Origin of the sequence: Leptospira noguchii serovar Panama str. CZ214, assembly GCF_000306255.2 — a bacterium.
Taxonomy (GTDB): Bacteria; Spirochaetota; Leptospiria; order Leptospirales; family Leptospiraceae; genus Leptospira; species Leptospira noguchii.
In genome coordinates, this window is record NZ_AKWY02000023.1 from 100172 (window position 1) to 144463 (window position 44292).

Here is a 44292-nt window from a genome sequence, read left to right on the forward strand (position 1 = left end):
AAAATAAAAAGAAAATACTTATACATATATTTACTTGATGCGCTCCTTTTTTAAAACAGAAAGGATTCCCAAAATAACTTTCATCCTATAACATGAGTTATTTTATTTTAGATTCTTTTTGAATTAGAACCTTCCTAAAATGAATTCTATTTTATTTCGGATTTTTATGAAACAATATTTAAAATCCAAAGGATTCAGATTATATTTTGAACCAAATCTCTTTCGATTTTTTAATAAACAGGTCTTTGAGAACCAAAAGAATCTTCTAATCAAGTATTTTACTGATAATAAACATAGTATCACAAAAACCGGGGTGAAGGCGTTTTAACTTGAGAAGCGTTCTGGTGAATCCCCTTAGCCTTAATCTCTTTCTCATTATATCGAACCCAAGTTAATTATATAACAAATAATCTAATATTTTCCATTTAAACAGGCTTTTTGAAATAAAACTCGCAGTTATTATTTAACGTGAACTCGATGTAGGAAGCCCATGATTCTGAAAAAGTTGGAATCTGAACTTTACAGATTGATTCCAAAATGTGGGAACTATTACAATTTAAAAAATAGAAGCATATGAACGCTTGAATCTATCACATTCAAGCGTGGGAACTATTATACAAAACATAGATTTGTCTGTAAAATGATGTAGAGAAACTACTGCAAATCGCGATTTAACAGACAAATTCTAAAATTGTAGGAACTCATACTTTTAGAAAATTTTTACTCAATCGAACTCACATTAAAATGGAGTTTTGAATTTTGATGATGGTCGTAATTATGCAAAAATCGAATTGGAAAATGACTTTTTTGTATTTCATAGTAGTTCCACAATTTTCAAAGTTTAACTATAAACTCACGATTTGTGAGAGTTCCCACATACTATTTTTTTACAAAAAAATTGACCTAGGAAAAAACGGATTGCTTACACCGAACTCAAGTTATTTAGAATAAAGTTTATTTTTTAATATATAATCCAAAACTTTTTTTGAAATCAAATTGGGCGTTTTAGATTGAAAAAAAGACTTTCTTAGATCCGTAGAACTTGTCGGAATTAAAGGATTTTTCAAAAATTGAAATTGAACCAAAGAATTAAGATACGAATTTAGCGGAACTTCTTTCGAAAATCTTCGAAACACAAAAATCTTTTCAACCTCAGTAAGAATTTTTTTCCAATCTTTCCATTTGTGAAAATTGGAATAATTATCTTCTCCGATCAAAAGTACAAATTTTCGATTTGGATAGATAATCTTTAATTCTTGGACGGTTTGAATTGTATAACTAGGGCCGCTACGACTCAATTCCAGATCCAAAATTTGAATCGATTGTGAAAATTCGGAAATAAATAAATTCAACATTTCTAATATATTTTCGGGCAAAGAAATTTTTTCTTCTTTAAGAGGATTCTGACGATTTGGAATTAAAAAGACTTCTTTACAATTCGAAACTTCCAGAAAAAAAGACTTTAAAATTTCTGAATGTCCTTCATGAGGAGGATCAAAACTTCCTCCAAAAATTCCGGTAAGGACCGAAGAATCCAAAAATCAACCTCGGATCTGTCCGTTTCCGGTAACATACGTTGTTGTTGTTGTAAGATGAACCAAACCCATCGGACCACGAACGTGTAGTTTTCCAGTAGATATTCCTACTTCGGCCCCCAATCCAAATTCTCCGCCGTCATGAAATCGAGTGGAACAATTGATAAACAGAGCCGCCGAATCCAAAGAGTTTGTGAACATTTTAGCGGCATTTAAATCTTCCGTGACAATCGCCTCCGTATGACCCGAAGAAGTTTTTTCGATAAATGCCAACGCCTCTTCTAAAGAAGATACAGTTTTGACGGAAAGACGAAGATCTAAAAATTCTTCCAAATAATCCTCTTCTTTGACTAGTTTTCCTTTTGGATACAGAGTAAGAGCGGAAGGATCGAGTAGTAGTTCCACACCTTCTTTTGCAAGCGCCTCTAATAATTCTTTTCGAAACGGATAGCCGTTATGAAGAATTAAATTCTCAGTAGAATTACATACTCCAGGTCTTTGCACCTTCGAATTGATTACGATCGGAATTACTTTTTCCGGATCTGCATCTTGATCGATATAAAGATTACAAACTCCTTTATCGTGTTTAACAACAGGGATTTTAGAATTTTCCGAAACAAATCGAATCAATCCTTCTCCTCCCCTAGGAACAACTATGTCTATTAAAGAAGTCTGTTGAAAAAAAGGAATCATAAAGGAACGATCAGTTTTATCCACAAAAGTGACAGATCCTATATCAACTTCTTCTTTTATTAGAATTTCATGAAATAACTTTATTAGAATTTCGTTGGAATAAAATGCCTCACTCCCCCCCCTAAGAATACACGCGTTTCCTGATTTAAAAGAAAGGGCACCTACGTCGATGGTTACGTTTGGACGAGATTCATAAATAACCATCACTACACCAAGCGGAACTCGCCGAGTTACAAGTTCTAAGCCGTTCGAAAGGGTTATACCTCTTGTCACCTCTCCTATAGGATCCGGAAGCGCAGCGATCTCACGAACCGCAGAAGACATAGAAAAAATCCTTTTTTCGTTTAAAAACAAACGATCCATCAACGCTGAAGAAAGTTGTTTTTCCTTTCCATCTTTGAGGTCCAATTCGTTAGCTGAGAGTATTTCTGCTTTACGTTTTTCTAATATATCGGCTAAACTCAAAAGAATTTTATTCTTTTTGGAAGAAGAAAGTTGTTTCAAAGTTTTTGAAGCCTTCTTAGCTCGAAAACATAAATCCTGAACATATTCAATTTCTTTCATAAATGATTCCCTCCGTTTCTATTTTTACGGATGATTTCTTTTACGTCTTCTTCAGAAAAAACACGGCTTCCAGAAGGAGCAACTAACGTTCCAATTGAATTTTTTTCTAAAAATTCACGAATCACATGCATTTTTTTTCCGTTTAGGATTGCGGTCGGAATTCCCGCCTCAGATAATAAACCTGCGGACTTGAGTTTAGTGAACATTCCGCCTGTGCCCGGTCCGCTAGGACCACCAGCAAGACCTAAATCTTCTTTGGAAATTTTTTCTAGAAAAGGTACAACTTTCTCTTCTTTCAAAAAACCATCTACACCCGTTAGTATAATCAAAAGATCTGCTTCTACGATTAAACTTACCAAAGCGGAAAGCATATCGTTATCTCCAAACTTGACTTCTTCGGTTGCAACGGAATCATTTTCGTTTACCACTGGAAGTATTCCCCATTCTAAAAGTTGAGTAAACGTATTCTTTAGATTTTTATAACCTTCTTTGGATGATTCCAAATCCAAAACCCCAAAAAGGATCTGTGCAATTCTCAAATTGACTTTGGAAAAAAAACTGTCGTAGAGATTGACAAGCATATTTTGCCCCATTGCGGCTAACGCCTGTTTTTCGGAAATTGAATCCTCGGAAGAAATTGTATAAGGAAGTTCGCTTAACAAAAGTCTTCCCCTTGCAATTGCTCCCGAAGAAACTAAGATTACTTTTTTTCCTAGATCTCTAAGATGACGAATATCACTTACCAATTGAAATAGAAAATCGTTTACTTCCGACGGAAGTCCAGAAAGTCTTGCGGAACCTACTTTGATGACTATTTTTTCCGCATTACGAATTTTTTCAGAAAGTGAGTTTCGTTCCGATTTCATTCTATTTTATCCTTACTACCTCTTTAGCTTTCAAAAATATCCGATTCACTCGAAGAGATAAACTTTGCCTCTTTGATTGGATTTAGAATCCTTTCGATTTCATTTTTGAAAAAAGTTTCATCCATATTTTCTAAAAGTTCTTCTAAATTTATTTCTTGATCTGCAGAAATCGCAACTACCTTTCCTAGATGAGAAACTTTTGCGATCACATCTTTTGTAAACTCAGGATCGTTCCAAATATCAATTTTATTCAATACGATTAAATAAGGCCGATTTAATAATTCTGGATTATAGGTAGAAAGTTCGTTTCGAAGCATTTTAAGATCTTCTTCAATGTCGAGAGAAGATGCATCAAACAAATATAATATTCCTTTGACTCTTTCGATATGACGCAAAAAAGATAGACCCAGCCCAATCCCCATACTAGCACCTTCAATAATTCCAGGAATATCGGCAATGGTAAAACGAAAGATGTCTCCTCTTCGCTTAACAACACCTAGGTTAGGAGAAAGTGTAGTAAACGCATAACCGGCAATTTTTGGATGTGCGTCTGTAATTTTAGAAATCAAAGTGGACTTGCCCGCGTTCGGCAAACCTACAATTCCCACATCTGCTAATAGCTTGAGAGAAAGACGTAAGAATTTATATTCCCCTTCTTCTCCTGGTTGTGCAAAACGTGGGGTTTGATTGGTAGAAGTTTTAAAATGTGCGTTTCCCTTTCCACCTCTACCTCCTTTGACTACTACAAATTCTTGTGTATCGGATACAAAATCGAATAATAGATCTCCCGTTTCCTCGTCATAGATTTGTGTTCCGAGAGGAACAAACAAAATTAAGTCTTCTCCTTTTTTCCCGGAACAGTTATCTCCTACTCCCGGAAATCCCGCTTGAGCTTTGAATTTTCTTTTAGAGAGATATTTATCCAAGGTATACATGGAAAGATTGGGGCGAATGACCACATTCCCTCCGATTCCTCCGTCTCCTCCGTCTGGCCCTCCAAACTCGACGTATTTCTCTCTACGGAAATGAACAGACCCGGCCCCGCCGTGACCGGCGAACACTTCTATGGCGACTTCATCTACAAAGGATTCCATAATATTTGAATATTCTAAATTTTGAAACTAATTTAAAAAACAAAAAACCGCAGAGTCCGGACCCAGAAACGGGCAGGAAACTGCGGTTCATCCGGTTTGAATTGAACTATGAAAGTTATTCCGGGTAAACGGAAACCTGCATTTTTAATTTGGTAACCATTTCAAACTTCACTTTTCCGGTTACAAGAGCAAATAACGTGTGATCTTTACCAAGTCCTACGTTATTACCTGGACGAAACTTTGTCCCTCTTTGACGAACTAAAATATTTCCTGCAAGAACGGATTCTCCTCCGAAACGTTTTACCCCTAGTCTCTGGGAATTAGAATCTCTACCGTTTTTTGAAGATCCGCCACCTTTCTTATGTGCCATTTTCTGGTACTCCTATCAGTTCAATTTCTGTCGGATATTGGTTCTTTAGATTTTTTAATCCTGAGAGAACCAATTCGAAACTATTTTGTATCAATGCGTCTTGTCCAAGAACTTCAAACCGAAGATACCCATCGCGGATTTCAGCGGGTTTTGTTTTGCCGGATTGTAATAGGTGCAGATATAAAGTCTGAACCAAAACTGAAACGGCAGAACAAAGAAGATTCTCACCTTTTTTTCCAAGGGAAGTAGAGGAATGTCCCTCACTTTCCAAGGAAGAATAAAATTTCCCGGTCCGAGTAATCCGGATTCGGATCAAACCGCGGAAAGAGAAACTACTTTTACTTTTTGGAGCTGTTGTCTATGGCCCCAAGCCTTTTGGTAGTTCTTTCTTCTTTTATAAACGTATCCGTGGATTTTATCTCCTTTTACGTCTTCAAGTATTTTTAAGGAAACACGGGCGGTTTTTAACTCAGGTTGTCCGATATGAACTTTATTACTGGATTCCGCAAAAAGCAATACTTTTGCGTCAAAAGATTCTCCTGCGTTTTTGCCGGTTTTTTCGGTCAGAAATTCCTGATCCTGAGTCACTTTGTATTGTCTGTTTCCAACTGAAATAATTGCGTACATTTCTTTCCGGCCTGTTTTTAAGTCGTTTTCAACCAATTTGACCGACAAGACTTGTCGGTCAAGGGAAATTAGATCTTTATGTTTGATGAGTTCCTAGTTTCTCTGTGATCTAAATCAAAAATTGTCGAACCTACCTAGGATCGTCCAAATTCGGACAAACTTCCAAAAATTGTATGTCTTTGAAATGTAGGAACTATTACAAAATATTGATATTGTCTGTGAATTACTAAAATGTGAAATCATTTCAAACTAAGGAGACTAGCTTATACTCAAATCTTTGGATATGTGAAACTGATGCATAAGTTTAGTAACAAAACGAAATTCGAAAACCCATCCAACTTGCAAAAGGGACGTAACACGTAAGAACTCCTACAAAAGAAATTGTCGAAAACTGATGAATAACTCTGAAAAGACGACTTCTATAGGAACTACCACAAATTGTAAAAATAAATTTTTTACATAGAATTTATACTATAATAACGCGAGTTCTGCGTAAAAAAAATTAGAAAGAATTTTTTAAAAGTAGCAGTTCTGGATTTTCAAAATTGATCTGCAAAATAAAGACACAGTAAACTAAACTTGAATTAGAATCATAAACGCTTTTTAATTTGGCAATGTCTACTTTATCCATTTGCAACATTGCCTGTAATACACTTGTGATTTTTTGAGGTCTTTATATTGCAAGTAATCTCCTAAAATCCGAGAATGACCTGTCAACTTACTCCGAACTTATTCTTTACCCAACCGTATTTTTGTTTTTCTCCTTGGAAAGAAAGTTTCTCTGAATACTCATCTACTTCTGCTTGAATATCACACTTTATAAAAAACGAATATACTTCACTGAATGTGAAAGTATGGTCCAAACCGCTATACTTTTCGCTGAAAGGATATTCTTAAAGTTCTATCAACAGAGCTAAGGAAGCCCATATTTTTTTCTACTTCTTTAGAAGTTTAACAAGATAGAAAAAAAATCGCAGATGTAAATTTGAAATGAGGCCCCCCTAAAATCTCTTTTCCAGAAATTACAAATGTAGCAGACATTACCGTTTCACAGGCTGATTTTAACTTAAAAACTTCCGGTAGAAGCATAGAGTCTTAACGCTTCCCATAAATCGTTATCGAACATCAAAAATGGTGTTATCTTTTACATTTGTTTTTGGGTATATTCGGAAATTTTAAACTTCTTTTATTTTTTTTAGTCAATAGAGTTGTTGAAAAATTCCAGAGTAAAAATTCACAAAATTGCTTCAATTATCCATTTCAATATAACAGAAACAGATCAAGAATTAATTTTTTAAAAACTCTAATAATTATTTTGAAACCCTTTGTAGACTTTACAAATAGATTTGATACAGCAAGATTCACAAAGTTCCCGCTGATATTTTGATTTACATTTTTTTAAAATTCCCAAACGGCTCAACGCAAAGTCCCCTTTTACAGGATCATTCGGAAAAATTGTACGAAAAAAATCGGTAATCTCTTCCGCTTTTTTCCAATCGGAAGTGCTACGAGAACTCAGATTTAAAACACTTGCAATTCTTTGAATATGAACGTCCAGAGGAAATTGCAACTCGGCAGGAGAAATTGAAGAATAAATTCCAAAATCGGGAAATTCTTTTCGAACCATCCATCTTAGAAACATAGAATATCTTTTTAAAGAAGTGGATCGAATTCCTTGTCCGATTAAAAATTTATATCCATAACTTTTAGTTTGTTTAAAATCAACTTTTGAAGATTCTTTCAAAAATCGAAGTTGAAACGATAAAATCCTACGCCTTAAAGAACCACCTTCTAAAAAAGATTTTTGATCTCTTGAAGAAAATTGAAATTCTCCTTCTTCAGGCAAAGAAAAAAGAGATTCAAGTCCATGATCTTTAGTAGTTCTAAGTTTATTTTGAATCGTTTGTAAAAAAAGAAACGTATCTGCAGGTTTTTGAAAACGATACGGTTTCAAATCTTTTCGAATAGATTTTAAATCTTCATTCAAAAGAAAACGATACGGAGAACTTCCACAAATTGCAAAGATCCGTTTGAGATGATCCTTAATCGCGGTAACGTTTCCATAAGAAAACAATGCAGATATAAAACCGGAAATTTCTCGATCTCTAAAATCAGAGAAAGAATGTGGAAATTCAATCGGGTCGGATTTGAGATATTCAGAAGTTTGGTATTCTAAAAATAAATTTTCTAATACTCTTTTGATTTTTTGAGAAGATCGATTCAAGACTCTTTTTTCTTTTTAGTCGCTAAAAAAGTTCTAGATTGTAATTCTCTCGAAAGAGACTTTTCCATAAATGAAGACGCTTCCCACAAAAGATTAGGATCAATCCCAGTGGAAACACCGGACTTTTCCAAAAAATATACAAGATCATCTGTGGCTAAATTCCCCGCAGCACCTTTTGCATAAGGACATCCACCTAAACCGCCAGCAGAAGAATCAAAAGAACGAAGCCCCATAGAATAAGCCTTTTCCACGTTTGCAATCGCCATTCCATATGTATCATGAAAATGCCCCGCTAATTTATCTGCAGGAATTTCTTTCAAAAGAATTTCTAAAAGTTTTTCTACTTCTGTAGGAACTCCGGTGCCTATGGTTTCTCCTAAAGAAATCTCATAAGCTCCTAAATCCAAAAGAATTTTAGAAACTTCTAATACTTTTTTTGGATTCATTTTACCTTCATAAGGACAATCGATTACAGTAGAAACATAACCCCTTACTCGAATTCCATCTATTTTAGAAAATTTGAATATATCTTTAAAACCGTCTATGGATTCAGAAATCGTCCGATTGATATTTTTTTTAGTGAACGATTCGGAAGCGGCCGTAAAAACCGCGACTTCTTTGTAACCTGCATTTTTAGCTGCTTCGTAACCTTTGAGATTCGGAGTCAAAGCCGAAAAAGAAACAGAACCGTTTAAATCCAAAAGAACAGAAAGTTCGGTAGAATCGGCTAACTGAGGAATCGAATCTTTTTTAACAAAAGACGTTGCTTCTATATTTTTTAAACCAGCGCGAACCAAACGTTGAATGAATTCCGCCTTGATTTCTGTTGAAACCGGAGATTTTTCGTTTTGTAACCCGTCACGCGGGCCCACTTCTGTAATTTTTACTTCCATTTGCTTCTGATTCGATCTTTATATTAAAAACCTGCAAGTCAAATTACGATCGAGGTAATTACGAAAATACTATTTTAACCTAAAAACATTTCAGCCATAGTTTTTTTGGAAACACAATTCCTTTCAAACTACAAAATACGACGGGCGTGTCGCTCGCAAAAAAATTTCGAGCGACCGCGCTCTCAACTCCGGTCAACAAATTTTATTTTTCTTTTTGAATATTCATTTTATTGAATTTAAATTTGTTGACCCCGTTTCGATCGCTCACGCAACCGTTTTACGAAATTCTATTTCAAAAACGGTTCGTTCCTACAAAATAGATTACCATAAATTTGATATAGGAATAAAATCTATTTTCAACATCCAAAAAAGAAAATATACCATCAACAGCTAACGAAACTGAAACACAAAAAAATCTTCTTGATGAAGAGATTTCCTTAAATTAAAGATTTTTGATAATGTAAACTACTATTACTCGCTGGGTAAAATGAGTAGTTTACATATAAAGTGAAATCAATTTTGTAATTCTCATTACAATAATAAAAACAAATGCAGGAAAAAAATTAATTTTTAGAAAAATCTTTGAACCAACTGGAATGGAAACTATTTAAATTGGATTCTAATCGCCAAACAACGATTTTATGATAAAATTCGACCAAAGAATTTTAATTTTTGGATTTTATAAAAGATCAAAATCTAGGAAAAGCAGTCCCCGGTTTTACCCAGGGACCAAAACCAAACCAGGCTCACAATTTAGCCTAATTCATTTTTCGGGAGAAACCTTGAAATTCCCCTCACCTTTTTTTAAAACTTTCATTTTTTTTTAAGAGTGGCTTTCATCAAAATCACCTTACCCACGACCTGATCTCTTTGAGACTTTAAAAAAAACTTACCTTCCGGAGTCGCTACCTTGTAAGAAGGAAATTCTTTGACTGTCTCAAACTGTAGGTCCTTGCCAAAAAACTCTTCTAATTTAGGCAACCATTTGTCTTGAACCACCAGATAACGTTGACCATCTTTTTGAATCGAATCGATTAAAACCACGGGATCAAATAAGGTTCTCGAAATTTTCTTAGAATAATAAGCATACGACCTTTTAGAAGCAGGAACCCCAAAAAGAAACAACTTATCTTTGTTAGGTTCGTATTTACGAATCAAAGTTCCGATTTCTTTAGAAGGCTGAAACGAAGTTAACATAGGATAGAGATATAAACTCACGATCGAAAAAAAGAGAGAAATCGGAAAGATCCAAGACGCGAGCAATCTTCCCGTAGCAGAAGATCTATAAAACACCCAGAGAAAAATCCCTAAATAAACCAAAGGAAGAATCAGATAACTCCAACCTACTTCTACGCTGATCCAAGGAATTACTAAAACAATGATCAAAAAAATAGCGGAGGTAATCAAAAGTAAAATTTGATTTAACTGATCGATCCGATTTTTTTTATTTTGATCTTTAAAAGAAAGTAAAATCGATTCCAAAACTCCTGAACCGATCACAGCTGCAGCCGGTAAACACCAATAGATATATTGAGGAAGTTGATATCTAGAAAAACTGATCAAAAATAAAAACAAAAACAACCAAAAACCGGGAACAAAATCTAGATTAGAATATTCATTTTTTAGTATATTTTGAAATACTTTTTTTACTTTTTTTTCCTTAAAGAAAATCAATATTCGATCAAATACAAATCCGAAAAATGGAAGTATAAAAACTCCGAAAGCCCAAGAAAAATTGGAATAAAAAAACAATGGATTGAATTTCTGATTGTACATCTTTACATAAAAACGACCAAAGGATTGAATCCATAAAAAGAAATAAGGACCATAGGTTTGAAATTCAAGATACAATGGAATGGACCATAAGAGTGGAGGTAAAATCGCAAGAAAAACTCCCGGAAACAATTTCATTTCCGAAAGCCGCTTCCAATCTCTTCGAAATAAAATATCTCCTCCGATGGAAATACTTGGAATTACCATAGCAATCGGTCCCTTGGTGATAAAACCTAAACCCATGACAAAGTACATTAGATAATAGTAATTCTTATTTTTTTTGAAACCCAAATAGTAGAATGTATGTACTAAAATCAGATAAGGCGTTAGATAAACGTCTATCTTAGGATCTACTACCATCGAATAGAGTCCCGGAGAAAGTGCGTATATAAATACGGAAATCCAAGCTCTCAGACGACTTTGGGAATAAAGTTCGGTAAGTTTAAATATTCCCCAAAAGGAAAGAAAAGTGAACAAAAGAGCCGGAAGACGAAACGCAAAATTTTGATAACCAAAAATCAAAAAAGAAAGTGATATTTTCCAAAACGTAAGAATCGGTTTATCTAAATATCTTCTACCGTTGTCTCTGATAAAAAAAGGGTTTCCTCCTTCTACCATCTCCCTGGAAATTTCTGCGTACTGAGAAGAATCTATATCGATCACATCCAAAGGCAGAGTAAGTATCAAAGGTAAAACGGACACGATCAGAAATATAAAAAGAATTCGAACGGAGATCGGCTGTTTGTTATCTATGGAAATTTGATTCATAAGAACTCCCTTTTATTAATCCATAAATCCGGATTCCATCACGCAAGTATTAAAACCTTTGCATGTGGTTTCGGATTCAAAACAAGGAAGAATAAAACCTTGTTCTCGAATACAACCGCTTTCGCAATCGATCATCATTTGATTTTTTTGCGCGTCCGTGACGTTTACGTCCTTAAAGTCTGTCATTGCACATTGAACAAAGAACTTACAAGCGGAATTGCATTTTTGTTGAACGTATTCCTGACAGGAAACAAAAGGCAAAAGATATAAAAAAAGAATAATAGTTCTTTTGGGATTCATGGCCCCATTTTTCGGAAACGAAAGTGTAGGTCAACTTTTTGAAGCGAGCATTCCACAAGCTCCAAAAATATCTTTGCCGGGCGATCTTCTATTGAGTATAGGAACTCCGGCGGGTTCAAGAAGAGCAATAAAGTCTGTGATTTCTTCTCGAGTAGGTCTTCTCCAACCGAAAAATTCGGTATTGAGAGGAATCACATTGATTTTACAATCGAGCGACTTAGCTATTTTTACGAGTTTGTTTGCGTTTTCAGATCCCATGTTCACTCCTGGAATCATCACGTATTCGAAAGTGATTCTTCTTTTTAACTCTCTCGTAAAATCTTTTGCCGCTTGTAAAAGTTCGGGAAGGGAAAATTTTTCCTCAATATCCATAATTTGTAATCTACCGTTTGGATCCGGATGATTGAGAGAAATTGCAAAGTTATAAGGTTCTTTATTTTCGATAAAACGTCTGATCCCGTTGACTACTCCGGAAGTTGAAATCGTAATTCTTTTTGCTCCCAGATTGAGCGCATCCGGATCGTGAAAGATGGAAGCTGCGCGAATTACGTTAAAATAATTATGAAGCGGTTCCCCCATCCCCATAAATACAACGTTAGTCGCATTGTCCTTTACAATCTTTTCTACTTGTAAAATCTGATCTACGATCTCGTGTGCCTTTAAATTTCCTTGAAATTCTAATTTTGCTGTCGCGCAGAATTTACAATTAAGAGTACAACCTATCTGGGAAGATATACAGATCGTTTTTCTTCCGCCGTCTCCGGATGGAATCCAAACGGCCTCGAATTCCTTTCCGCTTCCAAATTCGGAAGTAAATGTAAACTTCTGTGTTCCGTCCAAGGACTTAAGATGTTTTACAACTTGAAGACGAGTGAGAGAACAAAGTTCTTCGAGTTTTTCCTTAAGAGTTTTGGAGAATGTAGTAAATTGATCCCAGGATTCGTAACGATTTACATACAAACCATGATAGATTTGTTTAGCTCGAAAAGATTTTTCTCCGAGAGCAATCATGATTTCGGAAAGTTCTTTTAGGGTTCTTCCTTTTAACGGTATTTTTTCGGTTTGGTTTTCTCCAAGGGTTTCTGAAATCATAAATACCTTCTCGGTCGATTTTTTTTCAGCTCTTTGAGAGGGATACTCTTTTCAAAACCTTCTCTTTTCAAATTCTAACAAAGATTTTGATCTGAAGATTAAACCTTAAAAAACTACATATATCTTCTTTTAACACTACTTGCCGAGTCGATGGTGTGACGGGCAAACAGTGTCCGATCAACTTGTGGTTATGGAGAATTATGATCAAGAGTAACAAGTGAACTTCCCTTTTATACGATTCCTATATTTCGATTTGACATTTAGTAAACATATCCATCTTCAATTTGAATTTAAAATAATACCAAGCCGATCGTTTGTTTTAAAATGAAATAATTCAAATCGGAAAATTCAATTGTAAAAATTATATGGTTTCCAATTTTAGTATCACTTTACTCGAGAGAAAAATCATGAATCAGTTAACGTTAACCGTGCTCGCTTTCATTTTATCCTTATCTTGCTCAGTTCTGGATAACGTTTTAGGAAAAGAAGAAAAAGATCCAATGGAAGATTTAAAAACGCTGGCCATCATTCAACTTGCAACAACTCCACCTTGCAAAAAGGGTCTTGTAACAAATTATTCCTCATGGTCTAATTTCGGGAGTCCTTATATCGGCAAACTGATTGATGGAACCAATTTCTGCTATTCCTATCCTACTGGTCAAGGAATTGGAGTATTTGCCACGTTCGACTATCTGGAACCTGGAAATTATAAGATCCAAATTTTTAACGAAATAGAAGCGGCTGGGCGTAGAACAATCGCCGCTGTACTTAAACAGGATATAGAAACATTATCATCTAATGAAATTTTCAACGATATAGATAAACTCGCAATCATTCCCTATGACTATAGAGCCCCTTTCGATACCCTTCCTCCTGTTTGTATTGCTCCACGTGGCGAAGGACAAACGGTTGTTTGTACAGATACTGTAACCGCTGGAAATTTAAGAAGATCGATACTCATTACCACATACTCCAACAATCCAAGTTATACGATCACTTGTAAGGGAAGTTGCCCTCAATTTATTGACAACAAAGGAAGAATTGTAATTACAAAAGTAAATTAGAGTTTTGTTTCAAAATTTTGAATATAGGAACTCATACGAAAGTTTTGCGGCAAAAAAGTTGTTTAAAGCTGCATAAATTTTCAATTAGACGTAATCTACAGAATTCCTATATTTTTACTAAGAATTTGTAGAAACAAATACTTTTAAACCACCAAAGAACTTGCAACTTTTTGAAAGTATCAGCAAAAGCGCCTTTTGTTTGATTTACAAACACTGCCTCGAAGAAGATAAAAAACACTTCAAAAAAAATCTTTTTTTAAATAAAGAATATTCTAAAAACTTAAAATAATTCCAACCAGGCTTTCCGAATATCTTGTTTTTCCATAAAATAGGTACCGATCAAAGCCGCATCCACCAACTTACGAAATGTATCCAAGTCAGAACGATTTTTTACACCGGATTCACCCACCTTTACTACGTTAGGTGGCAAGAAATCAGAAACTTCCTCTACCAAATTCTGATGAATTTGCAAAGTATCTAAATCTCTTGTATTGATTCCAATAATTTCCGCACCACAATCCAGGGCAAGTTTTGCCTCGTCCGAAGTATGAACTTCAACCAAACAATCCATTCCCAAAGAAGAAGCTGACTTTAGAAAAAACTTAATCTGTTCCGGAGTCAAAATCCTAACGATCAATAAAATTGCAGATGCACCGAAGGCTCTCGCTTCCCGAATCTGAATTTCATCCAGAATAAAATCTTTTCTTAAGACTGGAATTTTTAATTCCGAAGAAACGTCCTTCAGATCGTCCAAAGAACCCCCAAAGTAATTTCGATCGGTAAGTACAGAAATAGCAGAAGCGCCTAACTCTTCGTATGTTTTAGCAATTTGAGCCGGACGATAATCCGGACGAAGTTCCCCAGCTGAAGGACTTTTTCGCTTACACTCTGCAATGATGGAAAATTTTCTACTTTTCAGAGAATCGCGAAAACCAGGTCCATGATAGGGCGGAGGATCCCAAGTTGGGATTTTTTCGATTTCGTTTTGTTTTGTAGAAATGATTTCTCGAAGAACCTGATGAAGCTGAAAAGAGGACATGAGACCTAAAAAGACTTTAAAGCCTCGTCTTCGGTTTCGCAAATATCGAAAAGAGAGGTTAACTCAATCACGTCGAAAATTCTTTTAACGGCGGGTTTAATATTACTGATTTTTAATGCGCCTTCTTTAGAATTCAACTTTCTTAAAGTGGAAATACACGCTCTAAAACCAGAAGAGGACATATAATCCACTTCTTGCATATTCAGAATTACTTTTTTATGGCCTTGATTGTCGATCAGATCATTTAGATTTTCCTCTACCTCATTGGCAATGGAAACATCCAAACGCCCTTTGAGATAAACAATCAAAACACCGTCGCGTACTTTATGATCGAGCAAGGGAATAATCCTTATAGTTTTTTGCTACTGACAACTATCGGGGGCGAAAATAACCTGTCAATCACTGTTCAACGGTTTAAAAATGAAATTTCCTGAGTCCTTAAAGGACCTAAAGATTCTCGTTTTAGGAGGAGGGATCTCCGGAAACTCGGCTCTTAATTTTTTAATCTCTGAAAAAGCTCAACCGATTCTTTGCGATCGAAATCGACCTGAAACAACCGTCGTCCCCTTTTTTCCGGACGACTTAACCCCTCAATCTCTTCCTGAAATTTCATTGATCATTAAATCCCCTGGAATTTTACCAACCCATCCGATTCTTTCTTACGCTGCGGATAAAAAAATTCCAGTTATATCGGAAATCGACTTAGGAAGATATTTTTTTAAAGGAAAAATCATAGGTATTACCGGAACCGACGGTAAATCCACTACAACTACTTTAATTGCACACCTTTTGAAACAGGATTTTCCAGATTTAAAGGAAGGAGGAAATTTAGGAATTCCCTTTACTTCTTTTTGCAAGGAACCCATTTCTCTGGCCGTTTTGGAACTCTCTAGTTATCAACTTGAAGATTCGTCTCTTCTTCATCTGGATGTGTCCGTATTTCTAAATCTTGCTTCCGATCATATAGAAAGACACAAAACAATGGAAAATTATTTCCAAGCTAAACTTAAAATTGGGGATCTATCCAATCCAAATCATTCTTTAATCGTTTCCGAAAAAATCAAAGAAAGAATTTCGAATTCTACTTCTTATCAATGTAAACTTCTTAGTTTCGGAAAAATTTCTAATTCGGACGCATTTTTAGATGAAAACTCTCTGCAAATAAAAACTTCAAAGTTTGTATATGACATCTCTAAGTTTTACCTTCCAGGCACCCATAACAGAGAAAATCTCGCGGCTTCTATTCTTGCTGCGGAAGAAATCGGAGGAAGACCGGAATCGATCCAATCCAGGATTCCTCTTTTTAGAGGTTTACCTCATCGTTTTCAAATTGCTGGAGAAAAATTAGGAATTTCGTTCATCAACGATTCTAAATCTACGAACTTACATAGTATGCTCGCCGGAATGGCTAATTGGAAAAATTTAGATCAGACTTGTTTAATTTTAGGTGGCAGACCTAAACAGGAAGATCCGAAATTACTTTATGATTTCTTAATAAAAGGAATTGGTTGTGTAGTTTTATTTGGAGAGGCCCGGTCCGTTTGGGAAAATGGTATTAGAAATATAATCGGAGAAAAACTTTACTGCGTTGAAAATCTAAAAGATGCTTTTGATATATTCAAAAAAGGTAATCTAATTTTCTCCCAAAGCTTAAGTGAAAATAAAATGATTCGTCTTTCCCGCGATATAGTTATTTCTTCCTTCGTTTTTTCTCCAGCTTGTGCAAGTTTTGATCAATATAAGAATTTCGAGGAAAGGGGAAATCACTTTCTTTCTTTAGTGAAAGACTTTTTTGATCGTATTGATTCTTAAAATTTTTATCTCTTGAGTTACATTTTTTTACTTTCTTTCTATTTTTAGCTGGCTGAATCTGAGGAGTTCCCAAGTTTTTCAAATCGTCTGACTGTAGTTATGACCGACCCGGAAACTCGGCGAATGCCTCTCTAAAAATCGACATTTAAGGAGTGAGATAACGCAACCGCGTTTCATTGAGAGGAAACCCAGCGAATATTGGCATCAGGAAACAACATTGAGTTTTTATTCGTTAGAATCTTCTTACGTCACGCTTACTTTAAATTAAAATCTATATTTGATTGAAAATTTTTTCTATAAACCGTTCCGCCTGGAAAGTTCTAAGAACCGTTTTCTGGTATGGACATTCTTTTATTAGATGACGGTCAAAAAATTGAGTCTGCTTTGGTAGAAGATTCTGTTGGTACAGATTCTCTTTTGGTTCCAGATGTTTATTGGAATCGTTTGAATTTTCAGGAAAGAAAAGCTCTTCGGGGCAAACTCCCCTTTTTGTTGAGAAAATATTCTAAGCAGATCGTTTCTATGAAGCGTCTTCATAACCGGGCGGGTAAAATCAAATACAATCGGGACGTTGGTAAAATGAAAAAGTTTAGTATTCGAGTTCATACTGGTGTTTGGGCGACTTTAGGCGTGTTAGCTGCAGCTCATGGGGTTTCGAGGTGTTATCTTTTTAATTACATGCTTTGGCTGGAGGACCTTGGTGGAAAAGAGGATTTTTTTGTGAAAAGTTTAAACCGGGGAGTTCCTAGCTTTCACTGGACTTACGAAATGACTTGGAAGATCAACAGGAGACAAAATCTCATTTCAAGAGAATTACAATTTGAACCAAACCCAATGACAGACAAATACCCATACTACCTAAAAGAATAAAAATCATTCAGATTCAATATAAAAGAATTCTAATTCTTTCATAAAAAGGATCCGACCAGGAACCAAAAGAAATTTCTTATTACGCATCTATTTAAATGTGAATTCGGCATGACGCGAAAGGGATCGATGAAGTAACTCAGCGTCTCGCTTCTATGGTCGCTCGACAAGTCGCGTTATAATATTTTATAAAAATTGAATCTGCTTCTGGAATTTCACAATAATTTGACCAGAGCTGAGAGCCCGGTCCGGCTGCCTCTGGGAGCTGGATTCGCCCAGAATTTCTTACATCAAACTCATGTTAAGTTAGTAAACTCAATGGTCTTTCTGGAACTCAATAAAGTGGAGAATAACAAAAAGATTCATTTTTTGAAGAGAAATCAATCTATTGAGCGGAGCATTGATTGCAAATGTAAGGAGCAAATTAAGTTCAGGTGTAGTCGCGACTGCACTCGCCCAATTTTTTTAAAGCGAGCTAACGCAAAATTAACGTAAGCCTTGATGTAAGTGATCCATTTTTATAAAACCTGATTTTTTTCGTAAAAATAAAAATGAATGTTTCAAAACTCGAAATGTAACCTTAATCTGTGGGAACTACCATAAATTAACGTGAGTTCGACATAAGAAAATTGGGGCGAATAATAAACTCAATGCTGCTCACTATGGATCGCAACATAATAATCGCTTTCGCATTTGTTATGCCGAACTCACGTTAAATTAAGAATTCATTAAGTGTAAAATCTGCAAACCTCGCAAAGTCAAAAGCGGATCGATCTTATCAAAAATACCAGGATGAGCAGCGTCGATTACAGTTACTAAACCGCCGGTCCCAACGACTTGATAATTCTCACCTTTGTCTTTTTTGATTTCACGAATGATTCCTTCCAAAAGACCAATCCATCCAAAAAAGAATCCTGATTGAATCGACTCGATTGTAGAATCCCCTAAAATTTTTCCAGGAGACTGAAATACAATCGGAGGAAGTTGAGAAGTATTTCTTGTCAACGCGTCCATAGAAACTTTTAAACCGGGAGCAATCACTCCACCTAGATATTCTGGTTTTTCGTTTACCACACAAAATGTAGTCGCGGTTCCTAAATCAATAATGATAGACTTACCCGGAAAATCGATCGCGCAAGCAGCAGCGTTTACAAGCCGATCGGCTCCAATTTCATAAGGCCTTGGATAAGAAATGGAAAAAGGTAGTTTGATTTGATAATGAACTCGAATCGCCTCTATCTTAAACCAATCTTGGAACATTCTATCTAAGATAGGATTTAAAGTTGGAACAACGCTGGAATAAATCCCACCAGTGATCATTTCGTTTTCAATTTTGAATTCTCTTAAAAATCCTCTGAAAAATAAACCGAGTTCATCGGACGTTCTATCTTTTCTAGTTACGGTTCGTTTGTGAAAGAGAGGAATGTTGTTTCCATTCTCGAAAATTCCGAAAACGGTGTTCGTATTGCCGACATCTACTACTAAAAGCATTTTAGTTTAAAGAATGGAAATCCTCCGGACTGTCAATAAAATCCAACCTGGTTCCAGAAGGAGTTTTTAAAATTAAGGAACCGCTTTCGCTAAGCCCTTCCAAGACCCCGGTCTGCAATTGTCCATTTTCTTTATAACGAACGGATTGCCCTTTCCAAAGAAGTAATTCGTTTAACAAAATTAGTTCCTTTTTTCTTCCTTCTGGATCTTTCCAAAGAAGAATTGATTCGTTTAAAAAGGGAATAAGCTTTTCCAAGATTTCATTTTTTTTACCAGCACGATTGGGATTCGTATTTAAAAAACCTGCATCGGTAAGATGAGTCGGAATCGATTCGTTTTTCCCATATAGGTTCAGTCCGACTCCAATGATTAAAGTCATAAAAGAACCTTCGATTTCAGACTCTATTAGAATTCCTGCAACCTTTTTGTTACCTCTATATAAATCGTTAGGCCATTTGATTTTAATATCCCGAGTTAGTTCGGGATATATAGAAAGGATCGTTTTACAAACAGCAGTTCCTATAAAAAGAGAAAGGCCCGGTCCCGCGTCAAAATTCTCCAAACCGATTTTTCCCGAAAAGATCAAAAACTCTTCACCAAAAACTTCCCAGGTTCGATCCTTTCTTCCTCTTCCAGCGGTTTGTTCTTCCGCTACAATCCAAGTTCCATGAGGAAATTCCTTACCTTTAATAATGGTGTTTGTAGAAGTTACGGAATCCATAAAGATTCCCTTTTCAGGTTGAAGTAATACATTCTGCATGGCCAATACCTTTGTAGTAGCTTTGGATTGCGCAAGTAGAAAATCACTCTCATCTAAATCATTGTCTACGAAATGATAATTAACGTGAATTTAGAGTAAGAAAATCTGGGCGAATAAAAAACTCAATACAACGACTCTCCGAATACCAATCATAAGAAGGCATTCGGAGAGTTTCATACCGACTTGTTTCAATTTTAAAACAAAAATTTTTTAAACACAAGCACCGGAAATGAAATGTATTTCTAAAAAATCAAAGTAAACTTTTAACGAGTTGTTTCGATGAACCAAAAGCTTTTTATAAATAAAGAATTCCTATTGAATCAAAAATGACAATCAATTGATTAAAATTTCATTTATTTTCACTCATAAGTAACAGAGTTGTTGAAAAATTTCATAGTGACGATCAATAAAACTGCTTCAATCAACCGTTTCCATAAAACAGAAACTAAGTGGGAATTCATTTTTCAACAACTCTAATATTGGTGTCATGAGTTCGGTTTATATAAAGAATTCATTTCATACATTTATTTTTTCTAAAAATCTTAAAAGAAATCTATAATCATTTTAGCAAATTCATTATAAAACGTGGTAGTTCCCACATTATAGAAATCGATCTGTAAAATTCAAATCCAACTTTTTTCAGAAAACTGAATTGTGGATTTCTTACGCTGAACTCTATTATTTAAAGTTTTAAATCTTAATTGAAAAATATCGTTTCACCACGCGTGCATTCGGAACAAGGCGGCCACATATGCCCAAAATACTTCTGGAGTACTAACCTCAACATCGTCGAGGTGGAAGTTGATACCAAGTACAAGCTCGCTCTGCTTCGTGGCTAAAAAAGCACCTACAAGGTGTTGCTCCTCGTCGCTATTGTTTTAAAATATTTAATTCTTTCAAAATAACGACGAAGAGAAATTCATTTATTAGAATATTCTAAAAAATGAATTAACCTTTATATCTTTCGATCAACATGGAACCTGCAATTCCACCGTGAGCACAAGCGGTGATCATTACCTTATTGGCGGAAGAATCTTCCTTTAAATCCATAATCGCGTTTGCAATCAAACGGATTCCAGTTGCTCCGAACGGATGTCCAATCGCAATAGAACCGCCATTCGGATTGATCTTCTTAGCATCAAAAGATTTTTCCCAATCCCAACCGGTATCCATTTTAATTTGTTCAAGCGCGCCTACTGCGGTTGCGGCAAAAGCCTCATGAATTTCAACGTAGTCAACGTCTTGGATCTTGATCCCAACTTCGTCTAACAAAGCTTTGGTGGCAGCAGCCTGTCCAATGCCCATGTTATTCGGATGAACTCCTTTCATATACCAACCAGAAACAACCGCCTCAATCGTAAGACCAAGTTCTTTTGCTTTTTCAACCGTGGTAACGATCACACCCGCGGCTCCATCAGAACGAGGACTTGCATTAAAAATGGAAACCGTAGGACCATGAGATTTTTTAAGATCCTTAGAATATTTGGTTTTAAATTCTTCGAATTTCATACCTGGGTTATCGAACATAAGCATCGCTCTTCCCATACGAGTCGGGTTTTCCACCAAACCTTCGCGTAGACCAACCGCCTCGTCGATCGTAAGTTCATTTCCTTCGTCGTCTTTCATAGGAATGATGTAAGGCGAATATTTACCTGCTTTAGAAGCTTCTAATGCTCTTTTAAAGGATTCAAACGCAAGTTTATCTTGGATCTCACGGGAAAGACCATAATTTTGAGCAACAATTTCTGCAGTCACTTGCATACCGTAAGAAGTTTCTCCGTCTCCAAGTCCGTCTTCCAACGTATCTCTCAATTCAACTCCCTCGGGAAGATTATCCGGAAGAAGTTTTTTTAACTTATCCAGAGACCCCGCCTTTTTGTTCAAACGAGCGTTTTTAACAACAAAAGGCATAGAAGTCTGAGATTCCTCTCCGATCGCAAGGAACACCTCTCCTTCACCTAACACGATTCTACGAGCCGCTTCCGCAACCGCTTCCATACCAGAAACACAATTGTTTGCAACGGTGATACAAGCAATTTCATCCCTCATTCCGACCAGGTTTGCGATCACTCTTGCGGAGTTAGGCGCGTTGCTAAATCCTTCTCCAACTACAACCCCGTCGATTTGAGACGGCTTTAGTTTGCTTTTAGCGAGAATATCTTCTGCGACTATTTTTCCCAGGTGATGTCCGGGATAAGGTCCGAGAGCTTTCGCGATCTGAGCAAAAGGAGTTCTTCTTGGTGTACAAATTGCCAAAGGTTTTGTTAATTTCATTTTTTTTCTCCAACTTCAAATTCTTAATTATAATTCATTTTTTAGAATATTCAAAATTCTCTACATAATCTCCTACCAGTTTTTGAAACTCATCAGGAGCTTTTTTAGGCCGAGACTTGGTAAGAGAAACCACCAACTGTTCGTCCTGCACCGTAAAGTATCTTAAACCAGTTTCAATATCCGTAACCTCGTGTCTCATATAACTTCGAATTTTTTCAAATGAATGAATCCAAGTACTTACTTTGATTTTTCTTCCCGCAGGAACCGGATGAAAAAATCGGAATACACCACCCATAAAAAATAGAGTTGTATCCATTTCTACAAAACGATCTAAAGTCAAACCGGTTTCTGTAGAAAAAAACCATCTGGAATCTTCAACGATTCTCCAAAGATAAGCTGGATTGTATTCTCCAAATATGTTTCTCTCACTGTAAAGAGTTATCATTGCAGTATCCACAGTTTTACAAGTTCCTTTAAAATCAGGGATCTGTGGAAATTGATCAAAACCGTTCATCTCGGTTTTTTCCAAAGGAAGAAGATCAATCGGGCTTCCTACTTTTTCTGAAAAGGTAAGAGTTTTAATCTCCGCCGCAACAGTTCCAACATCCGACAAAATTTTCTGATCCCAAAAAATCTTACCATCTTTTAAAGGAAAAGCTTTCGTTTCCGTTTTTAAACTGACTCCTTCCATCTGCTGAGCCTGGAATCGAATCTGAGATTCCAAAGGATGAATCTTTATCCCTTGAGATAGAATCTCCCGAATCGAAAAACCATTCTTTTCGAGAGTTCGAAACCTACCTTCGAGACAAAAATTTTCATACGTTCTACTGGTAACGTGTCTCTGAGTATCCAGATCGGAAATCCGAGTCACGAGTTGGATTTCATCCGCAATCATACCGGCCTCCGTATTCTTTAGGAGATTCTGACCCTATTTCGCGACCCGTAGGGAGCGAAATGGAGCGAAATCGCTTTCCCTTACGTGTGCCTTTTGGGAGATTCTGGCCCTAGTTTAGACGAAGCCAAATTTAGATCAAACAAAAAAAACAGAACGTTCGTTCTGTTTTTTTACACCCACCATTCAAAGTCATTGACAGAAGATTTTTCCGATAGAAAAATGAACCTTAAGAAATCGGTTACGCTCCACTATGAAAACTCAGCCGCGTAAAAAAAAAGAATCCGGAACGGGAGTTCGGGAAAGAATTTTAGATACTGCTACTTCTCTTTTTTACAAACAAGGTTTTTCCAATACAGGCATGAGGCAAATCATTCAGGAATCCAATTCCGTTGCCGCAAGTCTTTATGATCACTATCCTTCCAAAAAAGAATTGGGGCTTGCGTATCTCGCGCGCCAGGAAGAAAAAACCCTCAGCGATCTACAAGATCTGATGGATCGTTATCCGGATCTTGGGGAATTTTTAAGAGCCTGGGTAATTCTGAAAGAAAAACAAATTCGTCACGGCGAATTTGTGGGTTGTCCTTTTGCTGGTTTTGCAAGCCAAGTTATGGATTCTGATCCTGAATATACTGAATTTTTAAAAGATATTGTGAACAAATGGATTCGTATGATCAGCGATTATTTGCAAAAGGCAATTGGATCTGGACAACTCAAAAGAAACATGGACATCCAATATGTGGCCAGAAGAATTTTAATGGCCTATCACGGTTCCATTACGATGTGGAGAATGACTCAAGAACTTCGTTTTATACGCGAAATGGACGACGCGCTTCGTGAGATCGTGGAAGAATATAGAATTCTTTAATATCCCTTAAATAAATTTTGTAAAAACTTTCCTATTCAAGTTTTATAAATAGAAAAATCTTTATCTATACTAATGATTCGTCCAATTCCTTTCTTTCTGCAATACACATTAATGAGACATCGATCGATTGGAATATTTTTTCATTCGATTTTTTATATATCGTATATGTCTTCTAAACTAAAATCTTTTGTAAAAAAGAACACTCGAGTTATCACTAACTTCAAAAGAAAATAACGTTTTAAAATCAATTCCATCAAAGAATTAGAAATTTTTAATAGTCTTTTTAAAAGTTTGGACAGAATCGGTTTGTGGAAGAATTCATTTTTATCGGATCAAAAGATCAAAATTGTTCTTAGTTTCAAAGCAAACATTTCTGGAATTAAAATCGGTAAGATTCGCCCTAAAATGTATTCTCATTTTTTAATTCGTTTTTTAGGTAACCGATTTAAAATAAAAACGAATTCTTCATTATGAAAAACAAGATTTTACTCTCGATTATTGTACTATGTTTTGGATTCATTGCTTGTTTAAAGGCAAATGGAGACTCCAATAAAACGAACTCTAAAGGAGGAATGATGAATTACGAAGTCAATAAATCTGATGAAGATTGGAAAAAAGAACTCACCCCGGAACAATATAAAATTTTAAGACAAAAGGGAACCGAAATGGCTTTTACCGGGGCCCTGTATAAAAATCAAGATAAAGGCACGTATATTTGTGCGGCCTGCGGCGCCGTTTTATTTTCTTCTGACACTAAGTATGAATCTGGCTCCGGCTGGCCTTCTTTTTATCAGCCTGTTAAAGAAGCCGCAGTCGACAAACAAAAAGATAGCAGCCATGGAATGGAGAGAACAGAAATTCTTTGTTCTAAATGTGGGGGGCATTTAGGTCACGTATTCAACGATGGACCAAGACCTACTGGATTGCGTTATTGTATCAATTCCGCTTCTTTAAAGTTTCAAAAAGAATAAAATCAATTATAACTTTTCCGAGAAAGTTTAGATTTCTCGGAAAAGTTTCTACTTTCTTTTTTTGATTTTCAAGTTGTGGTGATAGGGAAAATCATACCTAAATCCGGATGAGCAACTTCATGAACGATCACCTCGCCTATGTTTCCGACAACCGCTCCGTTCGTAATCCAATTCTTCAATTTTTAGCAGAGAAATGGTATACGGTTCTTTATTTTTGGCACTCAATCATTGGAATTTTCTTTCGATTAGAAGATTTTCCAGAAGGTGATAAACGTCCTGTCGTTTTGGTCCCCGGATTTTTAGGCAGATCTCTTTCTTGGAAGTCGATGTATAAACACCTTTCCGCAAATGGACATCCTGTTTATACGGTTCCTCTCGGATTTCAAGTGGGCAACATACGTAAAAAAAGCAAACTTTTAGAAACGTTTTTAATCGAAAAGAATATCCAAAATTGTTATATTGTCGGCCACTCAACCGGAGGTTTGATCGCAGCGGGTCTTACTTACAAAGGAAGAGATAGAATTAAGAAACTTTTTATTACAGGAACTCCTGTAAAAGGAACTTATCTGGCTTATTTTACTCCCATATTTATTTCTAGCTGGCAGTCTATGCCTGGTTCTAAATTTATCCAAGAAATCGGCGAAGTATTTGAAAAGCTGCCTAACGTTCAATCCGTTTTTACAAAAAAAGATCAGTTTATCCTCCCTTCCGAAAATTCTCGTTTAGGTCATTTCGACGACGTAGAACTTCCAGAAGCAGGACATTTCAATCTTTTTATGGGTCCGTTAGGTATCGAATGTCTTTTCGATTTGATCACAGCAGAAGAAAACAAAGATCCGAAACCAATCATTAGAAAAGTAGAATCTTCTAAAATAGACCAAAAAACAGCCGAATCATACATTACTAATTCCAAATCTAATATAGTCGCAAAAAAAACAAATTCTAAAACTACTCATTCAAAAAAGTCAGCAAAAGCAAAACAAATTTCCAAGAAAAAGTCGGCCCCCGCAAAGAAAAAAAAATAAAAAATAACATTCTTATTTTAGAATATAAAAAAATTCAAATATAACCTTTTATAATTTTGAAGATAATTGCCCATTTTCAAAGTAAAAAACAAATCAATAAACATTAGAGTTGTTGAAAAATTCCATAGTCCAGATTAACAAAACTGCTTCAATCGACTGTTTCCATAAAACAGAAGTAGATGGAGATTCATTTTTCAACAACTCTATTTTTAGAAACTCATTTTGGCGCCTCCTTTCGATCTACGATCAAAAGGACCGCGCTCTGCCGCGACTACACTTCGTTCCGGTCACGTTTTCAATAAAACGTGACCGCGTTCCGCGTCGCTTAGATCGCTGGCGCTTGTAAATTAACTTAGAGCTTGTCGAGCGCTCACAGAAGTGAGGCACTAAGTTTCCTAAAATGTGGGAACTACTACGAAAATTTAACGACATTAGATCTGCTCAAAAGTTCGCAAATTGCTAAATGCGACTTAATTTGTAAGAACTACTATACTTTATTAAAAATTTCTAAAAAATGATCGTGTAAAATTCTTTGAGGTTTTGGTACAAGCTCTTAATTTTATAACATGAGTTCTAACATCTTCCGAATATAGTTGTAGTTACGACCCAGGATTCAACGATAACATTCTAATGATTTGTAAGAGTTACTACATTTTAGGAATTGATCCATAAAATCCAAATCCAACTTTTTTCAGAAAAATAAATTCCTTACATCGAACCCAAGTTATTTAACTCGAAAAGTTAAAAAATTTTTTCCAAACTTTCTAGTTTCAAAACCGGGCCAACCTGGATTTACAGGAGATTGAATAAAAACTGCTACGGTAGTTTCTTCACTTAACAAAAAATCAGAAATGGTCCGAATTTTTTCTGCCTTCTTATCCCAAAAAGAATAAGGAGGATCTAAAAAAAAGATTCTAGAAATTTCGGGAATATCGAGTTTATCATAAAAACGGAATACATCCTTTCTATAAACTTGACAGTTATCTCCAAATTTAGAGAAAAGCTTTCTAAGGTTGTCTGATCTTTCCCAAGCCAATTCATACAAAACGACTCTTGCAAATCCTCGACTTACCGCTTCCAGGCCCATCTGCCCCGAACCGGCAAAAAAATCCACAAACACGGATTCTTCCTGTATCAATCTACCCTTTAATACCAGAGAACCGATCATATCAAAAACAGATTTTTTTAATATTGCAGGAGTAAAGTTAGTGTTTCCGGCGACCGAAGGAGGGGTTTCGATCGATTTGCCTTTGAACTTTCCGGTTTGTACTTTGAGTATCTTCAAGTCTGTGATTCCATTTTTTTTTCGATACTGAGTTCTAAAATTTTAATCTTCTTTATAAGTTTTTGGATAGATCCAAATTCTTTGAGTTTAGCAAGAATTTGTTTTGCTTCGGAAAAATTTCCGGCTTCGTACAAAATACACGCGTAAGTATACAACCCTTCCGTATAACGGACAGAAGACGATCCTTTTTCGGCAAATACTTTTCCCCAATGAATTCCGGATGATTCATCCCCCAATACCAGACAGCGTTCCAAAAACAAAAACACGGAATTGTAAAAAATCCCAGGATGTGATTCCTTCTTCTCATAAATACTTCTCAGAGTTTTATCAATTTCTTCCGGATCTTTTTCGGAAGCGGTATATAAAGGTAGAATTTTATAATCTACTTCTTCCCTGCGCAGCGCGGCCCGGGAAACCTTTACTAAAGTATCATAATTTCCTTTTTTGTAAAAATCATATACATCGCTGAAGTCGGTAGAAAAAACCCTTTGAGAAAAAAATAAGAAGGGTACAAATACGAACCCAAAAAGCCGGTTTTTTACAAATCGCCAAACCGGCTGGGTATTTTTCAAAGTTCGATCACTGTAGAGGAGCCACACATAGGACAAATTGGCCCTTCAGGTCCATAATCTTCCGCTTCATAAGCGTCCTCTTCCCAACGATGATCACAATCCTCACAGGCAAACGTTAACACCTCTTCGCCGGTAACATCTTCATCGTAATCAGTCTCAACTTCAAAATCTTCGTCAAAATCGTAATTGTAAGGCATAGAAATCCACAGAATCAGGAGAGCCCTCTATGTCAAGTTTTAGGGAATTAAAAAATACGTGAACCCAGAATGGGCCTGTAAAAAATCGACGAAGTATGTTATATCAATCCGGTCTGAAAAGTTATAAAAAGAAAACCAGTTACAAACCTTATATCTTTATCGTTCTTTTACTGATCTTAGGCGGAACTGGATTTTTTTTTCGCCAAGGTATTAAGAATCTATTTGCGGGTGATAGAAAAATTCTTCTCGAAAAAGAAAGAAAAAACATCCAACAGCAAATTCGTTCTGGAGCTTTGGAAGAAGGTTCTGTAAAAAATTTTCTAAACGCCGCCAAAGACTACATTCACGCCAATTCTTCGGACGAATTAGGATATTTTTATATCGCATTAGGAAATTATAATTCGTTTTTACTCAATGGATTTTCATTCGATTCCGGAACTCTAATAAAACTCGCCTACTCCGGGTTTAACGACTTTCTTAAAGAAGATGGATCGTATCTTCCCATTTTAGAAGAGATGTATCGTAATGCACTTCGTGCAAAAGCGATCGATCCTTCTATGAGCGAAAATCCAGATAACGAAGTGATGATTGCATTTGGAGAGACGGTCAAACAACATCTTTCTAGAAAATCTCTCACACAACTTTTAAATTCTATTCCATACGATAAAATCAGTCCCGAATTCAAAACTGCCTATATTTGGATTTCTATTTTAGGAGCATCCCTTTCGGGAGATACCGATTTTTTAAAACGAAATTTAGCAAGTACAGAATCCAGCCAATCCATTCTTCTGACAGAAAGAGAAGCAAATTTTTTAACAGGACTTTCCGAATTCCGCGCAGGCCAATATGTGTCTTCGCTCAATTTGATCCGTAAGGTCAGAAACGAAAACGAAGACTTCATTACAACCGGATCCTGGATTTTAGAAGCAAAAATTTTTAGACTTCAAAATTTACATCCTAAATCGATTACGATTTTAGAAGAGTTATATCCAAAATCAGAAGATAGAAGAGGAGAGATCGTAAAACTGGCAAAAGAAATTATAGAAGAAAAACCTACCCTCAAAACAAAACTCAACCTAGAATTGCCTGCTACCGATCAGTAAAGGATTCCTAAAAATTTTGATCGAATGTTAAACGAAGTGAAATTTTTTTATCTTAAAAAAATCTTAAAAAAATTTTTCCGAATCGTTTCCGCGTTTTTACTTTTTCACTGCGGACTTAAACCTGTTCCTCCTCCAGCAGGTAAATTTTGCGATGTTTGGCACAAACCAATAGAATGTGTGGAATTAGATTTCAGAAATGGGATTGGGAATATAGACCAAAGAATTTTTCCGATGCGTATGAAAAGTGTAGTTCTATATAACATAGAAATTGAAAACCGACAAAATGTTTTCGTAGAAGTACTTCACGAACATAGAGTGAGAATTATTTTTCCCGGGAAAGAACCTAGACTTTATTTAAAGATCAAAGACAAACAAGATCGTGTAAAAAGATGGGAAAAAGCAAAGGAAGAGTGGGACGAATTTTTTAAATAGAACAATACATTTTAAATAAACTAGAATATTTATAATACCTAAATATTAAAAACCCATCATACAAGTAACATATTTTTTAAAACGTAAATTCATTCTAAGAATTTATATAGATAAAAACAATTCTTAATATCTACCAATGCTTAAGTAATTTTAAATTTTATAAAATTTTTTAATAAATAGAAATTTGATCCAAAGTTCATGGTGCTCTATTTTATTATAGGATCAGTAATTATCGTTATTTGATAAAAAATTTATTTGATAGAGTTTCTCAAAATGTAAATTTATAAAAATTTCTGATCCCATTCGTTAAGTAGAAAAATTATTTACCGATTAAAATAAATCCGTATAATCCAAGCGATGGTAATACAAAAAATTTCCAAAACTACCAAACCTAATTATTTGGTCTCCATCGTAGAAGATAACCCGCATACCGCGCTCAATCTTCAAGAACTTCTTTCTAAGTCTAAAGAATTTAGATTTTTAGAACACTATCCAAATTCTCACAAAGCGATCGAACAAATCCCTCTGAATACACCAGATATAGTAATTTTAGATATAGGACTTCCGGAAAAAAGCGGATTGGAATGTCTGAAAGAACTCAAAGAAAAAACACCTAACACTAAATATGTGATATTCACAGTTTTTGAAGACGAAGAGAAAATTGTAGAAGCGATCCAAGCAGGTGCATCCGGTTATCTTTTAAAGGATACTTCTCCAGAATTGTTTTTAGCGGAACTCAAAGTAATCGTATTAGGCGGGGCTCCTCTTACTCCTAGAATCGCGGATAAGATCATTCGAGAGTTCACCAAAAAAGAAGAATCTAAAAACCAACCGGTCCAAAATACTTTGGGGCTTACAAAAAGAAAACTTGAAATTCTTAATTTTATCGCGCTTGGAATGACCGTTTCTGACATCGCCGACGAACTTGATATATCCAGCCATACCGTCAGCAGACATATTGAAAAAATTTATAAAAAAATGGAAGTCCACTCCAAATCAGAGGCAATCATACGCGGAAGAAGAATGGGAATCATCCAAGACATTCCCGGATACCCTTAATGTTGCGTACAGGCGCATTCGTACTTTTTAATTTTATTATATTAATTTTATTTTTTACCAATTGCTCCTTTCCTCCAACTTTTCAAAAAACCCCAACTGCGGAGAAAGGTGTAATCGACCTTCAAAAATTCAATTTGGAAAAAGACACCACCCAACTCAATGGTAATTGGGAATTTCATTGGAAAGAACTGACGCACGGAAATTTTACGAACTACAAAACTACTTCTTACTTTCTGGTTCCAGGAATTTGGAAAGATTATAATCCGAACTTTACTCCGGAAGGTTACGCGACTTATCGCCTGCACGTGTTATGCGAATGTATAGATAAAAATTTTAAAGTCAGAATTCCTAGACTTCCGGGTGTTTATGAAGTTTACTTTGACGATCAAAAAGTATATTCAAACGGTTTTGTGGGAACAAATTCTATAGAAACCCTATTTTTAGCTCATCCTTTAATTACAAATGTTTCCGTTCCCTCTGGAGATTTTTATATCACAGTAAATATTTCTACCTTCAAAGGTAATTATCTTAAAGGAGGAATTAGAAAACCTTTTTTAATTGGCAACGGCCACACAATCGATTTGGATCAAAAAAAAGAAGAATGGAGAGAAATCGTTCTTATAGTTGTTATTTTTTCTTTCGGAATCTATCATATTATATTCTTTTTTTCTTATAAACAAGATTCAATTCCTCTATACTTTGCTATATTTTGCTTTTTAGTTTCTGGATATTCGTTTATTACTTCGGAATTTCAATTTACGGCTCTTCCCAGCCTTTCATTAGATTTGAGGTTACGGATCAAATTTTTTTGCGAAACTGCGTTTTTTCCTACTTCTTTTTGGATGTTACAAAAAATGTTTCCGGTACAATTTAATCGAAAATGGATCCAAATTTCTATTGGAACCGGCACTATTTTCTTTTTAGGAATTTTTACATTCAACGAACGTAATATAGTCAATTTTTATTCTTGGTTTATGTATTTCCCCCCATTTTATGTTTTGGTTTTAATTTTAGGCACGGCGACTACCACCTTTAAAGCCAAGGAACTTCTTACAGGTTTTGTGTTTGCATTTACTATGATGAACGACGGGATCTACGGTTTGTATGAAATTTACACCTTATACCCTTACAGTTTTCCTCTGGGGCTTGTAGCCTTTGTCGCATTAAATTCTTACATTATTTCTTCTAGATTTACGGAAGATTTAGAAAAAACAAAAAAATTTGCACAACTACAACTCAAATATAACGAACAACTAAAATTACAAGCCCAAGAAAGAGAGAGAATCGCTTCCGATATTCACGATTCAATTGGCTCTGAGTTGACTGCGATTCTTTTTGAATTGGAATCCAAAGATAAAAACGATTCTACATTGAAAAAACTCAAAGCGGAAGTGAGTCATCTTATTTCGAACGTAAGAGACATCGTTTTTCTTATGCATCATCAGGGAAATAATAAAGAACTCGTGGAAGACGTTATGTGTAGATACGCGGAAAGAATCGGTGGCACTGGAATTATAAACGTCAAAACAAAAATAGAAGAAGTTTCGGATTTGATCCATCTGGATCAATGCCTACACGTTCAAAAAATCTTTCTGGAAGTTATGTCCAATATACTCAGACATTCCGAAGCTAAAAATATTAGAATTTTATGGAATAAAGAAAATAAAAATTTGGTTTTGAAAGTGTTGGACGATGGAAAAAAATTTGAAATCAATCCGGAAGAACCTTTGGGAATCGGAATGAGTAGTATTCAAATGAGATCCGAAAAATTAGGAGCGAGTTATTTTTTTAATTCTACGAATTCTGAAAATTTATTCCAATTAAATATTCCAATTTATTAATATTATTTAAACATATAAAAAATCTTTATAAAATCCAAAAACAATCATCTTCCAATCAATTTTTTGCATAAACCTCCGTTTTGAGAAAATCACAGAAATAAAAAATATTTTATAGAAATCCCGGATTAAAATCAGGATCAAACTCTTTCAAAGTAATAGTTCCTACATTTTCAAATGATTCGCTAAAAGTTTCCTGTTAGTTTTTAGTACTTTATAAAATCAGAATATTTTGCAAACTTAACTATAGAAGAAGCCACGGGACCTTAGAACCTTTGCTTTATTTAACGTGAGAAAGCATTTATCATATGTTCGGCAAATGCCTCTTTATGGATCGGCATTCAGAAAGTGATACGCTCTAGTTAACGTGACCGAGTTTTTTTGATTCGGCAAAATTCTCTTACGTCGAATTCACATTATTTGCTACTCAGACGTACAAAGGTAGTATTAAAGTTTTATATCGATTTTACCAAATACGTGCGTTTCAAAAAATTGAATTCAATTATGATTTGTTAGTTTTTGAAGTAGATCTCACATTTTAAGTTTTGAAATAAATTCATCATAAGTATTATTTTTATTTATCCTAGTATAATGATTAATTTTGCAAAGATACAGAAAGTTTTCAAAAAGTTGCATATAGTCCGAGCCTTTTGTTTTTTGAAAGAATTCTCTCACAAATTATATCCAATTTCAGATTGATTTTATTTTTCGATAATATTTCAAGTTTCCACACTTTGAACTTTTAGAGTTTTAAAAAACCTTTATAAGGAAATTTTCAAACAACCGTAATTAGAGATTGATTTGTTTGGATTTTAGAAAGATCTTTTTTTATCATTTACTGATGTCTGCATAATCGATTGCTTGAATTTGTAGACAAACAACGATTTAAGAACTAAATTTTTGATAGCCCATTATACAATTCTCAATAGAGTGATTTGGTTTAAGAAAATTGAAAAAAATACAATCTACAAAAGATAACACTTTTTTTAGATTATAGAATAGATATGATTTTTTTGAAACTGTGGGAACTACCGCAAATTAAGTTTTATCAATAAAATCTTAGGTCGTAACTACAGTTCGGGGCTTTTTAACTGTGGGAACTCTCACTAAAAAAATCCGTCATAAAGGGCTTTCTTAAAAAACTTATAAGAGACGTAATTTAACGTGAGTTCGGCATAACAAATGCGAAAGCGATTATTATGCTGCGATCCATAGTGAGCAGCATTGAGTTTGAAAAATTCCGAAGGAATTGGAGCGAAAAGCGCGGTCGTGAGCCATTTTAACTATGAAATTTGCGAGCGATTCGCCCCAATTTTCTTACGTCGAACTCACGTTAATTTAACGTGTGTTTGGCGTAAATAGTTCATTTTTCTGAAAAAAGCTGGGATCCGAACTTTACTGATCGATTCCTAAAATGTGGGAACTCATACTTTTAGAAAATCTGTTCTCGTTTTCCTACGTCGAATTCACGTTAATCGAAGGGAATTTTTCTGAAGAGACGGAAGGTTTCAATCTTAGCGAAATTTTGAACTCAAAATTATCGAATGATGAAGAAGAAACGTTATTTGAAGTACAATTTAAAAATGCGTGTGAATTAATAACTCAAATCCTGAAACAAGTTGCAAACTCAGAGGAATTTCAAAAGATTCCGAAAATTAGACCGATCGTTTTCAGATTATCCATTGAAAGCCAATCCAATCGAGTTTTGGGAAAAATTCATCCAGACGGAACTTTTGAAGATCCGCCTGCAAAGAAATGATTTATTACGAAATTCTAAAAACGTTCCTTCAATGAATGTGCGTTAGGTGATATTTTTTGTTTTCGACAGAAGCTCATTTTCCTGTCTCAAGAAAATATACCTGAAAATTGTAATGTATTATCAAAGATTCTTTACAACACGATACAACCATTCGGAAAAATAATATGTCCCGATTTGATCCTCTCCAATTTCGTGATCCCAAAAGACTAAGAAAGGTTCTACAAATCGCGTATCGATACAATATAGATTACCGCTGCCATCATTCATGATTGGAATAAGATATTTTGGGAGTTTGGGCTTCATTTCAACACGCTCGCTTTCCGTTACACTTATAAGGTCCAAATAGGGTGGCACGTCTGAACCGAGACCGTACAACTCCAAATGCTGTACCCACCCCAACCGAACGTCTGTAAGAAATTCCGATAATCTCCTTTGATAATGATCTCTAGTTTTTCTTCCGCAAATTTTATAGTTTCGTCCGTCGCTCCCTTACCAAATGTCTTTACTTCAAAACTTGTTAAAAGATGGAACAATTGATCGAATGTTATAGCATTATTCATACAATATTTAGATATTAATTTCGAACTTGTTTGGACTTATTTATTTTCTATATATTATAAAAATATAATTCCAAAAATCAAACCTATGCTTTGACTTCATCCGAAATCAATTTCGTTTTTCCTCTACGAACGAACAAAGATAAAAATTAAAATCGGATGCAATTTTTTTAATATTTTTATGGGATGCACAAATCGTAAGTTTCCTTTTCAGGGAATCGTCTATTAACAAAACTGTGCTTAAAAAGTAGATTTTCTTTTAGCCCTTAAAAGAAGTCCTTTTTTTCTTTGTAGAAAGTTTTCAATCGTTCCGTCGGAGTTTTTTGATCTCGGTTGCGTTCCATGACGAGAATCGTTTCCCCTTCTTTTACAAGACGCAGATAGTCACTGAGGTTCTCTTTGAGAACTTTGGTTCCTACCGTTTTCACTTTCATAATAAAATAAGGTAAGTCCAAAAAAAGTTGAGTCAACTATTTTCACCACAAAGTCAACGAGTCCGCATCATAGGAAAGATAAAGTTAATTCCAAAAATCAAACCCTGTGCTTTGACTTCATCCGGAACCTTTCCAAAATTTTGTCCTCGTATAGAATCGATACACGCCTGACTCACCACGTCCTGCCCTTGACTAGAAACAAGTCTGGTGTCTAAAACCTGGCCACCTTCGTTCAACATAAAAAGTACTTTTACTTGTCCCGGAAGAATTCCTTCTCGAACTACAGTCCCAGCCATATCTCTATACGCGTAGTTACCTCCTCCGGGAGGAGCAAAACTACCTTCGATCTGTTTTAACATCCGTTTAAAATATTCGTAACCAGCCAGTTTTTTTCTAGGAATCGAAAGAGCCTGATTCCCATCCCAACGAAACAGAAAATCCTGTTCAAACCGATAATTAAATGGAATCTTAGTTGTCTTTCCATAAACTTGAGTATTTTGTTTCGTATTATCCGTGTTAGTTGTTTGAACCGGATCGATTTTATAAATTCCTACTTCAAAAACTTTCTCGTCGTTTTTTTCTTTGGTTTCTTGTTTTTGAGTTTCGGAAGGTCTTCTTGCAAGACTTCCCATAATAAATTCCCGAAAAGGACTAGCGGAATGAAATCCTTCCTTCTTAGTAATTCCACCAGCACCAGCGGCGTCTACGTTGGAAAGCGCCTTGTATTCGTCCTTGACATTTTTATCTACAAAGTCTTGTTCCAAAAGAACCTCGTAGATCTTTTCTTTTTCCTCGTTGTTTTCCATTTTTACCATGGGTTCACTTCCGAGAATTTTCCATAACATGTTGCGTGTAAGTAAATGAGCAGTAAAAAAAGACGCAATCGCAAGAACTAGAAAGGAAGCATAGATCAATCTCTGATCGTCTTCTGGAATTCCTGAATATTCAGAATAAAGTCGGGTCTTGTCCATGATGATGTACGGAAAAATCTTCCAGTCTCTTCAATTGACGATATGCTTTTTCGGTCGCAACTCTACCTGCAGGAGTTCGATTGATGAGTCCGATCCGAACCATAAAAGATTCGTAAGTGTCCTCAATTGTTTTTTCTTCCTCACCTACCACAACCGCAATTGCTTTAAGTCCTACTGGACCACCTTTATAACGATCAATCATACAACCTAGAATCTGTCTATCCATACCATCCAGACCCAGATCGTCAATCCCCATCTTTTCAAAAGCCTTTAGACAAAGATCCTTTTTTACAGAAAGATTTCCTTCTACTTCGCTGAAATCCCGGATTCTTTTTAAAAGATGATTTGCAATTCTAGGAGTTTTACGGGAACGTTTTCCAATTTCCAAAGCAGCATCGTCTTCGATCAAAACCCCAAGAATTTTAGAAGAACGTAAAACGATTTGTTTCATTTCTTCGTCGTTGTAATAATCCAGTCTAAGTTGAATTCCGAAACGACTTTTAAGCGGTTCGCTGATCAAACCGCTCCTGGTAGTAGCTCCTACCAAAGTAAAAGGTTTGAGAGGAATCTGAACCATTTGAGCAGTCACACCTTCTCCGATGACCAGATCGATCATATAATTTTCCATTGCAGGATAGAGAATCTCTTCCAGTTTTTTAGGAAGAGTATGAATTTCGTCTATGAATAAAATTTCATCTTCTCCCATACTCGTAAGAAGACGAGCAAGGTCTGCTCCTTTGGTAATTACGGGAGCAGAAGTAATTGTAAGCCTTGTTCCAAGTTCGTTGGAAATAATTCCTGCAAGTGTAGTTTTACCAAGACCAGGAGGACCGGAAATTAAAACGTGATCCAGTGCACGTTTGCGATTTTTAGCGGCTTGGACGTAAACAGTAAGATTATCTAGGACTTCTTTTTGACCTATAAATTCGGAAAGAAGAGAAGGACGTAAACCCGACTCTTCTTCAAATTCTTCTTCAGGATTCAGAGTATGGGATTTTGCCAATCAGTTCGGTCTTTCCTTAAGTTGGATAGAGATTCTGGAAACATTTCCCTGACGTACAACTGTAACCGTAATACGATCTCCTACTTTACTTTTTTTGACTGTACTGACTACTTCTTCCGGGGAATTGATTTTAGTTCCAGAAATTTCAGTGATCACGTCCATCAATTGAATCCCGGCACGATCTGCAGGAGAATCATTCATGATCTGAACTACAACCGCACCCCCAGAAAGATTTAGCTTCTTTGCATCATCTTCGTGAAGATAATCTACTCCGACGCCAAGCCAAGCCTGTGCCGGACGTTTTACTTTGCCGGTGGTTTTTAATTCTTCCATGATCGCCTTAGCCTCGTTAATCGGAATCGCAAATCCGATTCCAACCGAACCACCACTTTGAGAAGCAATCATACGATTGATACCGATCACACGACCATTGATGTCTAAAAGAGGACCTCCGGAATTTCCTTGATTGATAGAAGCATCCGTTTGAAGATAATGAACCCCGCTGTTGTCAATTCCGGTTCTACCGACCGCACTCACAATCCCTGCGGTTAGAGATTGTTCATAACCAAGAGGAGCGCCGATCGCAATCGCCCAGTCGCCCACCTTTACAGCAGAAGAATCACCTAGTTCAATCGGAACGATTTCTCCTTCCGGTTTGATTTTTAAAAGAGCCAAATCGATAACAGGATCGGAACCTATAAGTTCCGCAGTAAACGTCTTACCAGTTTTTAAACGAACGGTGAGTTTATCCATAGAACGAACCACGTGTTCGTTCGTTAAAATATATCCTTGAGTATTGAGAATGATTCCAGAACCGAGACCGGTTTGTTTTTGTTTCATCACCCTACCGCCGCCGCCTTGACTTCTACCAAAAAATTGATCAAAGAAAGGATCTCCAAAAGGTCCTCCTGGATGAACTGGGACGTTTTGAATTTTTTCCGTAGCAATAGAAACGACACTGGGAGAAGCGGTTTGATACACTTCTTCAAAGGCTTGTTGAATCGTGATCGCCTGACGAGTTGCAGGACTCGGTTCCTTATCACCTTTGGCACTTAGAAAGAGAGGACTATTCTGACCGGTTCCACAAAACATAACAGGAGATAAAAAAGCTCCAAGTAGAAGAGAAATGCTTACGATTGCAACATACTTCAGTTTTTCCGTATTTTTCATTGAATTCGATCCCTCTGAAAATAAATATCCGCTTGGGTACTAAAAGGATCGACTCGCTTCCGTGACTGTCAAGTTAGATTTAGAAGCGAGTCTTTCCCAGAGTACACATTCGGTTCAAAGAATTAATAAGACGAAATAGAGAAGAATTCTTTCGTCTTTAACCGTTAGACCGCGAGCTTAAAAAAGAGTTTCCGTTTTCCTAGTATAAAAAACGAGAGAATTATAAAGAAGAACCGTGATGAACTTTCATTTTGACTTTCGGGTCCCTATGTTTTTTCATCTGGTTTTTTGCATTGATATATTTACGGATCGCCGCCTCCCCCCTTTGAAGGGTATAATAATCCAACTTTTCCACTGGGACTATATCTTCGTCTGGAGTTACTTGCAAAATTGCTAAATCGATTTTTTTATCCTGACCAATTATAATTGCTTCGTAAAATTTACCGGATTTAGATTTTACGAGAAGATGATCGTAAGTTCCGATCACGTGAGAGTTCGTGAGAATATAACCCTGTTGATTGAGAACAATTCCATAACCTAAAATCACAAAAGTTTTTTCCAGGAAATGCCCGCCTTTAGAAGATAACGCTTTAGACCTCATAATTTTTTCGATAACAATCGAAACCGAACTCGCGGAAGAAGTAGGATAAACTTCTTCGAAAATATGATGTACTCTAATTTTATCCTTAGATTGATAAATAGAAGGATCAATTGAATCTTCCTGTTTGGTTTCTGTTTCGGCAATTTTTATTTGTTGAATTTGAGAAGAACAATTAAAAGAAAAAAATCCTAAATAAAAAATTACTCCGAAACGTTTCAGAATTGAAAAATATAAGTTCATAAAGGAATTTTCATTGGATTCTTAATTTCTAAAAGAATCCATGTAGATATAAGAATGGTTTTATACGAATCCATCTTTGTCAAGAATTGAATCGGAACCGTTAAAATGAAGAATAAAAAACCAATCTTTGTAGTTTTTGAAGGAATCGATGGAAGTGGCAAATCTACACTTTGCAAATCGTTAACCAAAAAACTCATAGAACTTGGAATTCCTTCCGTAACTTTTACCGAACCTACAAATCTGGAAACGGGAAAGTATCTTAGAAAATTTCTCAGAGGAGAAATCGAACTTGGAAAAGAAGAACAAATCCAAGCCTTTTTAAACGATAGGGAAGAATCTTTAAAACAAAATATTCTTCCCGCTTTGAACTCAGACAAGAACGTTTTACTTGATCGTTATATGTATTCCACAGCCGCCTACCAAAGCGGAGATGACTTGTCTCCAGAGATAATTCTAAAAAAAAATCTAAATCGAAATTTTAAAATTCCTGATCTTCTATTTTATTTAGACTTAAGTCCTACAATCGCTCTCGAAAGATTAAATCGAAGAAAGGAAGATAAAGAAAGATTTGAAACGTTAACTCAGCTTGAAAAAATTCATTCGGCTTACGAAAAAATTCTCCCCAAAGATACAATTCAAATCGACGGCAATAAAGAGCCAAACCAAATCGTTTCAGAATGTCTGGAAATTTTTCTTAAAAAGATCAAAAAAAACTCATAGAATCTTTATATACAATAAATATTTTATATTCTAAAATTTTAAAACAAAGTTCGATCTTTTTTTTGAGTAAGATGAGGCACACCATTAATCGAAATAGGGAGATATTTCCCTTTCACTTTTTGAAACGTGCTAACGGAAGTATTCCAAATCCAAGGCATCCAGGAAAAGGCGTCTTCGTTCTGACGTAGTATACGATTTAGAACCAGGGAAATCGGAGTTCCAGAAGTAAATATAAAATTTCGTTCCTGTTCCCCGGAAAAGAACCAAACATTATAAGAATTAAATATTCTAGTTTCAAAGTTTTCGTATGTTTCTATATCCTCAGAGGTTATCGCCTCCTCCTTCCAAAATTTAAGAATTTCTTCCGTCAATTTGTAGAACAAAGCCTTTGATCGGGTTCCTCCTCTAACCTTAACCTTATAGAATTGTGAAAGAATTCTAGCAAACTCGGGTCTATCCGACGCGAGTAATTTGGCCAAAGAACTCCAAAGTTCGGGTGAAAATTCGTTCCAACCGGAGTCTCTACAAACGAAAGAATCTATTTTGTATTTTTCCAGATCTCCTACTTCAGAAACCACACCTTTCATAAACCAGTCCGCGGTTTCCAAATGCCTTCTTAAAGTTCCGGTAATAATTCGATCCGGAAGCTCTCCGTTATGTGCCATGTATTTTCCAAGCGCAAACGATTGATCTTTTCCAAGCGGAGTTAGAAGGTCGTAGTTTTCGCCCTGGGAATTTGCCTGACCGTGACGGATCAGATGAACAATAGACATGACGACTAACTTTCCGTACTAAATCTAGGATTCGTAATTTCCACTTTTTCCATAACGGTTTTTTTTACGTGGTCCCAATAGGCAGAATCCTCCAGTGAAAGTTTCTCTTTACGGATTTTATCCCTGAGTTCTACGTTCCAAGCATAAGCCAATTTTTTCTTTTCGCCCAAGGTAGACGGTAAAGTAAAATCCTTATTTAAAAGTTTTGTTAGACGGTCCAGTTCTCGGTCCAATAATTCTTCTCCAAAACGGATTTCTCTAGATACAACTCCTAGCATATTCCAACTTACTAATGTTTTATAAGAAAGAAGATCCTTGTCTTTAAACTGAGGAAGTATTTCTTTCATTAGAAAATCTTGAATTGATTCTATTAAGTCGATAGACGTAGGTTTATCCTGCATTTTCTATGATCCTCATTGCTTCATATTCCATCTCGCAAGCCCTTCTTCCGATCGCCGCAAGTTCTATTCCTTTATCTTTACCGGAAAGATGTCTTTCCGCTTGTCCTATACATCCAATCGCCCATCTAAGATTTCCCATCACTTCCCAATAAGTGATCATAGACGGATCCAATTTTATGCCCGAAACTTTTTCATAGGTTTCATAAAACTCATTTCGATCCGCAAAACCTCCTGCTTCTTTATTCAACTTTCCAAATCTCCAATCTCTCATACAAAGCCAGGTCAGATCTTCGTGACGGTCTCCCCAATGCGCAAACTCCCAATCTACTATTCCTTGTAGTCCGTCCGGAGTTACCATAAAGTTGCCGGTTCTAAAATCACCATGTATTAATACGACATCGTCGGAAGGTTTTGATTTTTTCTCCAACCAGTTCAAAATCATTTCCATAGCAGGATAAACTTCCGACATTTTTTCCAATTCCAAACGTAGAGAACGGATTGAACCGTTTGCCACTATTTTATCGTTCGGGTCATGGCCCATCCAAAGTGTTTCACATAACGTTTCATTTTTACAATCCTTCGGTTTTAAAGAATGAATTTTTGCAAGATTTTCGGCCAGATCAATCGTAAGTTTTTTTCTCATATTGTTCAAAGAAGGATCTTTAACTACGTATCTTCCGGTCGCCTTTCCGGAAATTTTCTGCATAAAATAAAAAGGACTTCCGGTAATTTTTCGATCGGCTTCGAGCCAGAAAGGCCTTGGAGTATTTACTCCCGAATTGTAGGCGAGTTCACAAACTCCAAATTCGTTTTCCCGACTTAAAGAAGCCAAAAGAGACGCTCCCTTATCCGTTCTAAACACGGTATCGTAAGAACCTTTTTCAGGTCCTTCCAGTACTTGAACCTGGGCGGAAAAATTTTCTTGGCAGGCTCCGCCGCTTAGAGAAACCATAGAATGAATCTCGGTTTTACCTTTTAATCTTTCGGAAAGATAGTTTTCCAGAGTCTTTTTTAGTTCTGAATCGTTCATAACATTCTCAAATTATAATATTAAAAATCGCTTTTACCACTAATCAGATTTCTTCCGATCACCATTTTATGAACCTCGCTAGGTCCGTCTGCGATTCTCGCAGCTCTTGCATCTCTATAAAATAGCTCCAATTTCATGTCTCTTCCATAACCGTGAGAACCACAAATCTGAATCGCACGATCGATCACCTTACAAAGAGTTTCCGAAACTTGCCATTTTGCCATAGATATGATTTGCCTCGCATCCTCTCCCACTTTTAAAGTATGGGCCGCTTTTAAAGTGAGCATATAACCTGATTCAATCTCAACAGCGGATTCGGCAAACATCCATTGGATTCCCTGATGATCAGCAATCCTTTGACCAAAAACTTCTCTCTTGAGGGCGTATTTCCTAGCTATCTCCATAGATCTTCTTGCAAGACCAATCCATCGCATACAATGTGTTAGGCGAGCAGGTCCTAGACGTTCTTGAGACCATTTAAATCCTTCGCCTACTTTTCCCAAAATGGAAGATTCAGGAACTAAAACGTTTTCAAACTTTAATTCGCAGTGACCGCCAGGACCATGAGAACCCATCACTCCGATTTCTCTCACCATCGTATAACCGGGAGTATCTGTAGGTACCAGAAATAGAGTGGTTCTTCGAAAAGAATCTGAAACCTTAGACATCACAATCAGAAAATCAGCGCCGTTTGCACCGGTGCAAAACCATTTATGTCCGTTGATAACATATTCACTTCCTTGTTTAACTGCATTGGTAGTTAAAGTTTGAGGATCAGCTCCCGCACCAGGGGGAGGTTCCGTCATGGCAAAAGCAGAACGAATCTTTCCTTGAACGAGAGGATAATAAAATTTTTCTTTTTGTTCTTTGTTCGCGGCAATGTGAAGAAGATGCATATTTCCTTCGTCGGGAGCATCACAATTACAAAGATAAGGAGCAATCGGAGAACGACCCAATTCAGAAAAGATGATCGCGGTTCCGACCATATCTAGACCAAGACCTCCTTCCGATTTTGGAAGATGAGGAGTCCAAAGCCCTAGATCCTTCACTTTTTTTCTAAGTTCTTCCGTGACCTTTTCGGGCATCCTACCGTGATCGTAATCATAGTGAACTTCAGCAGGAATCGCAAAATTATCAACAAAATCCCGGACTTTTTTTTTGATCTCTTCAACTTCCTGAGGAATTGTAAAATCCATACTTACTCCTTCTACCGAAAGTGATCACTTAACGGAGAATTATATTTTTAGAATGCGTTCGAAAACTTAATTTTAAACGTTCCAAAAGGTCAAGCCAGAAGAATAAAAATATTTTCTAAATATACGCGATCAATACTAAATATTTGGACCAGATAACAGCTGAAGAGCATGTTCGTTTTCAAAGAACAATCAATTCTATTTGGTATGGCGCTTTGTGTTCCTACTCAATCGAATGAATTTACTTTCCCTAAATTGAGTTGGTATTTCATCCAAATACTTTTTGTAATCAGAAATTCTTCTAAGATTCCAATAGAGTTGTTGAAAAATGAATTTTTCATCAGTTTCTTTTATGGAAAAAGTCGATTCAAGCAACTTTGTTAATCTTGAACTATGGAATCTTTCAACAACTCTAATAAAAATAAACCTATCGATGATTTTATAATCAAAAATATAAAAACAGACTCAATCTATTTTTTCAGAATATTCAATTATACTGATTTATTATTTTTTTTCGCAAAACAAAAAATTCTCATCAACATAAATAAAAACGTTTTTAAAAATGAAAAACAAATGATCGAATTAAGAGCTTGTTCCAAAACCTCCTATTGAAGCAATTTGTTGATCGTCACTATGGATTTTTTCAAAAACTCTAATGTTTAAAATCGCCAAACAACTGTTTTACGCTCAAACTGGATTTAAAATCTTTATTTTCAGATCTTATAGAATTTACAACTTTTCATGCGAACCCAACTACTTGACCTTTTTTGAGAATAACTAAAAAACAAAAGTTCGAATACTCATAGATCCCAGAAGTTAAATAATTTTCAAAAGAATCACAACAATTCAATCCAACTCAAAATGTTTGCGCGCGCGTTTTAAATTGCGAAAACGCACGCAAGACGCAACTGAAAACATTTCAGCTCCAAGCTGTAGCTAAGTCCAAAAATTCTTCTAAAGAAGAGGATTGAATTCTGATTTCCAGTTCCCATTTTTTTGCATAGAGCATGCGTCCTACGTCGAAAATATCCATTTCAATGGTATCGGCCAGTTCCGAAAGTTCTTCAACATTCATAGTATGAAATGTGTCGT

General features: G+C 35.8%; 44 protein-coding genes and 4 pseudogenes (1 of these 48 running past the window's edge). 13 read left to right on the top strand and 35 right to left on the bottom strand.

All coding sequences use genetic code 11. The features are described from left to right. From LEP1GSC059_RS13390 to rlmN, 14 genes and pseudogenes are all read right to left on the bottom strand, one after another. Positions 1-26, bottom strand: the beginning of a protein-coding gene (locus tag LEP1GSC059_RS13390) for an Lcl C-terminal domain-containing protein (RefSeq protein ID WP_020980930.1). The gene continues 1180 nt to the left of window position 1, outside the view; the window shows 26 of its 1206 coding nt (coding positions 1-26); its start codon is at positions 24-26; its stop codon lies off the left edge, out of view. Positions 27-938: 912 nt separating this feature from the next. Next, positions 939-1538 (bottom strand): nicotinate (nicotinamide) nucleotide adenylyltransferase, encoded by a 600-nt coding sequence (gene nadD, locus LEP1GSC059_RS13405; RefSeq protein WP_017213639.1) that lies wholly within the window; start codon positions 1536-1538, stop codon positions 939-941. Between the two features lie 3 nt (positions 1539-1541). Next, on the bottom strand, positions 1542-2792 hold the full coding sequence (locus LEP1GSC059_RS13410; protein WP_017213640.1) for a glutamate-5-semialdehyde dehydrogenase: 1251 nt from the start codon (positions 2790-2792) through the stop codon (positions 1542-1544). Next, on the bottom strand, positions 2789-3658 hold the full coding sequence (gene proB / locus LEP1GSC059_RS13415; protein ID WP_002176343.1) for a glutamate 5-kinase: 870 nt from the start codon (positions 3656-3658) through the stop codon (positions 2789-2791). Before proB ends, LEP1GSC059_RS13410 begins: the two co-directional genes overlap by 4 nt. Before the next feature lie 23 nt (positions 3659-3681). After that, entirely contained in the window at positions 3682-4752 is a 1071-nt protein-coding gene (obgE, locus tag LEP1GSC059_RS13420) for a GTPase ObgE (RefSeq protein ID WP_017213641.1), read from the bottom strand. Positions 4753-4867: 115 nt separating this feature from the next. Beyond that, positions 4868-5122, bottom strand: coding sequence for a 50S ribosomal protein L27 (rpmA, locus tag LEP1GSC059_RS13425; protein WP_000940600.1), 255 nt, complete (start codon positions 5120-5122; stop codon positions 4868-4870). Continuing rightward, positions 5112-5438, bottom strand: coding sequence for a ribosomal-processing cysteine protease Prp (locus LEP1GSC059_RS13430; RefSeq protein ID WP_002176279.1), 327 nt, complete (start codon positions 5436-5438; stop codon positions 5112-5114). Before LEP1GSC059_RS13430 ends, rpmA begins: the two co-directional genes overlap by 11 nt. Then, positions 5435-5749 (bottom strand): 50S ribosomal protein L21, encoded by a 315-nt coding sequence (rplU, locus tag LEP1GSC059_RS13435; protein WP_002176199.1) that lies wholly within the window; start codon positions 5747-5749, stop codon positions 5435-5437. The genes LEP1GSC059_RS13430 and rplU overlap by 4 nt, the downstream gene beginning before the upstream one ends. 583 nt (positions 5750-6332) lie before the next feature. Next, positions 6333-6875, bottom strand: a pseudogene (locus LEP1GSC059_RS23140) (VOC family protein); the annotation flags it as partial. A gap of 177 nt (positions 6876-7052) precedes the next feature. Next, entirely contained in the window at positions 7053-7973 is a 921-nt protein-coding gene (locus LEP1GSC059_RS13450) for a TIGR02757 family protein (protein ID WP_020980905.1), read from the bottom strand. Beyond that, the gene (locus LEP1GSC059_RS13455; RefSeq protein WP_002176355.1) at positions 7970-8866 is read right to left on the bottom strand and encodes a hydroxymethylglutaryl-CoA lyase; all 897 of its coding nucleotides are present in this window, start codon (positions 8864-8866) and stop codon (positions 7970-7972) included. The genes LEP1GSC059_RS13450 and LEP1GSC059_RS13455 overlap by 4 nt, the downstream gene beginning before the upstream one ends. Before the next feature lie 813 nt (positions 8867-9679). Beyond that, the gene (locus tag LEP1GSC059_RS13460; RefSeq protein ID WP_020980914.1) at positions 9680-11407 is read right to left on the bottom strand and encodes an ArnT family glycosyltransferase; all 1728 of its coding nucleotides are present in this window, start codon (positions 11405-11407) and stop codon (positions 9680-9682) included. Positions 11408-11422: 15 nt separating this feature from the next. Further along, positions 11423-11707 (bottom strand): Cys-rich protein, encoded by a 285-nt coding sequence (locus tag LEP1GSC059_RS13465; RefSeq protein WP_002149963.1) that lies wholly within the window; start codon positions 11705-11707, stop codon positions 11423-11425. Positions 11708-11737: 30 nt separating this feature from the next. Continuing rightward, a complete protein-coding gene (gene rlmN / locus LEP1GSC059_RS13470; protein WP_002176370.1) occupies positions 11738-12799 on the bottom strand; it encodes a dual-specificity RNA methyltransferase RlmN in 1062 nt (353 codons plus the stop codon). Positions 12800-13206: 407 nt separating this feature from the next. On the opposite strand from rlmN, the gene LEP1GSC059_RS13475 reads away from it, so the two are divergent. Then, complete coding sequence (locus tag LEP1GSC059_RS13475; RefSeq protein WP_020980919.1) at positions 13207-13863, top strand: hypothetical protein; 657 nt, start codon at positions 13207-13209, stop codon at positions 13861-13863. A 280-nt stretch (positions 13864-14143) separates the two neighbouring features. Here the strand turns inward: LEP1GSC059_RS13475 and LEP1GSC059_RS13480 are convergent, their stop codons facing one another. Beyond that, positions 14144-14902 (bottom strand): indole-3-glycerol-phosphate synthase, encoded by a 759-nt coding sequence (locus tag LEP1GSC059_RS13480; RefSeq protein WP_017213647.1) that lies wholly within the window; start codon positions 14900-14902, stop codon positions 14144-14146. A 5-nt stretch (positions 14903-14907) separates the two neighbouring features. Continuing rightward, positions 14908-15240, bottom strand: a complete 333-nt coding sequence (locus tag LEP1GSC059_RS13485) for an STAS domain-containing protein (RefSeq protein WP_000884017.1) — start codon at positions 15238-15240, stop codon at positions 14908-14910. Positions 15241-15322: 82 nt separating this feature from the next. On the opposite strand from LEP1GSC059_RS13485, the gene murD reads away from it, so the two are divergent. Continuing rightward, on the top strand, positions 15323-16714 hold the full coding sequence (gene murD / locus LEP1GSC059_RS13490) for a UDP-N-acetylmuramoyl-L-alanine--D-glutamate ligase (RefSeq protein ID WP_017213648.1): 1392 nt from the start codon (positions 15323-15325) through the stop codon (positions 16712-16714). Between the two features lie 339 nt (positions 16715-17053). Continuing rightward, positions 17054-17584, top strand: a complete 531-nt coding sequence (locus LEP1GSC059_RS13495) for a DUF1564 domain-containing protein (RefSeq protein WP_020980941.1) — start codon at positions 17054-17056, stop codon at positions 17582-17584. A gap of 714 nt (positions 17585-18298) precedes the next feature. Here LEP1GSC059_RS13495 and LEP1GSC059_RS13500 read toward each other — a convergent pair. The 4 genes from LEP1GSC059_RS13500 to LEP1GSC059_RS13515 form a co-directional block, all read right to left on the bottom strand. Continuing rightward, a complete protein-coding gene (locus LEP1GSC059_RS13500; RefSeq protein ID WP_017213650.1) occupies positions 18299-19072 on the bottom strand; it encodes a type III pantothenate kinase in 774 nt (257 codons plus the stop codon). Between the two features lies 1 nt (position 19073). Continuing rightward, a complete protein-coding gene (locus LEP1GSC059_RS13505) occupies positions 19074-19832 on the bottom strand; it encodes a biotin--[acetyl-CoA-carboxylase] ligase (RefSeq protein ID WP_017213651.1) in 759 nt (252 codons plus the stop codon). Between the two features lie 948 nt (positions 19833-20780). Continuing rightward, positions 20781-22106, bottom strand: coding sequence for a thiolase family protein (locus tag LEP1GSC059_RS13510; RefSeq protein ID WP_002176266.1), 1326 nt, complete (start codon positions 22104-22106; stop codon positions 20781-20783). 34 nt (positions 22107-22140) lie between these two features. Next, positions 22141-23001: an acyl-CoA thioesterase gene (locus LEP1GSC059_RS13515; protein ID WP_017213652.1), complete on the bottom strand. Its 861-nt coding sequence runs from the start codon at positions 22999-23001 to the stop codon at positions 22141-22143. 69 nt (positions 23002-23070) lie between these two features. Between LEP1GSC059_RS13515 and LEP1GSC059_RS22145 the strand changes: the two genes are divergently transcribed. Together LEP1GSC059_RS22145 and LEP1GSC059_RS13520 are read left to right on the top strand one after the other, a co-directional pair. Continuing rightward, positions 23071-23271 (top strand): hypothetical protein, encoded by a 201-nt coding sequence (locus tag LEP1GSC059_RS22145; protein ID WP_061231646.1) that lies wholly within the window; start codon positions 23071-23073, stop codon positions 23269-23271. Then, positions 23252-23866, top strand: a complete 615-nt coding sequence (locus LEP1GSC059_RS13520) for a TetR/AcrR family transcriptional regulator (protein ID WP_002176319.1) — start codon at positions 23252-23254, stop codon at positions 23864-23866. Before LEP1GSC059_RS22145 ends, LEP1GSC059_RS13520 begins: the two co-directional genes overlap by 20 nt. Positions 23867-23901: 35 nt before the next feature. Here LEP1GSC059_RS13520 and LEP1GSC059_RS24295 read toward each other — a convergent pair. Next, positions 23902-24037 (bottom strand): annotated as a pseudogene (locus LEP1GSC059_RS24295) (toxin-antitoxin system, toxin component, PIN family protein); the annotation flags it as partial. Between the two features lie 404 nt (positions 24038-24441). Between LEP1GSC059_RS24295 and msrB the strand changes: the two are divergent. After that, positions 24442-24837, top strand: coding sequence for a peptide-methionine (R)-S-oxide reductase MsrB (gene msrB, locus LEP1GSC059_RS13530; protein ID WP_201028176.1), 396 nt, complete (start codon positions 24442-24444; stop codon positions 24835-24837). 119 nt (positions 24838-24956) lie between these two features. Next, the gene (locus tag LEP1GSC059_RS13535; RefSeq protein WP_020980904.1) at positions 24957-25862 is read left to right on the top strand and encodes an esterase/lipase family protein; all 906 of its coding nucleotides are present in this window, start codon (positions 24957-24959) and stop codon (positions 25860-25862) included. Between the two features lie 724 nt (positions 25863-26586). Here LEP1GSC059_RS13535 and LEP1GSC059_RS13540 read toward each other — a convergent pair. From LEP1GSC059_RS13540 to LEP1GSC059_RS13550, 3 genes are read right to left on the bottom strand one after another with little or no spacing between them, the layout of a single operon-like run. Next, positions 26587-27147, bottom strand: a complete 561-nt coding sequence (locus LEP1GSC059_RS13540; RefSeq protein WP_020980933.1) for an RsmD family RNA methyltransferase — start codon at positions 27145-27147, stop codon at positions 26587-26589. Further along, positions 27144-27719 carry a hypothetical protein gene (locus LEP1GSC059_RS13545; RefSeq protein WP_020980938.1) on the bottom strand — a complete coding sequence of 192 codons (576 nt, stop codon included), beginning with the start codon at positions 27717-27719 and terminating at the stop codon, positions 27144-27146. The genes LEP1GSC059_RS13540 and LEP1GSC059_RS13545 overlap by 4 nt, the downstream gene beginning before the upstream one ends. Further along, positions 27716-27916, bottom strand: a complete 201-nt coding sequence (locus LEP1GSC059_RS13550) for a hypothetical protein (protein ID WP_002176321.1) — start codon at positions 27914-27916, stop codon at positions 27716-27718. Before LEP1GSC059_RS13550 ends, LEP1GSC059_RS13545 begins: the two co-directional genes overlap by 4 nt. 95 nt (positions 27917-28011) lie before the next feature. Here LEP1GSC059_RS13550 and LEP1GSC059_RS13555 point away from each other — a divergent pair, with 95 nt between their 5' ends. The 5 genes and pseudogenes from LEP1GSC059_RS13555 to LEP1GSC059_RS23430 all read left to right on the top strand — a co-directional run. Beyond that, positions 28012-29019 (top strand): hypothetical protein, encoded by a 1008-nt coding sequence (locus LEP1GSC059_RS13555; RefSeq protein WP_020980932.1) that lies wholly within the window; start codon positions 28012-28014, stop codon positions 29017-29019. Positions 29020-29043: 24 nt separating this feature from the next. Continuing rightward, on the top strand, positions 29044-29451 hold the full coding sequence (locus LEP1GSC059_RS13560) for an LIC12806 family lipoprotein (RefSeq protein ID WP_017213659.1): 408 nt from the start codon (positions 29044-29046) through the stop codon (positions 29449-29451). A gap of 357 nt (positions 29452-29808) precedes the next feature. Next, a complete protein-coding gene (locus tag LEP1GSC059_RS13565) occupies positions 29809-30510 on the top strand; it encodes a response regulator (protein WP_002176201.1) in 702 nt (233 codons plus the stop codon). Continuing rightward, entirely contained in the window at positions 30510-32351 is a 1842-nt protein-coding gene (locus LEP1GSC059_RS13570) for a sensor histidine kinase (RefSeq protein WP_020980942.1), read from the top strand. The genes LEP1GSC059_RS13565 and LEP1GSC059_RS13570 overlap by 1 nt, the downstream gene beginning before the upstream one ends. A gap of 1474 nt (positions 32352-33825) precedes the next feature. Further along, positions 33826-34107 (top strand): annotated as a pseudogene (locus tag LEP1GSC059_RS23430) (hypothetical protein); the annotation flags it as partial. A 120-nt stretch (positions 34108-34227) separates the two neighbouring features. Here the strand turns inward: LEP1GSC059_RS23430 and LEP1GSC059_RS24300 are convergent. The 7 genes and pseudogenes from LEP1GSC059_RS24300 to LEP1GSC059_RS13610 form a co-directional block, all read right to left on the bottom strand. Next, positions 34228-34506, bottom strand: coding sequence for an SMI1/KNR4 family protein (locus tag LEP1GSC059_RS24300; RefSeq protein ID WP_337587750.1), 279 nt, complete (start codon positions 34504-34506; stop codon positions 34228-34230). Then, positions 34437-34667: an SMI1/KNR4 family protein gene (locus LEP1GSC059_RS24305; RefSeq protein ID WP_017213662.1), complete on the bottom strand. Its 231-nt coding sequence runs from the start codon at positions 34665-34667 to the stop codon at positions 34437-34439. Before LEP1GSC059_RS24305 ends, LEP1GSC059_RS24300 begins: the two co-directional genes overlap by 70 nt. A 243-nt stretch (positions 34668-34910) precedes the next feature. Beyond that, positions 34911-35098: pseudogene (locus tag LEP1GSC059_RS13590) on the bottom strand (antitoxin PHD); the annotation flags it as partial. A gap of 53 nt (positions 35099-35151) precedes the next feature. Beyond that, positions 35152-36069, bottom strand: coding sequence for an energy transducer TonB (locus tag LEP1GSC059_RS13595; RefSeq protein ID WP_004431023.1), 918 nt, complete (start codon positions 36067-36069; stop codon positions 35152-35154). Continuing rightward, positions 36044-37072 carry a Holliday junction branch migration DNA helicase RuvB gene (gene ruvB, locus LEP1GSC059_RS13600; RefSeq protein WP_002155317.1) on the bottom strand — a complete coding sequence of 343 codons (1029 nt, stop codon included), beginning with the start codon at positions 37070-37072 and terminating at the stop codon, positions 36044-36046. The genes LEP1GSC059_RS13595 and ruvB overlap by 26 nt, the downstream gene beginning before the upstream one ends. Next, positions 37073-38242, bottom strand: a complete 1170-nt coding sequence (locus LEP1GSC059_RS13605) for a S1C family serine protease (protein ID WP_002176267.1) — start codon at positions 38240-38242, stop codon at positions 37073-37075. A 220-nt stretch (positions 38243-38462) separates the two neighbouring features. Next, positions 38463-39083: a trypsin-like peptidase domain-containing protein gene (locus LEP1GSC059_RS13610; RefSeq protein ID WP_002176317.1), complete on the bottom strand. Its 621-nt coding sequence runs from the start codon at positions 39081-39083 to the stop codon at positions 38463-38465. Between the two features lie 105 nt (positions 39084-39188). On the opposite strand from LEP1GSC059_RS13610, the gene tmk reads away from it, so the two are divergent. Beyond that, positions 39189-39803: a dTMP kinase gene (tmk, locus tag LEP1GSC059_RS13615; protein ID WP_020980902.1), complete on the top strand. Its 615-nt coding sequence runs from the start codon at positions 39189-39191 to the stop codon at positions 39801-39803. 38 nt (positions 39804-39841) lie between these two features. Here the strand turns inward: tmk and LEP1GSC059_RS13620 are convergent, their stop codons facing one another. The 4 genes from LEP1GSC059_RS13620 to LEP1GSC059_RS13635 are packed head-to-tail and all read right to left on the bottom strand — an operon-like array spanning position 39842 to position 43203. Beyond that, complete coding sequence (locus LEP1GSC059_RS13620) at positions 39842-40576, bottom strand: histidine phosphatase family protein (RefSeq protein WP_020980925.1); 735 nt, start codon at positions 40574-40576, stop codon at positions 39842-39844. Positions 40577-40581: 5 nt separating this feature from the next. Next, positions 40582-40977: a DUF6285 domain-containing protein gene (locus LEP1GSC059_RS13625; protein WP_020980943.1), complete on the bottom strand. Its 396-nt coding sequence runs from the start codon at positions 40975-40977 to the stop codon at positions 40582-40584. Next, positions 40967-42007, bottom strand: coding sequence for a phosphotransferase family protein (locus LEP1GSC059_RS13630; protein WP_004440047.1), 1041 nt, complete (start codon positions 42005-42007; stop codon positions 40967-40969). Before LEP1GSC059_RS13630 ends, LEP1GSC059_RS13625 begins: the two co-directional genes overlap by 11 nt. 20 nt (positions 42008-42027) lie before the next feature. Beyond that, on the bottom strand, positions 42028-43203 hold the full coding sequence (locus LEP1GSC059_RS13635) for an acyl-CoA dehydrogenase family protein (protein ID WP_017213665.1): 1176 nt from the start codon (positions 43201-43203) through the stop codon (positions 42028-42030). Positions 43204-44292: the final 1089 nt, after the last annotated feature.

Bases quoted from the DNA above. Each gene is read 5' to 3' on its own strand.
- LEP1GSC059_RS13565 (WP_002176201.1), top strand. From the start codon at position 29,809: ATGGTAATACAAAAAATTTCCAAAACTACCAAACCTAATTATTTGGTC.
- LEP1GSC059_RS13630 (WP_004440047.1), bottom strand. From the start codon at position 42,007: ATGAACGATTCAGAACTAAAAAAGACTCTGGAAAACTATCTTTCCGAA.
- LEP1GSC059_RS13500 (WP_017213650.1), bottom strand. From the start codon at position 19,072: ATGCTTTTAGTAGTAGATGTCGGCAATACGAACACCGTTTTCGGAATT.
- LEP1GSC059_RS13480 (WP_017213647.1), bottom strand. From the start codon at position 14,902: ATGTCCTCTTTTCAGCTTCATCAGGTTCTTCGAGAAATCATTTCTACA.
- LEP1GSC059_RS13595 (WP_004431023.1), bottom strand. From the start codon at position 36,069: ATGGACAAGACCCGACTTTATTCTGAATATTCAGGAATTCCAGAAGAC.
- LEP1GSC059_RS13505 (WP_017213651.1), bottom strand. From the start codon at position 19,832: ATGCAGAATGTATTACTTCAACCTGAAAAGGGAATCTTTATGGATTCC.
- LEP1GSC059_RS13625 (WP_020980943.1), bottom strand. From the start codon at position 40,977: ATGCAGGATAAACCTACGTCTATCGACTTAATAGAATCAATTCAAGAT.
- rlmN (WP_002176370.1), bottom strand. From the start codon at position 12,799: ATGATTTCAGAAACCCTTGGAGAAAACCAAACCGAAAAAATACCGTTA.
- LEP1GSC059_RS13605 (WP_002176267.1), bottom strand. From the start codon at position 38,242: ATGAAAAATACGGAAAAACTGAAGTATGTTGCAATCGTAAGCATTTCT.
- LEP1GSC059_RS13550 (WP_002176321.1), bottom strand. From the start codon at position 27,916: ATGCCTTACAATTACGATTTTGACGAAGATTTTGAAGTTGAGACTGAT.
- LEP1GSC059_RS13620 (WP_020980925.1), bottom strand. From the start codon at position 40,576: ATGTCTATTGTTCATCTGATCCGTCACGGTCAGGCAAATTCCCAGGGC.
- murD (WP_017213648.1), top strand. From the start codon at position 15,323: ATGAAATTTCCTGAGTCCTTAAAGGACCTAAAGATTCTCGTTTTAGGA.
- rplU (WP_002176199.1), bottom strand. From the start codon at position 5,749: ATGTACGCAATTATTTCAGTTGGAAACAGACAATACAAAGTGACTCAG.
- obgE (WP_017213641.1), bottom strand. From the start codon at position 4,752: ATGGAATCCTTTGTAGATGAAGTCGCCATAGAAGTGTTCGCCGGTCAC.
- LEP1GSC059_RS13495 (WP_020980941.1), top strand. From the start codon at position 17,054: ATGGACATTCTTTTATTAGATGACGGTCAAAAAATTGAGTCTGCTTTG.
- LEP1GSC059_RS13570 (WP_020980942.1), top strand. From the start codon at position 30,510: ATGTTGCGTACAGGCGCATTCGTACTTTTTAATTTTATTATATTAATT.
- LEP1GSC059_RS13520 (WP_002176319.1), top strand. From the start codon at position 23,252: ATGAAAACTCAGCCGCGTAAAAAAAAAGAATCCGGAACGGGAGTTCGG.
- LEP1GSC059_RS13635 (WP_017213665.1), bottom strand. From the start codon at position 43,203: ATGGATTTTACAATTCCTCAGGAAGTTGAAGAGATCAAAAAAAAAGTC.
- LEP1GSC059_RS13455 (WP_002176355.1), bottom strand. From the start codon at position 8,866: ATGGAAGTAAAAATTACAGAAGTGGGCCCGCGTGACGGGTTACAAAAC.
- LEP1GSC059_RS13475 (WP_020980919.1), top strand. From the start codon at position 13,207: ATGAATCAGTTAACGTTAACCGTGCTCGCTTTCATTTTATCCTTATCT.
- LEP1GSC059_RS13460 (WP_020980914.1), bottom strand. From the start codon at position 11,407: ATGAATCAAATTTCCATAGATAACAAACAGCCGATCTCCGTTCGAATT.
- LEP1GSC059_RS13510 (WP_002176266.1), bottom strand. From the start codon at position 22,106: ATGAAATTAACAAAACCTTTGGCAATTTGTACACCAAGAAGAACTCCT.
- LEP1GSC059_RS13465 (WP_002149963.1), bottom strand. From the start codon at position 11,707: ATGAATCCCAAAAGAACTATTATTCTTTTTTTATATCTTTTGCCTTTT.
- rpmA (WP_000940600.1), bottom strand. From the start codon at position 5,122: ATGGCACATAAGAAAGGTGGCGGATCTTCAAAAAACGGTAGAGATTCT.
- LEP1GSC059_RS13560 (WP_017213659.1), top strand. From the start codon at position 29,044: ATGTTAAACGAAGTGAAATTTTTTTATCTTAAAAAAATCTTAAAAAAA.
- LEP1GSC059_RS13515 (WP_017213652.1), bottom strand. From the start codon at position 23,001: ATGATTGCGGATGAAATCCAACTCGTGACTCGGATTTCCGATCTGGAT.
- LEP1GSC059_RS13410 (WP_017213640.1), bottom strand. From the start codon at position 2,792: ATGAAAGAAATTGAATATGTTCAGGATTTATGTTTTCGAGCTAAGAAG.
- LEP1GSC059_RS13555 (WP_020980932.1), top strand. From the start codon at position 28,012: ATGTTATATCAATCCGGTCTGAAAAGTTATAAAAAGAAAACCAGTTAC.
- LEP1GSC059_RS24305 (WP_017213662.1), bottom strand. From the start codon at position 34,667: ATGAATAATGCTATAACATTCGATCAATTGTTCCATCTTTTAACAAGT.
- proB (WP_002176343.1), bottom strand. From the start codon at position 3,658: ATGAAATCGGAACGAAACTCACTTTCTGAAAAAATTCGTAATGCGGAA.
- LEP1GSC059_RS13610 (WP_002176317.1), bottom strand. From the start codon at position 39,083: ATGAACTTATATTTTTCAATTCTGAAACGTTTCGGAGTAATTTTTTAT.
- msrB (WP_201028176.1), top strand. From the start codon at position 24,442: ATGAATTACGAAGTCAATAAATCTGATGAAGATTGGAAAAAAGAACTC.
- tmk (WP_020980902.1), top strand. From the start codon at position 39,189: ATGAAGAATAAAAAACCAATCTTTGTAGTTTTTGAAGGAATCGATGGA.
- LEP1GSC059_RS13535 (WP_020980904.1), top strand. From the start codon at position 24,957: ATGAACGATCACCTCGCCTATGTTTCCGACAACCGCTCCGTTCGTAAT.